The organism is Pantoea folii (assembly GCF_056678875.1).
Window position 1 is genome coordinate 115,343 of sequence record NZ_JBWXON010000003.1, and the last position, 57,671, is coordinate 173,013.

Sequence of the window (57,671 nt, forward strand, 5' to 3'; positions counted from 1 at the left end):
TTCTGCAAGCCCTGCTGACGGATAATAGTGATGTTAGTGGCGCCTGGTTTAGCACGCGCCCAGCTCAGCGCTTCCGTAACCGGAATGCTGCTGTCACGGAATTCAAAGTCATAGCTGTTGAACACATCACCCTGCACGCTAAAGGTGTGCTGACGCGGCCCCACCACGATGGTGTCACCATCGGCAAACTGTGACAGACCCAGCTTGCCGTTGAGCAGGAAGTCATACAGGTTAATGCTGGAACGCACGCGGTTGCCACGCTTCACCACGATATCGACATAACTGCCGCGATCGGGATCGACGCCGCCCGCTTTAATCAGGTAGTTGAGCAGGGAATCAGAGGTCACACCTCCATACAAGCCAGGGCTGCGCACAAAACCGGTCACGTAAACCTTCACCGGCTGCGCCTGCAGCAGCGAGGCGTACACACTGACGTTAGCCTGATAAACCTCTTTGACTTTGCTAGTCACTAACGCATTCAGCTGACTGTTGCTCACGCCCGCGACTTTTACCGGCCCCACATTCGGCAGGAAGATATTGCCTTTCGGATCGACCTGTAATGCGCCATCAAAAGTGAACGCGCCCCACAAACGAACCTGAATGCTGTCGCCAGGATTAAGCACATAGCCAGGGTTAAAGCCGACGGTTGCGCCGCTATCGGCGCTGGTGCCGTTAAACAGCTGTGCGCCAAACATGCGGCTCATCATCGCCGATGCTACCGGGCGCGGGGTGTTATCAAACCCATCGCTGCTTTGCACCTGACTCTGCTGGCCAGTGAGGAACGAAGGCAACGGTGCCGCACCGGTCAGATTCGGATCGGCATTAATATCGACGGCCGCGCTGGCGGAGGTGGCTTGCCAGACAGCAAGCAATAACAGTGACTTCAATAATTTCATGACGAACTCAATTAATCCCGGTGATCTTCAATAACGGCTAACAGCAATTTCAGCGTGCCGAACAATAAGCAGCACACCAGCAACCAGCAGGCGATCAAATAAGGGGTATTGGGGAATGTGGATTCCTGCGGCTGCTGCGGTGAACTGATCACCGACAAGACTTTCAGCTTACGTGCCGCTTCCACGCGGGTTTTCTCAATCGAAGTCAGCGCCAGCTTGTACAGCTCGGTATCAAACGCCACCTTCGATTTAATCTCTTCAAAATCCACCGCCATACGGTTCAGCTTGTGGCCCTGCGGCGCGGTGATTTTGCTTTTTTCAGCGTCAATCTGCGCTTGTAAGGAGGAGATCGCGTTTTGCGCACTCACCACCTGCGGCGCGTCATCACGCAGATAGGTCAGCAGGTTACGCAGATCGGCTTCCATCTGGATCTTTTGACCCATCAGGGTATTGACCAGGGTGCTGGCGGCAAGAGCCTGCGCTTCCGGGTCCAGCACGTTGTTGCTGTTCTGGTAAGCGAGCAATTCACTTTTGCTGGCATCCAGTCGAACGCGTGCTTTCTCCATTTCCGCTTCAGCAAACGAGAGCTGATCGCGTGCAATCCGGTGCGACAGTTCGTTGATAAAGCGCTCGGATTCTTTCAACACGGCCCGGTTAAACTTAAGCGCAAATTCAGGGCTGAAGCCTTGCGTCTGGATATCCAGCAGGCCGGTTTTATCGTCGTAAGCAATGCTGATGCGGTCACGGTAGTACTGCAGGAAGCGTTCGGCGGTCTCTTCCTTTGCCAGATGGTTGAGGAAATCCAACCCGCTATGACTAAAGGCTTCATGGAAGTCGAGTTGCTTATCCAGCACCCGTAGCATGTCCGGTGAATTGATGTACTCCTTGAGGTAGAGCGCATCTTCGGCGGAACTGGGATTAGAGGCACCCAGCAACAAGCCAAAATTAAGACTACTGCTGCTGAGATCGTCCGAACGTTTTATCGCGACTTTGGATTCGCTCATATAGCGCGGCTGGCTGAAGATCACGAGATAGATCAGTAGCAGCGCCATCGGCAGCAGAATGATAATTTTCGCCAGGTGCTTCTGAATTTCCGCCAGTGAAATGGCAGGAAAACGCGAACGCATCGTGGATGCGGCGGACTTAACTTTCATCAACATGTAACAGTCATCAATTATTGTTGGGGTGCCCAAACTACAATTCGGGTTTGGTAGTATCTCTCACACCCACTTCTCCATGGTCAGCCGAAAATTTGTACAAGGCTGGTTATTTTTATTCAGTCAACGGGTAATCAAAAGCGCAGGGACTCAAAGGTTCTGCACCCTATTTGCGGATTCTTAAATTCGATTGAGTCATGCTGAGAGTTGAGGCTAAGCGCAGGATGCCACTCAATCAACACGGTAGAAACTGAAGGGATCAATCCCGGCAAAATGCTGCCGCTTTGCTGCTCCTGAAAAACAACCTGCTTCATGTCAGTTCCTTTGCATGATATATCTGGCAAATGCTCTCGCTACGCTTCCATACAACGGAAGCACAGCTAAATTTCATTAACGATTTTGCTCTATCCCCTAAATAACCTCATCGCGCCATCTCTATGAGTGGCGAGCCAAAGCGTGCGCATAGGCATCCGCTTAACGGGTAGTGAGGTAAGTTCTTTTTATTATTTTTCACTGCGACGCTCACAGCAAAATCTGAAGTGAGCAAGGGATAGAAATTCGACACTCTATGTAACATACAGCAACAGGCGGCACAAGAATTTTAAGCATATTCTTATTGAACCCTTATCATTTCAAAGGTCAATTCTTAACCACATAAAAGAAGCCACTGGCATAAAACGCCTTAATTCATCTGTTTAACGAAGATTTAAATCAAATTCTCCACACATTACCCTAGTTCGCACTAAAATTTTCTAAAAATGTCAAAAAGCTTCCAGTAATTACCATTGCAACCCATCAGGTCAAAGAAAACCGAGAAAACTCCCTGAGAATGGCCTTGGTTAGCTGCATCTCTTCAGCACTAAATTTGGCGAACAGGTTAGCGCTGATACTGGATAAAAAATGTCACCTTCTCGCAAAACAGTACCTGTCTGCGCCCTAACAAAACATCAATTTCCTTTAAGTCACCCAACTCACGACACAAAAAAGCCGCCGTTGACTCCTCAACGGCGGCCCTTAAACATCGAGATTGTGCGATTAACGTTCGCGCATCGCCTCTTTGGCTTTATTAAACGGTTTCACCAGATAATCCATGATGGTCTTCTCGCCGGTCTTGATATCGACAGTAGAAACCATCCCCGGACTGATCGAGTAGCGCTTACCGGCTTTGTTCTGCACGTAGTCGTTATCAGTGCGGATAAACACGCGATAGTAGTAAATCTCCGGCTTCACCTCATCCTGGATAGTATCCGGTGAAATGCTTTCCACCACGCCGTTCATGCCACCATAAATCGCGTAGTCATAGGCCGAGATCTTCACCACCGCACGCTGGCCGGGATGGATAAAGGCGATATCACGCGGTGACAGGCGCGCCTCAATCAGCAGACGGTCGTTGAGTGGCACGATGTTCATCAGTTCGCCATTGGGAGGAATAACCCCGCCGACCGTGGAGACTTTGATGTTTTTCACGATGCCATTCATCGGCGCACGGATGGTCAGGCGCGTCACCGTATCTTCACGCCCTTTGATCACCTCAGCCAGGCTGTCGGCCTCGGCACTGGCTTTTGCCAGCTCCTCACGCGCCTGCACATAGTATTGCGAGCGCATGTCAGTGAGTTTCAATTCCAGATCCGATTTATCACGCTGCAAACGCAACACTTCAACGCTACTGGCTGCGCCGGTTTTCGCCAGTCGCTGTGTGATCGCTAACTCTTTGTTTGCCAACGCCAGCGACTCTTTGAACTGTTTAGTCGAGTCATTGAGCTGGGCGCGTTTGGTTTTGTACAACCGCGTCTCGGAGGCAATTAGATCGGGATAAGCCTTGAGTTCATCCGGGAACGTGAGGGGATCATCGTTGACCTCGGCTCTCAGGCGCGATGCCGCCGCCAGTGCCGCCCGATAACGCGCCGCACTCTCGCCGACGCTGGATTGAGAACGTGTGGCATCCAGACGCGCCACCACCTGCCCCGCTTTCACCCGATCGCCTTCGTGCACGTAGAGTTCGGTGAGGATCCCGCCCTCTAAAGATTGCAGCACCTGATCGCGTGAACTCGGGATTACTTTGCCCGTGCCGGTTGAGACTTCATCCAGTACGCCAAACCAGGCCCACACCAGTGCAACCAGCATCAAAGCGGTGCTGATAGTGATCAACCGCACCGCGCCGGTGTAATGGGTTTCCGACTTTAATTCACCCAACAGATCATCGGATGAATCCACTTCTGCTGCCGTCACCAGCCGCAGTTTGCCAGGAAGTTGCTTCATCATGCTTGCACCTCCGGCTGGCTACCGCCCGCACGCGGCGGTGGCAGTGCGTTTTCTTTCGGGCTGTCCATCACCAGTTGCCCATCCTTGAGTACCAACACGCGATCCACCAATGCAAGGATCGCCGCACGGTGAGTGGCGACGATTAAGGTGCGGCCATTGAGCCAGGCCCCTAAACGCTCGATAAACTCTTTCTCGGTATGATCATCGAGCGCAGCGGTCGGTTCATCGAGCAGAATGATGTTCGGATCGCGCAGCAACATGCGCGCCAGCAGCAGTGATTGCCGTTGCCCTCCCGATAACCCCACGCCACCTTCCATGATGGGATGATCCAGCCCCAGCGGCAGACGACGGATAAAGTCAGCACCACCGCTGACGGTTAATGCACCGAAAATGGCGTCATCGGTGGCGTGTGCCGCGCCCATTGTCAGGTTTTCGCGCAGTGTGCCGTGGAACAAGCGCGCATTCTGCGTCAGTAAACCGACGTTACGGCGTACATCGGCCAGATCGATATGCGGCAAGCTGAGGTTATCCAGACGCAGTTCACCGCCCACCAGATCCATGCCGCCGATCATCGCTTGCAACAAGGTTGATTTGCCCGAACCGTTGCGACCCAGCACGGCAATACGTTCACCCGGTTTGATCGTCAGGCTTTTAATACGCAGTGCGACGGTGAGTGAATCACTGTAATAGCGGAACATCGCATCATTGAACTGGTAATGGCCAAACAGCACCGGGCAATGGATACGTGTTTCATCTTTGCTGTTTTCCACCGGCAGATTCATCAACGCATCCAGACCGATTTTGGCGGCTTTCACCTGCTGCCAGCGCGCCAGCACTCCACACAGTGTTGCCATGGGGGCAATCATACGAGAGGAAAGCAGGGATGCCGCCACAATCGCACCGGTAGAGATATCGCCATTGATCACCATTGGCGCACCCACTACGATGACACTGGCATACACCAGACCTTGTACCGTCACACCCCAACTGATCAACGAATGCATGACTTTTCGCATCTCAACGCCGGATTGCGCGGTAATGCGAATGTAGCTGTTCCACTGTTGCAGGAAGCGATCTTCTGCCTGCATCAGCTTGATATCCTCCAGCCCCTGCACGCTCTCCACCAGCACCGCATTACGCAGCGTGGACTCTTTCATCGCCTGCTGTGCCAGCTTCGCCAGTTTTTTCTGGCTGAACAGGCCTGGCAGCACCATCAAAATCACCGCGATGGGCGCTATCCATGCCAGCTGGGGAGCGATAATGGCCATCACCAGCAGGAACAGCAGGAAGAACGGCATATCGACGATGGCGGAGACGGTGGTTGAAGTCACCATCTCACGGATCGATTCCAGCTCGCGCAGCTGAGAAATAAAGGTACCGGTCGAACGCGGCACCGCACTGTTACGCAGCCGCAGTGCATGGCCAAATACGCGATCCGATACACGCATATCAGCGCGTTTACCCAGCAGATCGGTGACGTGATCGCGCCCAACGCGCAGGATATAAGTGAACACTACCGAGATAATGACGCCAATATAGAGCACATACAGCGTGGGATAAGATTGCGCGGGGATCACGCGGTCATACACCTGCATGGAGAAGATAATGCCGACCAGCGCCATCAGGTTGATCAGGAAGGAGGCCAGCATGACATGGGCGTAAGGCCGCATATCGTGCAGCACCAGCTTCATCAGCCAGTTGGGTTTTACGGTTGCCAGATAACGATCGACACGGCTGTCTTTTGCGGCCGTTACCGGGCGTAATGCTGCGGCGAAGCGTATTTCAGGCAGCAACGTTGCCAGCGCGACGGGGGCGGGTTGTTCATCTCCGGAGAAATGCACGCGCACTTCATCATCACCGTCAAAACTGGTGATAACACCGACTTGCCCATCGTTCAGTTCTACCGCCAGTGGCAAACGCCAGCTGGTGATTTCCCATTTATTCTCTTCATATAGCTGTAGTGATAAACCAGCCTGACGCGCCAAATGGCGCAGTGCTTTATCACGGGTTTGCTTACCCTGCCATTCGGCGGCGGCCATGATCATGCCTGGTGAACAGGGCAAGCGATAATGGGTGGCGATCTGGATGATGGCGGTTGCCCATCCATTCAATGGAACATCGCCGCCCGTAGCGCTACTGCTATCGCCATTGGGAGCATCAGGAATTTGTAATTGGGTCATGGCTGGATCTCCACATTCTGGATCCGCTGATTATTCAAAGCGAACGCCGATCGGATGTGCCCGGTGCTGTATAAGCAGTCGAGCTGAAGCGTTCGTAGCTGGCTGATAGTTTGTTGGAGCGTTAAACGCGTCTGGAACACTTCCTGCTCAGCGTTAAGCACATCCAGTAATGGACGGGTGCCCAGTTGCAGATACTGATCCTGATAGAGCTGCTGAGTTTTCTCGCCCAGCGTTTGTTGCCGCGCCATGATCGCCAGGCTCTGCGACAGGCTTAGCGCCTGAGTCTGCGATTCACTCAGTTGCTGACGCGCTTTCAATCGCGCGGAGTTGACGGCCGCATTAGCCGCCAGTAACGCGTTGGCCGCTGCATCGCGTGCGGCCGTGATACCGCCGCCCTGATAAATCGGCATTTCGACTTTAACGAAAGCCTGATATTGCGTGCGGTCCAGCGTTTCACTGCCGGAGTAATGGTTGTTGAGATAGTGAGTCACCTGAGGTTCAAGCGAAATAGTCGGCATGTTCTGCGCGTTGGCGTTATCCAATTTGGCTTGCGCCTGGTTAGCCTGCGCCCATGCAGAGAGTACCGCTGGATTGAGCTTGTCATCAGCTTTTGCTATCCCGCACGAACGTGTCAGATTCACCGGGAAATCGTCGCTGACTTTTTTCACCAACGGCCAACCAAGATAGGTCGCCAGCGTCGCACGCCAGCGTTCGAGGTTGGCTTGATATTGAATCAGTGTGGTGCGCGCCCCTTCGATACGCGCATCCGTTTGCGTGGCATCGGAGAGTGAAGCTGCGCCCTCGTCATTACGCTGACGTGCCAGATCGCCAATTTTCGTCAGCGAATCCAGTTGCTGCCGCGCAATTTTGACCAACTGCTGATAACCCTGAACTTCCACCAGCGCGGAAGCCGTATCGTGGGCTACGGTATCAATGCTCACTAACACATTGGCTTGTTCCATCGCCACGCCCGCTTCGGCGGAGCGCACTGAACTGCTAACTTTGCCAAAGTCATACAGCATCTGCGAAACCGACAATACGAACGATGGGCTGAATCCCTTCTCGGTATAAGCATTGCTGTAACCGTTGTTCATCCCGCCGCTTACCTGCGGGTAATATTTGGCTTTCGCCACATCCACCTGATTGGCCTGCTCCAGCATTTTCCCCACTGCCTGCGCAATGTCGGGATGCCACTGAATGGCGCGTTGTACTGCCTGATTGATGGTTAGGGAGTCCGGAACTCGGGCCAATGCGGGTTCGGCCACTTCACCGGTTAACGAGGGCAGATCCTGTTGCTGTGCCAGCCCTGTTGAAGTAATGGTGCCTGCCGAGGTGAGCGCATCACTGGCAGCCATAAGTTGAGAACAATGAAATAAAGCGATGCCCGCACAGAAGACGCTGAGCTTAGAATAACGGCGAGTTGGAGCGCCTGATTGCATCAAATCCATCGATAATCCACCAGTCAGTAACAAAGAAAGGGGCACATCCCTGTGCCCATACTGCTTCCCTGCTTCATTTCACCGCCGTTAGGCCGTGGTGTTTTGGTGCGGTTGTTGCAGCAATTCCTCCAGTGATACGTTCACGCCTTCCAGCGTGACCAGTTGAGTACTGCTGTACGCCGTACCTGTACCATCACGGTCAATTGAGAGCACGGTGTTGCCATCAGAAGTATGGTCCACTTTCACGAAATCATTAATATTACTTGTGGAATCATTCCAGCCAATTAGCAAGTTACTGATGTCAACTTTGTCACCTTGCGCAACATTAAAGTCGGTCCAGGTATCGTGCCCGTTACCGCCAGTGGCATCCGCAGTTGCCAGCAGGTGGTACACCAGAGTGTCTGCGCCGGCACCGGTGGTGATGGTGTCGTCGTAGGCACTGCCCGTTAGCGTGTCTGCGCCAGCGGTTCCAGTGATGGTCGGGTGGAGGTCGATGGTAAAGCTGTTATGAGTAATGGTGCCGTCAGACGCAGCCAGACTGTAGGTGAACACCTCTTTGTGCGTAATAGTCTGCGCATCAAGGCCCGCTTTCAGCGTGTAGGTATAACTGCCGTTGGCAGCAATGCTCAACGTACCGTAGTCACCGGTTACCAGAGTTGAACCACTGCTGCTCACGGTGGTGGTATCGCCGTGTTCATTAGTAATACTCAAGGTTCCGGTGTGCGTTGCAGTTGAATCACCGTAAATACTGCCGCTGGCGTCATGCTCTCCACTGGTGGTTTCAGCAAACAAACTGTTCACTGACAGCAACGATGTTGCCGCACCGTTATGCAGAGTTACGGTCAAGGTGGCAGAGGTGAGTGCACCACTCGCATCCCTCACCGAGTAGGTAAAGGTATCGGCAGTTGGCAAGGTATCGATATTCAGACCCGCCTTCAGTACATAGGTGTAGTTACCTTGGGAATCAATAGTCAGCGTACCGTAGGTGGTATTGATTACTGTATTACCCGTTGAGGCAACCGCACTGCCCGAGACTGCCGTTACTGCTGTTCCGGTTGGCACCGTACCCGCTATTGAACTGGTATCGTTCGTTAATAGATTACCGGTGACTGTTGCAGCAACCGTAACCGCTAGCGTAGTGATATCAGATACCGTGCTGATGGTGGTGGTAGGCAATACGCCAACACTGACGTTTGAACCAAGAACGACCGCATAGTTACCTGTTCCCAAATTGCTGTAGGTGACGTTGGCACCGGTTTGTGTACCCAGTGAAATCAACCCGGTTGATAAGTAACCGGCGTTAGTTTTGATTAACAACCAGGTACCATTCGTCTGCTGCTCGTACAGATACAGCGAATAGGTTGAAATCAGATTGATACCACCGACTGAACCATTGAGCGTAATGGTGCGCGTATCATCTGGTCCCACTGAGAACACATACGCATTACCGTTCGACAAGACACTGGCATTCAACACGTTCCCCAAACCAACGTTGGCCAGCGCAACGTGAGACACACTGGTCGTGCCATTGTTAAGGGTGCCCTGCGTTGTGCTGTAGTCCACTTCATTGGTGTCGTTAGTGGCGACGATACGAATGGCACCGACCAACGATGTGCTGGTTGAGACGTTGCCTGCACGGTCCGCCTGAGTAACCGACAAAGTCGCTCCGGTGGTTTGCGCCGTGGTGAGCGACACTGACCATGTTCCGCCCGCTCCGACAGTCGCTGTACCAATGGCTGCACCGCCTGCGTCACGTACCGTGACCGTTGCACCCACTTCACCGCTGCCCGTCACGACCGTACCCGCAGTGTTAATCGCCAGGCCCGAGACAGCCGCAGGTGCAACGGTATCGACGTTGACCGTTGCCGTGGTATTGCCTGTACTGACGTTCCCTGCAGAGTCGGTGACGGTGGTGCTCAAAGTATGAGCACCATTTCCAAGTGCTGCAGTGGTGAATGTCCAGGTACCACCTGCACCTACCGTGACCGAACCCAGCGCCGTTGCGCCATCAAAGATAGTGACAACTGCACCGACTTCAGCCGTACCACTCAATACTGGTGTGGTATCACGGGTGTACGCGCCATTGGCCAACGTTACCGGTGTTGTACCGGCATCATCAGTGATGGTTAACGTACTGGCTGTTGGTGCCACAGTGTCAATACGCAGCGTGGTTGATGCCGCTGGGCTGACGTTGCCCGCAGCATCGGTCTGAGTCACGCTTAACGTATGCGTACCGTTGCTCAAGGTGCCAGTGACAAAGCTCCAGCTTCCATTGCTGGCAACCGTTGCGGTACCCAACAGAGTGGCGCCTTCATAGACACTAATGCGTGCGCCTGCCTCGCCGGTTCCGCTCAACAGTGGCGTGCTGTCATTAGTGACACCGTTGTTTGGAATCGTTACTGGCGTACTGCCATTGTTGTTACTTGCGGCCAGGGTCACAGCAGATGGTGTGGTGGTATCCACTATTACGGTGGCGTTGGTGGCACCACTAACGTTACCTGCAGCATCCGTTACTGTAACGCTTAGCGGATGTGTACCCGTACCGAGTGTCACTGTGGTGTAAGTCCACGTACCGCTTGCTCCAACGATTGCGGTGCCTAGCACGGTGGTGCCATCCAGAATAGTGATGCGACTACCGACTTCCGCCACACCGCTTAAGGTTGGTGTGGTGTCGTTGGTCGATCCACCCGCTGGCACAACGACCCCAGTATTGTCATTGGTGATGACCAGAGTTGAAGCCGCTGGCGCTACGGTATCCACTATAACCGTGTAGGTGCCAGAGGCCGGGCTGACGTTGCCCGCCGCATCTTTCACCGTCACGCTCAGCGGATGGCTGCCATTGGTCAACGCCGTTGGTGGTGTGAAGCTCCACGCCCCGCCAGCGGCTGCCGTTGTCGAACCCAGCACCGTGGTGCCGTCATACACCGTCACGATGGAACCGCCTTCCGCCGTACCGCTCAACACTGGCGTGCTGTCGTTGGTCGAACCGCCGTTCGCTACCGTGGTGTTTGGCGTCACGCTGTCATTGGTCACCGTCAGTCCCGTTGCCGCTACCGGCACGCCGGTATCGATAATCAGCGTGACTGGCGTCGCCGTACTGACGTTACCCGCCGCATCCGTTGCCGTGACGCTCAGGTTGTGCGTGCCATCGGCCAGTGTGGAACTGGTGATGCTCCATGCTCCGGTGCTACTCGCCGTAGTGGAACCCAGCACCGTTGCGCCTTCACGCACGATGACCACGCTGCCCGCCTCTGCCGTACCGCTCAGCGCTGGCGTGTTGTCGTTGGTGCTGCCGCCGTTGGCAATCGCAATCGGTGTTGAGCCATTGTTGTTGCTGGCTGCAACCGTGACTGCGCCCGGCGCGGTGGTATCAATGATGACCGTCGCCGCCGTTGAGCCGCTGACGTTACCCGCTGCATCCGTAACGGTCGCGGTCAGCGGATGGCTGCCCGGATTCAGGGCTGCAGTGGTAAAGGTCCAGACACCGTTAGAGCCTGCAACAGCAGTCCCCAGAAGTGTACCGTTATCAAAGATGCTGACACGGCTGCCCGCTTCCGCCACACCGCTTAAGGTTGGTGTGGTGTCATTGGTCGATCCACCCGCTGGGACTACCACACCGGTATTGTCATTGGTGATGACCAGCGTCGTATTGGTTGGTGCCACGGTATCCACGATCACCGTGTAGGTGCCAGAGGCCGGGCTGACGTTGCCCGCCGCATCTTTCACCGTCACGCTCAGCGGATGGCTGCCATTGGCCAATGCCGTTGGTGGTGTGAAGCTCCACGCCCCGCCAGCGGCTGCCGTTGTCGAACCCAGCACTGTGGTGCCGTCATACACCGTCACGATTGAACCGCCTTCCGCCGTACCGCTCAGCACTGGCGTGCTGTCGTTGGTCGAACCGCCGTTCGCTACCGTGGTGTTTGGCGTCACGCTGTCGTTGGTCACCGTTAGTCCCGTTGCCGCTACCGGCACGCCGGTATCGATAATCAGCGTGACTGGCGTCGCCGTACTGACGTTACCCGCCGCATCCGTTGCCGTGACGCTCAGGTTGTGCGTGCCATCGGCCAGTGTGGAACTGGTGATGCTCCATGCTCCGGTGCTACTCGCCGTAGTGGAACCCAGCACCGTTGCGCCTTCACGCACGATGACCACGCTGCCCGCCTCTGCCGTACCGCTCAGCGCTGGCGTGTTGTCGTTGGTGCTGCCGCCGTTGGCAATGGCAATCGGTGTTGAGCCATTGTTGTTGCTGGCTGCAACCGTGACCGCGCCCGGCGCGGTGGTATCAATGATGACCGTCGCCGCCGTTGAGCCGCTGACGTTACCCGCCGCATCCGTCACCGTTGCAGTCAGCGGATGGGTACCAGCAACCAGGACACCAGTTGTGAAGGTCCATACACCGTTGGATCCTGCGATGGCGGTCCCCAGAAGCGTACCGTTATCCAGGATGCTGACACGACTGCCCGCTTCCGCCACGCCGCTTAAGGTTGGTGTGGTGTCGTTGGTCGACCCACCCGCTGGGACTACCACACCGGTATTGTCATTGGTGATCACCAGTGTGGTTGCGGTCGGTGCAACGGTATCCACGATGACTGTAACCGTGGTTGATGCCGGGCTAACGTTACCCGCCGCATCTCTCACCGTCACGCTCAGTGGATGAGTACCATTACTCAGCGCTGTGGTTGGTGTGAAGGTCCATGCGCCACCAGCGCCCGCCGTCACTGAACCCAGAACTGTGGTGCCGTCAAGGATGGTGACCACTGCGTTCGCTTCGGCCGTTCCACTCAGCGTCGGCGTGCTGTCGTTGGTGGAACCGCCGTTAGGTACCGCAACGTTAGTCACGTCATTGGTGACAATCAGGTTTGATGCCACCGGCACACCAGTATCGATAATCAGCGTGATTGGTGTCGCCGTACTGACGTTACCCGCCGCATCCGTTGCCGTGACGCTCAGGTTGTGCGTGCCGTCAGTCAGTATAGAACTGGTGATGCCCCATGCGCCGGTGCTGCTCGCCGTGGTGGAACCCAGCACCGTAGTGCCTTCACGCACGATGACCACGCTGCCCGCCTCTGCCGTACCGCTCAGTGCTGGCGTATTGTCGTTAGTGCTGCCGCCGTTGGCAATGGCAATAGGTGTTGAGCCATTGTTGTTGCTGGCTGCAACCGTGACTGCGCCCGGCGCGGTGGTATCAATGATGACACTTGCCGACGTCGTGCCGCTGACGTTACCTGCGGCATCAGTGACCGTCACGCTTAATGGATGCGTGCCTACACTCAGTGCGGTAGTCGTAAAGCTCCATGTACCGTCAGACTGGACAATGGCGGTACCAAGCACGGTTGTGCCATCAGAAATGGTGACACGTCCACCCGCTTCCGCTGTACTGACTGTACCTCTGAGTGTTGGCGTGGTGTCATTGGTTGAGCCACCGTTCGGCACCGTTACATTGGTAACATCGTTGGTGATAACCAAAGTTGAAGCAACCGGCGCAACCGTATCCACCGTGATAGGGAAGCTCGTTGCCGTGCTGGTGTTACCTGCGGCATCGGTCACCGTTACGCTCAGTGGATGTGCGCCGTTAGAGAGCGCTGCCGTGGTGAAGGTCCATGCCCCACCCGCACCGGCGATCACCGTACCCAGCACTGTCGTGCCATCGTAAACCGTGACGATATTACCTGCGGTCCCCGCCCCGCCGGACAAGGTTGGAGTGTTGTCATTGGTGGTTGCGCCACTGGTCAATGGGCCGGTAACCGGTGCAACGTCATCCGTTACAACCAGATTGGTCACTGGTGCTGGTCCTGTGAGAGAGACGTTGACTGTTACGGTCGCCGCTGGACTCACGTTTCCAGCAATATCTGTCGCGGTCACACTAAAGGTATGTTGGCCCTCACCAAGCGCTGTGCTGACATAACTCCATGACCCCGTACTGCTGGCGGTGACAGAGCCCACTACTACGTTGTTCTCACTGATAATCACCAAACTGCCTGGATCGGTGGTACCACTGAGTGCCGGGGTGGAGTCATTAGTGCTGCCATTATTGGCGATAGGAATGGCCGTTGTGCCATTGTTATTGCTCGCGGCAATAGTCACAGCCGGAGGTGTGGTATCGACAATCACCGTGGCAGTGCTTGATGCACCACTAACGTTACCGGCAGCATCTGTGACTCGCACACTCAGCGTATGCGTACCTTCAGCCAGCGTTGGGCTGTAAGACCAGTTACCGGTGCCGTCTGCGGTCGCTGTGCCTAGAACTGTGGTGCCATCATAAATCGTCACCGTGCTGTTAGCTTCCGCGATACCACTCAGTACCGGCGTGCTGTCATTAGTCGAGCCGCCGTTAGGTATCACAACATTAGGCGCTGCATCATTGTTGGTGACCACTAGATTGGTCGCCGCCGCCGGAGCAATGGTATCTACAGTGAAGTTCACGGTAGCAGACGCCGGGCTAATGTTACCAGCCAGGTCGGTCACCGTGACACTCACCGCATGCGCACCACTGGTCAATGTTGAAGTGGTGAAACTCCATACGCCGTCCGTTCCTGCCGTTGTACTGCCAATAACATTCGTACCATCGTAAATGGTGACGATACCACCCGCTTCTGTTGTACCAGTCAGTTGCGGGGTGTTGTCATTAGTTGACGTTCCTTCACCAATTACCACTGGTGTTGAACCGTTGTTGTTGTTGACTACAAGGTTAGCAACGGCGTCTGGCACGATGCTGTCAATGTTAATGGTGATTGGGCCCGCACCCACTCCAGCATTACCTTCCGCATCTACGATAGTCACCGTGATAGCATGCTCACCCTGACCCAAAACTGGATTCGGGGTAAAGGTCCATTGACCGTCGCCGTCTGCAATAACCTGACCCAACTCGGTTGCGCCATCCAGGATAGTGACCACGGCATTGGCTGTTGTTACACCGGTCAGAACAGGGCTTGTGTCTTTGGTGTAATCACCGTCAGCCAGATCCACCAGTGTGGAACCACTGTCATCGGTGATCTGCAATGTACTGGTCGCAGGTGGCAAGTCTGCTTGAATGTTTAACTCAAAGGCAGGCTGAGGTGCCGCTGGGCTGACGTTGCCCGCCGCATCGGTTGCCGTTGCCGTGAAGTTATGCAGACCATTACTCAACGCAACGGGTGTAAACGTCCATGCACCCGTCGTAGCATCAGCAACCGCGCTACCCAACAGGGTGGTGCCGTCATAAACAGAGACAATACTACCCAATTCAGCGGTTCCGCCGAAGGTTGGGGTGTTGTCATCTGTAACGTCGCCCGTTGAAAGTTCGCCAGTTGCCCCGCCCGCATTATCTGTTGCGGTCAGACCAAGAGGCGCCTCTGGTGCCAGGGTATCCACAGTCAGCGTGTAGGTTGTTGCAGCTGAGGTGTTACCCGCAGCATCAGTTGCGGTGACGGAAAGCGTTTGTTCACCCTGACCCAGCTCAGTGGTGACCACGCGCCATGTACCGTTGTCTGCCACTATCGTTGAGCCTACCAGGAGACCATCAGAGTAAACGTTGATAATGGATCCCGCTTCTCCGCCGGTACCACGTAGTACTGGCGTACTGTCATTCGTCGTAGAGTCAGCAGGAATAGTGACAGGGTTGGCACCGTTGTTGTTACTAACGGTAAAGGTTCCAACTACAGGTGCAGTGCTATCAATGGTGATATTGAAATTGGTCGTGGCGCTGGCATTACCCGCCTCATCGGTGACTACAATGCCCAGATTGTAAGTGCCCTCAGGCCAGGCGGTGGTCGTGGTGTAACTCCAAACACCTGTATCAGGGTCAGCAACTGCCGTGCCAAGCACCTCACCTGTCGCCGTATTGATAATCGATACGGTGCTACCAGGTTCTGCGTTACCACTGATAGCAGGCGTAGTGTCACTGGTTGCCCCACCATTAGCGATGGTCACAGGTGCATCAGGATCAACATCATTTTGCACGACTAAATCACTGACAGGTTCCGGTGCCGTCGCATCCACACTAATTGTGAAGGTCGCAGAAGGTTGACTGACGTTGCCGATTTCATCAGTGACAGTCGCAGTGAGCGTGTGCGTGCCGTCTGACAAGACGGGTGATTGGAAGCTCCAGGTTCCGTCATCGAGAGCAATGGTTGAACCGATAGCCTGTTGGTTACCATCATAAATAATGACCAGGCTTCCTGCTTCCGCGGCACCGCTCAGCAGAGGGGTATTATCATTGGTCGTGCCGTCGCTTAGCACCTCAACATTGGTCGTGCCGTCATTGTTGAAGACCTGCAAAGTAGCAGCAGGAGGCGCAGCCGTATCCACGGTGAATGTGATATCCGAAGCTGGGCTAAGGTTACCTGCAGCATCAACCACGCGTACAGACAGCGTATACGTTTCATCAGGCAGATTCGGCAGAGTGATACTCCACGCCCCATTGCTGCCTACCGTGGTGGTGCCAAGCAGGTCATCTCCGTTGTAAACGTTAATAATGCTGCCAGCCGTGGCCGATCCAGAGAGAAGCGGTGTGCTATCACTGGTAAATGTGCCCTCGGTATTGGTTACCGGCACCGTGCCATTATCGGTGCTCAGGAGAACACCCGTAGCAGCAGGAAGTGGGGCGGTATCAACTTCTACACTAATGGTCGAAGGAGCGCTGGTGTTACCGGCAGGATCACGTGCCGTCACACTCAACGTGTGGGTACCGTCTGAAAGTGCCGTAGTGACAGCTACGCTCCAGTTACCCGTTGCATCCACAGTGATCTGTCCAAGAACGGTATTACCCTCTGTGATGGTAATAATCGTACCTTCCTCCGCCGAACCGCTGACGACTGGCGTGTTGTCATTGGTCAGGCCACCACCAGGGATCGCCACTGGGTTACTGCCCAGATCATTACTCAACGCCAGATTGGTAATAACAGGTGCCACGGTGTCAATGGTGACAGCCACCGGCGCACTCGCGCCGCTGGTATTGCCTGCCTCATCCGTTACCGTGACTGACAAGCTGTGATCCCCATCGGTGAGTGTCGGCGTGAAGCTCCAGTCACCATTTTCATCAGCGGTGGTGGTACCCAGAACGGTTAGGCCGTCTGAGACAGTAATAATGCTGTTAGGCTCAGCCGTACCGGTGAGAAGTGGTGTGCTGTCGTTGGTGACCCCGCCGGCAGCAATCGGGAATGCCGGGTCGCTAGAGTCATTCGCAAGCGCCAATCCTAGCGCAGCATCTGGCACATCCGTATCCACGCTAAAGGTAACCGGTGCTGATGGCGCACTATCATTACCTGATGGATCGGTAACTACCGTTGTCAAACTATGGTCGGTGCCGGAATCCAGCTCAGGCAGGGTATATCTCCAGTTGCCGTTCGCACCTACCGCAACCGAGCCCAGCACAACGCCATCATCAGAGATGGTCACAACACTGCCCGCTAATGCAGTACCACTGAGCACTGGCGTGGTGTCATTGGTCGCGCCGCCGTTACTGATAGTGACTGGCGTAGTACCTTCGTCATTGGTCAGTTGCAGATTGATTGCAGCATCTGGCGTTGTGGTATTGATGGTGAACGTGACAGGCGCTGATAACGGGCCAGTGTTCCCGGCGAGATCAGTCACGGAAGTCGTGAGGCTATGGTCACCTGTTGATAGCGGCGTCTCTATCATAAAGGTCCAGGTACCATCATCACTTACGATGGCTGTGCCCTGTTCCAAACCATCCGCAAAGACGGTAACCGTCGTGCCCGCCTCTGCGGTGCCGCTTAAGACTGGAGTCGTATCGTTAGTTGTTCCATTGGTAATGGCAACCGGCGTTCCGCTCTGATCGCTGCTCAGAACCAGAGCCGTCGCGGCGACAGGCAGTACAGTATCAACGGTGAAGCCAATTGCTGCTGACGGATCGCTAACGTTGCCAGCGGGATCAGTCACGGTCGTGGTCAGGCTATGAGCACCTTCGCTCAGTGTTGGTAAAGTAAAACTCCAGCTACCATCGGTACCCACAATCGCGGTACCCAGCACGTTTAAGCCATCCGTTACGGTGATGACACTGTCAGCTTCTGCGCTACCCGCTGCACCGCTCAAAACTGGTGAGCTGTCGTTGGTTGCGCCCCCCGCAGGAATAGCGGTGCCACCATCGTTCGCTAAGGTGATCGCTGTTGCCGTGTCTGGCGCAGTGAGGTCGACAGAGAAGTCAAACGGCTCAGATGGATCGCTGACGTTACCCGCTGGATCCGTCAAAGTAACGGTCAGACTATGATCACCCGCTTCAAGTGCTGGAGACGTAAAGCTCCAGCTTCCATCCGTTCCTACCGTGGCGGTGCCTAGAGGCGTCACAGCATCATTATCATAAATCGTGACGATGCTGCCCGGTTCGGCACTGCCTGCGGCACCGCTCAATACTGGCGTGGTGTCATTGGTCGCACCACCATTGGCAATAGCAACGGGTGATCCACCCTCGTTGTTGATAAGTTGCAGGTTTATTGCTGCATCTGGAGCCGTTGTATCAAGAGTGAAACTGATTGCGGATGACGCTGGGCCGGTATTTCCTGCCGCATCCGTTACGGTAGTGGTTAAGCTATGTGCTCCGGGCTCCAGAGCAGGATCTGGCGTAAACGTCCAGCTGCCATTGCTATCAACTGTAGCGGTGCCAATTTCTGCACCGTTATCCAACACCGTTACCGTACTACCCAGTTCCGCCGAGCCACTTAAGACTGGTGTGGTATCGTTGGTTACACCATTGGTAATGGCCACAGGTGTACCGCTGCTGTCATTACTTAATACCACCGTAGTGGCAGCGGCTGGTGCCGTGGTATCGACAGTAAAGCCAATCGGTGCCGACGGTGCACTAACATTACCCGCTGGGTCTGTAACGGTTGCCGTCAGGCTGTGGTCACCCTCGCTAAGCGTTGGAGTGGTGTACGTCCACGCTCCGCCAGCTTCCACAATAACGGTTCCCAGCACCGTGGTGCCGTCAGAAATGGTTACGATACTGCCTTCTTCAGCAGAGCCGCTTAAGGTAGGTGTGGTATCGTTTGTCGCGTCGCCATCGGCAATTGCTAAACCATCATCGTTATTGAGTGAGACATTAGCCGCTTCAGCCGGAGGTGTAACATCAACGGTAAACGTGAACGGTTCAGAAGCAGCCCCCACGTTACCGGCAGGATCGGTCAGCGTAACGGTCAGGCTGTGATCGCCCGCAGCCAGTTCTGGCGAAGTAAAGGTCCAACTGCCATCAGCACCGACAATCGCGGTTCCCAATGGTGCTGGGCCATCATTATCGTAAACCGATACTGTGCTGCCGGGTTCAGCGCTTCCCGCTGCGCCACTCAGTACAGGAGTCTGGTCATTTGTAACACCGCCTTCGGTAATCGCCAACGGCGTACTGCCCTCGTTATTACTGAGTTGCAGACCAGTCGCCGCCTCAGGTGCGGTGAGATCGATATTAAAGCTAATAGCACTTGATGCCGGTCCAGTGTTGCCTGCTGGATCGGTGACAGTGACACTCAGGCTGTGGTTACCCGCTTCCAAAGCCGGATCCGGAGTAAATGTCCAAGTCCCATCGTCACCAACGGTAGCAGTACCGATTGTCGCAGTGCCATCCAACACATTTACCGTACTGCCTGGCTCCGCGTTACCACTCAACACCGGTGTTGTGTCATTGGTAACTCCGCCGGTGGCAATGGCTGTGTCATCGCCATTCGTCAACAGCAGACCCGAAGCTGCGGCTGGAGGTTGAGTATCCACGGTGAAAGTAATTGAGTCAGAAGGTGCACTGACATTACCCGCTGCATCCGTCACGGTCACGGTCAGACTGTGGTCGCCAATGCTGAGCGTTGGTGTGGTGAAGGTCCAGCTTCCGCCTGCGCCTGCCACAACACTGCCAAGCACCGTGGTGCCATCATAAACGGTGATAATGCTGCCCTCAGCATCAGCAGTGCCGCTTAATGCTGGTGTGGTGTCATTGGTTGCAGCACCCGCTGCGATTTCAACAGGTGATTGGCCTTCGTTGTTGGACAACACCAGATCCGAGACCACATCTGGTGGCGTCGTATCCACGCTAAATTCAATTGGCGTAGAGGGATCGCTGACGTTGCCTGCAGGGTCAGTTACCGTAGTGGTGAGGCTATGATCGCCTGGCTCCAGCGGGGTTTCTGGCGTAAAGGTCCAGTTACCATCCGTACCCACTGTGGCGGTGCCCAATGGCGTACCATTATCAGATACTGTGATGGTGCTGCCCGGCTCTGCGGTTCCGCTTAATACAGGGGTCGTATCGTTGGTGGTACCGCCGGTAACAGGTACTGCGCTGCCACTCTGGTCGGTACTTAGCACTAAATCACCCGCAGCGTCTGGCACTTCAGTATCTACGGTGAAGGTTATCGGAGTAGACGGTGTGCTGCTATTACCCGCCGGATCGGTAACCACTGCAGTAATACTGTGGGGACCCTGGCCTAATATAGGAGTGGTGTAACTCCAGGCTCCACCTGTACCGGCGATAGTTGAACCCAATACGTTGGTGCCATCAGAAACAATAACAATGCTGCCTTCAGTAGCCGTTCCGCTCAACACTGGGGTGGTGTCATTGGTGGCACCGCCGACGGCAATTGCATCGCCATCGTCATTAGCCAGTGCGACATCTGTCGCGGCTGCTGGCGGCGTCACATCAATAATGAAGTTAATGGGATCGGTGGCCGGGCTGGTGTTGCCCGCAGGGTCGGTCACCGTTGCGGTGAGAGAATGATTACCTTCCGTTAGCGCGGGGGTGGTGTAACTCCAGTTGCCATCGGTGCCGACGCTCACTGAACCCAGCACAGTATTACCATCCGACACGGTCACGGTACTGCCCGGTTCAGCGCTACCGCTTAATACAGGCGTGGTGTCATTCGTTGCGTCACCCGTAATCGGCACTGCCGTACCTGATTGATTGTTACTCAGTTGAATTTCGGCGGCAGGCTCAGGTGCAGTCGTATCAACGTTGACGATAATCGGATTAGAAGCCGAGCTGGCATTGCCCGCGGGGTCAGTCACGGTCGTAGTGAGACTGTGATCACCCTCTGTCAATGTTGGCGTGTAGCTCCAATTGCCATCGTCACCCACGGTAGCGGTGCCCAGTACGGTACCGCCGTCAGAAACGGTAACGGTGCTGCCAGGCTCTGCTGTGCCGCTTAATACAGGTGTGGTGTCATTGGTAGCTCCAGAGGTAATAGGAACCGACGTACCACTCTGGTCGGTGCTGAGCTGCACATTACCCGCTGCGGAGGGAGCCTGCGTATCTACAATCACCGTAATAGGATCGGAGGCTGAACTAGTATTTCCCGCCGGATCGGTCACGGTGGTCGAGATGTTATGCGTGCCTTCGGTTAATGGCGGAGTGGTGTATGTCCAGGTGCCGTCATCTCCCACGATAGTCGTACCCAGAACCGTAGTACCGTCGGTTACGGTAACGGTACTGCCCGGTTCAGCGCTACCATTCAGCTGTGGCGTGGTGTCATTAGTTGATCCACCCGAAGAAATCGGATCGCCTGCATCGTTGCTGAGTTCGACGCCGGTTGCTGGCTGAGGAGCAACGGTATCAATGGTCACATTAATAACATCGGAATCGATGGTATTACCTGTGGCATCAACATAGCTGGACTGGAAGGCATGCGGTCCATCTGGCAATGCGGTTGGTGTGAAGGTCCATTGGCCGTCCGCGCCCGCAATAACAGTACCCAACTCAGTGCCATTATCTGTCAACGTCACCACTGCACCAGCACTTGCCAGGCCACTTAAGACCGGGGTGGTATCTTGTGTGCTGTCGCCATCCGCCAACAGCACCAGGGTGCTGCCACTGTCATCAGTCACCTCCAGCGTGAGGGTTGCAGGTGGCAGACCCGCTTCAATATTGACGACAAACGGCGTGGTTGCAGGGCTAACATTCCCCGCGATATCCGTCACTGTAACTGTCAGGCTATGGCTGCCGTTACTCAGTGCTGCAGTGGTGAAGCTCCATGCGCCGCCAGCACCTGCCGTTACAGTACCCAGCAAAGTTGCGCCGTCGTAAACCGTTACGACAGCGCCCTCTTCAGCCTGGCCTGTCAGATCTAACGTGTTGTCATCGGTGGTACCACCAGACGTCAGTGGGCCTGTACTGCCACCCACGTTATCGGCGACCACTAATCCGCTGGCTGCTGCCGGTGCAATGGTATCCACCGTGAAGGTAAGTGAATCTGAGGCTGGGCTGATATTGCCAGCCTGATCTTTCACCGTTGCGGTCAGGCTATGTTCACCTTCACCCAACGCTGGCGTTGAGAAGCTCCAGGTACCATTGGCGCCGACGGTGGCCGTACCTAAAACGGTAGTGCCATCAGATATAGTGACAGTGCTACCCGGCTCTGCTGTACCGCTCAGGCGAGGAGTGCTGTCATTGGTAATACCGCCCAAGGCCACTGGCACGGGAACGCTACCCGCATCGTTATTGATTTGCAGGCCACCCACTGCATCCGGTGCCACGGTATCAACGTTGATAACAATATTGGCGGTATTGGTTACGTTGCCATTGATGTCGGTAATAGTGGCATGGAAGGTGTGTGCGCCCTCTGACAAATCATTGGTTGCAAACGTCCATTGACCATCGCTGCCAACAATCACTGTGCCTAACTGCGTATCACCATCAAACAGCGTGATCACATAACCCGCTTGCGATAGCCCACTGAGAATAGGGGAATTGTCATTTGTAAAGGCGCCGTTGGACAGTTGTGCAAGGGTATTTCCATTGTCATCTGTCACCTGCAGTGTTGAGGTCGCAGGCGGAAGACCTGCCTGAATCTCAACATCGAATGGTTCAGAGCGTTCGCTAATATTGCCTGCTGCATCTGTCGCCGTTACGGTCAGGCTATGTGGTCCGTTACTCAGTGCTGGCGTAGTAAAGCTCCAGCCACCACCAAGGTTGGCCGTTGCATTACCCAGCAATACATCACCGTCATAAATGCTGATAATGGCACCAGCTTCTGCCTGCCCACTCAGCGTTGGCGTGTTGTCATCCGTGGTGTCACCAGTAGTCAGATTATCCTGAACGTCGCCGACGTTATCTGCCACCGTGAACCCAGCCAATGTTGCAGGTGCCGTTGTGTCTACTGTGAAGGCAACTGGCGCCGATGCTGGACCCGTATTGCCTGCGAGGTCGGTCACGGTGGTGGTAAGACTATGGCTACCTTCGGTCAGTGCTGGTGTTGTGAATCGCCAGTTGCCATTAGTGTCAACAACAGCCGTGCCCAATACTGTCGTACCATCCAGAACAGTAATGGTGCTACCTGGCTCAGCAGTTCCACTCAGTGTTGGAGTGGTGTCATTGGTTGCACCGCCTGCTGCAAAAGGCACGACTGTGCCGCCTGCATCGCCGCTCAGTTGAAGGTCACCTACTGCTTCTGGCGCAACAGTATCAATGTTGATGGTAATGATTGCTGATTCAACACTATTGCCAGTGGAATCCGTAATGGTGGCGTGAATCGCGTGGGATCCATCTGCTAGTGCGCCAGGCGTAAATACCCATTGTCCATCTGTCCCGGCAACAACGCTGCCCAGTACAGTTTCGCCGTCATACAAGGTAATGACTGCGCCTGCAGTTGCAAGCCCGCTCAATACCGGTGTGTTGTCATCGGTATAAGCGCCATTGGTCAGTGGCACCAATGTACTGCCATTATCATCGGTGATTTCCAACGTGGAGGTTGCTGGAGGCAGATCCGCCGTCACGCTGAAGTTAAACGGATCTGTGGCTGCACTCACATTGCCCGCCGTATCGGTAACCGTCACAGTCAGGCTGTGCGCGCCATTACTCAAGGCTGGCGTGGTGAAACTCCAGGTGCCGTCCGCCCCAACGGTTGCAGTGCCGAGCAGTGTAGTGCCGTCATACACGCTAACGTAGGTGCCCGGTTCAGCAGTACCGCTGATAGTCGGGGTATTGTCATCGGTAGTCGAGCCAGCGGTTAATGGGCCTTGCGTACCGCCAACATCATCACTGACCACCAGACCAGCAGCCGCAACTGGTGCAACGGTATCCACGATAAACGTGATCGGGTCGCTGGAGCCGCTGGTATTGCCGGCCGCATCCGTCACCGTGGTGGTAAAGCTATGCTGGCCTTCAGCCAACGCAGGCGAAGTGAAGCTCCAGTTGCCATCAGCTCCCACCACGACGGTTCCAAGCAGTGTGCTGCCATCGTAAATACTGACTGTAGCACCCGCTTCTGCGGTGCCGGTCAGCGTCGGAGTATTGTCGTCAGTGGTGACGCCGTTAACAATCGCGCCCTGAATCGCGCCAACATTGTCGGTAAGCGTTAAGTTGGTCGCAGCAGTCGGTGCAGTAGTGTCACCACCACCATTGTTGCCACCGCCGTTATTACCCCCACCGTTGTTGCCGCCGCCGTTATTCCCGCCGCCATTGTCGCTGCCGCCGGTATTTCCATCACCGACCGCTGCATTACCGCCGCCGCCGCCCGATGAACCAGCAAACATCGCACCCAAGCCCGCCAGCGCCGCACCACCGATACCGAAGGCGGCAATCGTGCCGTCATTGGTGGTGTTCTCAGCTAACAGCCCTTCGGTACTGTCGATGTTGACGTACTGGAAGCCATCAGTGCCCGGATCTTCGACCCACCACAGCGCGCCTTTGTCGTCCTGCAGCACCAAATCGCTATCGCCAGCTGCAGTGTAAAAGTTATGAATAACAACGACTTCACCAGCCTTTGTGGTGACGACTAAATCATTACCATTGCGTGTGAAAGACTTAATATCTGATTGATTAAGGTGAAGTTTCACTACGCTTGGCGCAGATAAATTGACCTGGCTGCCACTGACTTCAGAAGCAACTGTCCCACCTTTAGGAGTGATAGAGATATTATTCATTTTATCGAAATCCCGCGCAGTTATTAAATTCCATAAAAACGCCCGGTATCCGCAGATACCGGCTTCAATGGCGAATAGTCCCGAGGACTACTCACTTTTTCTCTTGGTCGATCTCATACAAACTCATGATGAAATCGCGCTGAGTCGTGTTAAGCCTCCACCCTGAAAATGGGCTGGGTTTATTTTCAGCGGAACAAAGGGGGAAATGCCTTTAATTTCCATTGGGCGAGCACAAATCAAATTGAATGCAACAAACCCAGATTTAGACATTTTCTCTACCCCGATTGTGTTGGCCAAACCCGTACCAACTCAGGATTGCTTAATAAAATCATTTAGATAGACACTCTGCCAGTGATAGCCCTGCATACCGTAGATCGCTTTATGCGCCAGCAAATCGAGGTGTGATTGGCTTTCAACACCTTCAACAATTACGCCTTTGCATAATTGGTTGAGGTGGCTGAGCAGCGTGTCAAAAATGTGATCGTCGCCAAATTGCCAAAAAAACTTCTTGTCAATCTTGACGATTTCAAATATTCCGCTATCGAGCATGGTCAGGTTGGAATAACCCGGACCAAAGTCATCAAGCCATAAAGGGGCTGGTGTCACTTTCGCGACACCTTTTAATATCATCAGGTCTGCGCTGTTAAAGCGCGCGGTAAAGAAGGCGGATATCTCTAAACGCAACAACGTTAGTTTCGCCAGTTTTTCTTGTATTTCAGCATCTTCAAAAATACCGGCGACGATATCTCTATCCACATTTACACTGACTATCTGATCAAACCCTTTCTGGTATAGCTGAATAAGTTTTCCGATCTGGTGGAGGAATAACTGCCATTTCTCGTCAGCAGGAAGCCGACTGAAGAACCCTTCATCCCTGCAAGGGTTACGTTTATTATTAATATCTGCATCATCTGAGAATCGGGTTAACAATTCCCATGCAATCAACTCGCCGGCTTTACCGTGAACGGGTTCCAGCAAGAAAATGTATTCAGGTTGATTGCTCATTTCACGGTCCCTTCCGCAACTTACTGATACCCCTGAAATGTCAGGATTACTCATGTGAGATGTAAGGGAAACATCGATAAAACTTAACACGTTAACTGAAGCCTAACGTACAGCTTACAGTTTGCAAAATAGATTTCAGTAAAGACCCGGCCCAACTTTAATCGTTTAAATCTATCAATTTCCATAGTAAACTTAATTTACTTTCACAAAATTATCGGATAATTCCTAGAAAAATTTAAGTTAATACCATCCTTGACAGATATCAAAACAACAAACACATTGAATTTATTGTATAAATTATTCTTAATTTGTCTGATAAAGATAATTACATCGCAAAATTCATTTTTTTCGTTCTGGAACACATAGTTCCAAAAGACGTCAAAAAATGTAGTTTCTTGACGTGACTATTCAATCCTTAATGTTTAAATTTTCATTATGCATCGATAAGAAAACATAACAGATTGGCTGTCCAATCCTTACAAAATCAGTAACTAATGCAGGGATATTCAGGATTGAAGCGAAGCGGTTCTTTAGCTTTATGAATAAAAATGAAGGGGATAGAAAAGGCGTATTTTAGGGGCGAGTTATAAATGGCTGATTAACATTTATTGAGAGTGATCTTCATCACAATTCAAATAAAAAATGGGGAAATAAGAAAATAGAATGGCAGGGAAATAAAACGGGCCCTGTTCAGGGCCCGTTGAGAGCATTAACAGTTACTCATCTTCAAGATAGGTGTAACCATATAAGCCACTTTCAAACTCTTCAAGGAACTGTGCACGCAGCTCTTCGTCGATGTCTTTCTGCTGTGTCACCTGATCGCGGAACAGCGTCATCAAATCGTTAGGGTTCAGCTGCACATACTCCAGCATGTCTGCCACGGTATCGCCTTCATCTGACAATTGCACTTCAACGCTGCCGTCCGGGAAGGCGAATACATCAACCGCTTCGGTATCACCGAACAGGTTGTGCATATTGCCGAGGATCTCCTGGTAGGCACCGACCATAAAGAAGCCCAGCATCGGCGGGTTATCAATATCGTATTCAGGCATCGGCATGGTGGTGGCAATACCGTCACCATCCACGTAGTGATCGATGGTGCCATCAGAGTCACAGGTGATATCCAGCAGCACGGCGCGACGTTGTGGGATCTTGTTCAGGCCTTCCAGTGGTAATACCGGGAACAGCTGATCAATCCCCCACGCATCCGGCATTGACTGGAACAGCGAGAAGTTGACGTAAATCTTATCCGCCATACGTTCCTGCAGCTCATCAATGATCGGGCGGTGCGCACGGTTGCTTGGATCCAGATGCTGCTGGATATAGTGACAGATGCTTAAATAGAGCTGCTCTGCCCAGGCGCGCTGGCCAAGATCGTAAGTACCGGAAGAGTAGCCGGTATGGATGTCGAACAGATCCATCTGGCTATCGTGCAGCCATTCACGCAGCGAACGACGGACGTTCGGCTCATGCATCTCCTGCCAGGTATCCCACAGGCTCTGAATCGGACGTGGTGAATCGGCATCTGGCGCCACTGGCGTACTGAATTCGTTGCGCTCTACACCGATGATGTTGGAGACCAGCACGGTATGGTGCGCGGTAACCGCACGACCGGATTCGGTGATGACGGTTGGATGCTCCAGACCGTGCTCTTCACAAGCATCACCAATTGCCCAAATCACGTTGTTGGCATATTCGTTCAGGCCGTAGTTCACCGAGCAGTCAGATTGCGAACGCGTACCTTCATAATCCACGCCCAAACCGCCGCCGACATCAAAGCATTTGATGTTCACGCCGAGCTTCGCCAGCTCAACGTAGAAACGCGCCGACTCACGCACACCGGTGGCGATGTCGCGAATGTTGGACATCTGCGAGCCAAGATGGAAATGCAGCAGTTGCAGGCTGTCGAGACGGCCGGCTTTGCGCATGATATCCACCAGCTGCAATACTTGTGACGCCGCCAGACCGAACTTAGATTTCTCACCACCGCTCGACTGCCATTTACCGGAGCCTTGCGAAGCCAGACGCGCGCGAATCCCCAAACGTGGGATCACGTTCAGGCGCTCCGCCTCTTCCAGCACCAGGCGCACTTCGGTCATTTTCTCGATCACCAGGTAAACCTTGTGACCGAGTTTCTCGCCAATCAGCGCCAGACGAATGTATTCGCGGTCTTTATAGCCATTACAGACGATCACCGAACGGGTTTTTCCCGCGTGCGCGATCACTGCCATCAGCTCGGCTTTCGAACCGGCTTCCAGGCCCAGCGGCTCACCGGAGTTCACCAGTGATTCGATCACGCGCTTATGCTGGTTAACCTTAATTGGGTAAACCAGGAAGTAGTCACCCTTGTAGCCGTAGGATTCGCGCGCGCGTTTAAAGGCGGCGTTAATCGACCGCAGGCGATGCTGTAAAATCTGCGGGAAGCAGAATAGCGCAGGCAGACGCTGACCATCGGCTTCACGCTCTTTGACCAGCTTGGCCAGGTCAACGCGCACTTCCGGCTGATCCGGATCCGGACACACGCTGATGTGCCCCAGCTCGTTGACGTCATAATAGTTATTACCCCACCAGGCAATATTGTAGGTACGCAGCATTCTGCTCGCTTCCTGATCGTTCATCGCCACCTCCTGCATGGAGCGGAGTACACCCTGTTCGCCAGCTGACGAACCCTTGATATTCTTCATGTCGTCAGACATCGCGAACCTCAATTTTCCGTTGAAATATGAAACAGTTGCCGGGTCTTGCTGTTGCGAGTCCGGGTAAACATTTCCCCATCCTGCTGAGCTCCGATTATCGGGTTGCCGTGCACGTTGCTGACTCTAAGTGTAAAACACCACGCCGTAGTCAGTAAAAAACGGGCCAGAAGCCAACGCTTTTCACCGCCAAAGACGAGTGAAACACAGCGACAGAAATGAGGGAATAGCTTAGCCGGCGCTCGTGTCGGGATAATTACCGCAACGCGCAAAACTTCGACGAGAGAAAAGAATAAGACTGGATTGGGAAAGGATTGCCAGCGCGCCCGTTGAGCGCAGTGAACCGAAAAGAAGAGAAGTGTGGTTCATTACTTTTATCACCTCCAACGCCTGCAAACAGCAAACGAGAAACGGCCTGGGTGAAAATCAGAGAATAGCTCTGACGGCGCGACGCACGGCGGCGTCATCCTTTTGTACTGTGGTCGACAGCAGCGGCGTTTTATACAGCCTGCAGGGTGAAAAAGCAAAATCTTTGTCTGGGATATGTGGAAGGTGTCAGGAATTTCTTCCATCTGCTCACTTGCGTAAACGTGCGGAATCAGAAAAAGCACTGGAAAAGTGCTCACTGTGTAACCTAGAATAGCCGTCCAGATGGTTTTCCATCTAAACTGGTTAACATCCAGGCGGTGTCGGCGATTACGCCAATACTCCCTACTGCTCGCGGCTTTGCCTGAAGGGGCGTCGAGTCGGCCTGGTCCACTTACGCTATGCAGTCGAATTCAAACCATTTGTAAGGTAAAGAACAGAATGGCTAAACACCTATTTACATCTGAGTCCGTATCAGAAGGACATCCTGATAAAATCGCTGACCAAATTTCCGATGCCGTGTTAGATGCGATCCTTGAACAGGATCCTAAAGCACGCGTGGCCTGCGAAACTTACGTTAAGACCGGTATGGTGCTGGTTGGCGGTGAAATCACCACCAGCGCATGGGTGGATATCGAAGAGATCACCCGTAATACCGTACGTGAAATCGGCTATGTCCATTCCGATATGGGCTTTGATGCAAACTCTTGCGCTGTACTGAGCGCGATTGGCAAGCAGTCTCCTGACATCAACCAGGGTGTTGACCGTACCGATCCGCTGGAACAGGGCGCGGGCGACCAGGGCCTGATGTTCGGCTACGCCACCAACGAAACCGACGTGCTGATGCCTGCTCCGGTAACCTACGCCCACCGTCTGGTGCAGCGTCAGGCTGAAGTGCGTAAAAGCGGCTCACTGCCGTGGTTACGTCCGGATGCAAAAAGCCAGATCACCTTCCAGTACGATGGCGGCAAAATTGTCGGTATCGATGCGGTAGTCCTGTCGACTCAGCACGCTGAAGAAATCTCAACAGCCGATCTGCGTGAAGCGGTGATGGAAGAGATCATCAAGCCGGTTCTGCCTGCTGAGTGGGTGAATGCCAGCACCAAATACCACATCAACCCAACTGGTCGCTTCGTGATCGGCGGCCCAATGGGCGACTGCGGTTTGACCGGTCGTAAAATTATCGTTGATACCTACGGCGGCATGGCACGTCACGGTGGCGGTGCGTTCTCTGGTAAAGACCCGTCTAAGGTTGACCGTTCTGCTGCTTACGCTGCACGCTATGTCGCGAAAAACATCGTCGCGGCTGGTCTGGCCGACCGTTGCGAAATCCAGGTTTCTTACGCGATTGGCGTGGCTGAGCCAACCTCCATCATGGTGGAAACTTTCGGTACTGAGAAAGTCCCTACCGAACAGCTGACCCTGCTGGTGCGCGAGTTCTTCGACCTGCGTCCATACGGCCTGATTCAGATGATGGATCTGCTTAAACCTATCTACAAAGAGACCGCTGCTTACGGTCACTTTGGTCGCGAACACTTCCCGTGGGAGCAGACTGATAAAGCTGCTCAACTGCGCGAGGCTGCGGGCCTGTAATCTGACAGCCCTGCAAAAACGAGCCCGCATATTGCGGGCTTTTTTGTGCCTGCTAACCAGCCAGCACGTTTTTTCCCGCCGTCTACACTTCATTTTCTATGTTTACAACAAAGTGTTAACGATTACATTTTGAAAACTTTTTGTAATCCGTAATTTAGAGAATTTTCAGCGTAGTTATTCATATGAAAATGCGTTATTTTCAGCGTCGTCTGATAGCCGGTATTTAGAGAGATGTCAGAAACTTAAAGGGTGCTATACCTTACTGGTTACGTAACTATTTCAGGCGGAAAATGCTGGATTGCAGGGCTTCAGCGTGTGTAACCGATTACACTGATGTGATCGCCCTCACTTTTTTCTGCCGGCAGGTTTCATAACATTGATAAAAACAACGATAGATAAACTTCGGAGGCATTATGCCTGGTAATACTCATAAGAGCAGAACATCGAACAAGATGATGACCTTGTTTGTCTGTTTCTTAGCGGCTCTGGCCGGCCTGCTGTTTGGTCTGGATATCGGCGTTATCGCTGGTGCCCTGCCCTTCATCGCCAAAGATTTCAACGTGACTGCACATGAGCAAGAGTGGATTGTCAGCTCAATGATGTTTGGTGCGGCTGTCGGTGCGATTGGTAGCGGCTGGATGTCTTCACATCTCGGCCGTAAAAAGAGCCTGATGGCGGGTGCAATTCTGTTCGTGATCGGTTCACTGTGGTCAGCCATGGCGGTTAGCCCGGATATGCTGATTGCTGCACGTGTCGTACTCGGCCTGGCCGTGGGTGTCGCGTCTTACACTGCTCCTCTGTATCTTTCTGAAATCGCACCGGAAAAGATTCGTGGCAGCATGATTTCTCTGTATCAGCTGATGATCACCATCGGTATCCTGGGCGCGTATCTGTCGGATACAGCGTTCAGTGATGCAGGCGCATGGCGCTGGATGCTGGGTATCATCACCATTCCAGCCGTGCTGCTGCTGGTGGGTGTATTCTTCCTGCCAAACAGCCCACGCTGGCTGGCGGCGAAAGGCGATTTCCGCAGTGCAGAACGCGTGCTGGCTCGCCTGCGTGATACTAGCGAGCAAGCTAAACGTGAACTGGATGAGATTCGTGAAAGCCTGAAGATCAAACAGTCTGGCTGGCAGTTGTTCCAGAGCAACAGCAACTTCCGTCGCGCGGTGTTCCTGGGCGTGCTGTTGCAGGTAATGCAGCAGTTCACCGGTATGAACGTCATCATGTATTACGCGCCAAAAATCTTTGAGATTGCGGGCTTCGCCAATACCACTCAGCAGATGTGGGGCACGGTCATTGTTGGTCTGGTAAACGTACTGGCGACCTTTATTGCTATCGGTCTGGTGGATCGTTGGGGCCGTAAACCTACACTGGTGCTGGGCTTCATCGTGATGGCTGCCGGTATGGGTATCCTCGGTACCATGCTGCACATCGGCATTAACTCCGCTTCCGCACAATACTTTGCTGTCGCCATGCTGCTGATGTTCATCGTTGGTTTTGCGATGTCTGCCGGTCCGTTGATCTGGGTACTGTGTTCAGAAATTCAGCCGCTGAAAGGCCGCGATTTTGGTATCACCGTGTCGACCGCAACCAACTGGATTGCCAACATGATCGTCGGTGCCACCTTCCTGACCATGCTGAATACGCTAGGCAACGCGCCGACCTTCTGGGTATACGCAGGTCTGAATGTGTTCTTTATCCTGCTGACCGTGGCGCTGATTCCAGAGACCAAAAACGTCTCGCTGGAACACATCGAGCGCAACCTGATGCAAGGCAAAAAACTGCGCGATATCGGCCAGCAATAGGGTCGATAAGCGATACAAAGGGCTGCCGATTGGCGGCCCTTTTTTTGTGCGTTTCGTCAGGTGCGCATTTGTGCGTACCAGGTTATCCTGCCCGGCATGAAAACACCTCGCCTTCCCATTGCCCTGCAACAAGCCGTGATGCGCTCGTTGCGTCACCATTTGCAGCTCGCCAATGAAAAGCTGGAGCGTCACTATGACGAGCCGAAGCTGGTGTATCAGCAGCGCGGCACCGCTGCCGGTACGGCCTGGCTGGAGAAATGGGAGATTCGCATCAACCCGGTGCTATTGCTGGAGAATCAGCAGGCCTTTGTGGATGAGGTGGTGCCGCACGAACTGGCGCACCTGCTGGTATGGAAAACCTTTGGCCGCGTGCCGCCGCACGGCAAAGAGTGGAAGTGGATGATGGAGAGCGTGCTCGGCGTTCCCGCGCGTCGCACCCATCAGTTCGAAATCGCGTCGGTGCGCAGCAATACCTTCCCCTATCGCTGCCGCTGTCAGCAACATCAGCTCACCGTGCGCCGCCACAATCGCGTGTTACGGGGGGAAAGTGAATACCGCTGCGTGCAATGCGGTACTTTGCTGCAACCTGGAGAATTTTCAGCAGGTTAATCCGTTTATCTGATTTCCCACCCTGCGCCATTCTGTTACCCTGCCGCCTTTTTACGCATCAGGTAATTTTTGGAATATGTCTCGCAAAACGCTGTTGTTACTCTCCTTATTAGTTGCCCCCATTAGCGCCTTCAGCCTCAGCATCACCCACTACAATCAAAACAACTTCCAGCAGGCCAAAGTAGTCGCCGCGCAGATCAATGCCGATGCCCCGGCAGAATTTTACTGCGGCTGCAAAATCAGCTGGCACGGCAAAAAAGGCGTCCCTGACCTCAGCAGCTGTGGCTACAGCGTGCGTAAAAATGCCAACCGCGCTGAACGTATTGAGTGGGAACATGTGATGCCCGCATGGGAGTTCGGCCATCAGCGCCAGTGCTGGCAAAATGGCGGACGCAAAAATTGCAGTAAAGATGCCGATTACCGCCGCATTGAAAGCGACCTGCACAATCTGCAACCGGCGATTGGTGAAGTGAATGGCGATCGCAATAACTTCCAGTACAGCCAGTGGAACGGCGGCGACGCGCAATATGGTCAGTGCGCAATGAAAGTCGATTTCAAGCAGAAGCTGGCGCAGCCACCCGAGCGTGCACGTGGTGCCATCGCCCGCACTTACTTCTATATGCGCGACCAGTATCAGTTGCGTCTGTCACGCCAGCAGACCCAGCTGTTCACCGCCTGGAACAAGCAATATCCGGTAAGCCAATGGGAGTGTGAACGCGACAACCGCATCGCGCAGGTGCAGGGAAATCACAATCCCTATGTACAACAGGCTTGCCAGCGCTAAAAGCGCTACCCTACACTAGCTTTTTTCTGATTGGGCCGTGTCCGAAGACACGGCATAACGCTGGCAGGAACCGCATGCGCATACCTCGCATTTATCATCCCGAACCTCTTGAAGTTAACAGTGAAGTCTTCCTCGACGAAGATGCCGCTAACCACGTCGGGCGCGTGCTGCGCATGACCGCCGGTCAACAAATTGAGCTGTTTGATGGCAGTAATCTGACTTTTAACGCCGAAATCACCCAGGCTGATAAAAAGCGTGTAAAAGTAAGGGTCCTTGCCAGTCAGCCTGATGACCGTGAATCTCCGCTCCATCTCCATCTTGGGCAGGTGATGTCGCGCGGCGAAAAGATGGAATTCACCATCCAGAAATCGATCGAACTCGGCGTGAACGTAATTACACCCTTGTTTTCGGAGCGCTGCGGCGTAAAGCTGGATGCTGAACGACTGGCGAAGAAGATTCAGCAATGGCAAAAAATTGCGATTGCCGCCTGTGAACAGTGCGGCCGTAATCGTGTGCCGGAAATCCGTGAAGCGATGACGCTGGAAGCCTGGTGTGCCGAGCAGGAAAGCGGTTTAAAGCTCAATCTGCATCCGCGTGCCAGCCACAGTATTAACACTCTGCCGCAGCCGGTTGAACGTGTACGCCTGCTGATTGGTCCGGAAGGCGGTTTATCCGCAGACGAAATTGCCATGACCGCGCAGCAGGGTTTCACCGATATTTTGTTGGGCCCACGCGTGCTGCGCACAGAAACCACTGCGCTCACGGCCATTACGGCACTTCAGGTGAGGTTTGGTGACCTGGGTTAAGGGATACTTTTAGGGTTTTAAAACTACGCACGTGAAAAGCCGCAGCGCTGTCACGGAACGGGGCAATAAATTCCCCCTTTGAGGAGAGAATAATGATTAAGCTTGGCATCGTTATGGACCCAATTTCGTCCATCAACATTAAAAAAGACACCAGCTTCGCCATGTTGCTGGAAGCACAGCGCCGTGGTTACGAAATTCATTACATGGAGATGGGCGATCTCTCCCTGCGCGGTGGCGTGACCTACGCCCGCACGCGCCTGCTGAGCGTGGAGCAGAACTACGACAAATGGTACGAGTTCGGCAGTGAGCAGTTAATCCCGCTGGCCGATCTCAACGTGGTGCTGATGCGTAAAGATCCGCCGTTCGATACCGAATTCATCTATGCCACCTACCTGCTGGAGCGCGCGGAAGAGCAAGGTACGCTGATCGTCAACAAACCGCAGAGCCTGCGTGACTGTAACGAGAAACTGTACACCGCGTGGTTCGCCGACCTGACGCCAGACACGCTGGTGACCCGCAACAAAGAGCAGTTGCGTGCCTTCTGGCAGGAGCACGGTGATGTGATTCTCAAGCCGCTGGACGGCATGGGCGGTGCCTCCATCTTCCGCGTGAAGCAGGACGACCCGAACTTTGGCGTCATCACCGAAACCCTGACCAATCACGGCCAGAACTTCTGCATGGCGCAAAACTACCTGCCGGCGATCAAAGACGGCGATAAGCGCGTGCTGGTAGTGGATGGCGAGCCGGTGCCGTATTGCCTGGCGCGTATCCCACAGGGTGGCGAAACCCGTGGTAACCTTGCAGCTGGTGGCCGCGGTGAAGCACGCCCGTTGAGTGAAAGCGATTGGGAAATTGCCCGCCGCGTTGGCCCAACGCTGAAAGCCAAAGGGCTGATTTTTGTCGGTCTGGACATCATTGGTGATAAACTCACCGAAGTTAACGTAACCAGCCCAACCTGCGTGCGTGAAATCGAGGCTGCATTCCCGATCTCGATCACCGGCATGCTGATGGATGCCATCGAGAAACGCCTGGGCTGATGTCAACGGCGTGTAAGCGCCGTGAGAACCCAAAACCGACGTGGCTGCGGCCGCGCCGGTTATTTTTGGTATACGAGTGAGAATGAATTTACAGCATCATTTTTTGATTGCGATGCCGTCGCTGCAGGACCCGCTGTTCAAACGCTCGGTAGTGTATATCTGCGAGCACAATGAAGATGGCGCCATGGGTTTGATCGTAAACAAACCGATGGAAAACCTGACGGTCGAAGGCATCCTGAAGAAACTTAAAATCAGCCCATCAGAACGTGACCCGGCCATCAAGCTGGACAAACCGGTGTTTGCCGGCGGTCCGCTGGCGGAAGATCGCGGCTTTATCCTGCACTCTGCCCAGAAAATTTACTCTTCCAGCATTCGTATTTCTGACAATACCGTGATCACCACTTCGCGGGATGTGCTGGAAGCGATCGGCACCTCAGAACAGCCCGATAACGTGCTGGTGGCGTTAGGGTATTGCGCCTGGGAGAAAGATCAGCTGGAGAATGAGCTGCTGGAAAATGCCTGGCTGACCACGCCCGCCAACAGCAATATTCTGTTCCAGACGCCAATCGCCGAGCGCTGGCGCGAAGCTGCACGCAGCATGGGCATCGATATTCATAATATGACCAGCGATGCAGGGCACGCCTGATGGCCAGTGAAACCTTGCTGGGCTTCGATTTCGGCACCAAAAGCATCGGTGTGGCGGTCGGTCAACAGTTGACCGGCACCGCTCGCGCTCTGACCGCGCTTAAAGCGCAAGATGGCACGCCAGACTGGAAGCTGATCGAGAAGCTACTGAAAGAGTGGCAGCCTGATTACGTGGTGGTGGGCTTGCCGTTGAACATGGACGGCACCGAGCAGCCGTTAACCGATCGCGCCCGTAAGTTCGCCAATCGCATTCATGGCCGATTCGGCGTGCGCGTTGAGCTGCAGGACGAGCGGTTAAGCACCGTGGAAGCGCGCGCCGACCTGTTCGAACGCGGTGGCTTCCGTGCATTGCAAAAAGGTCAGGTCGATTCGCAATCGGCGGTGATCATTCTGGAAGATTGGTTCGATACGCACTGATTGAAATCCAGGTGCGCGTGAATGCGCACCTGACAAATTGCGGCAACAGCTTGCTTGTTATTCGCTCGGCTATAGTGCTCCCGCCATTTACGGCAACCTGCAAACACGCCAATCAATTCTGCCACTTGTATTGACTCACAGGCGCGCAAATCATGCCCCGCCCTGTTGTAACGACTCGCAGGCGCACAAATCATGCCCCGCCCTGTTGTAACGACTCGCAGGCATTAAAATCATCCCCGCCTCTTTGTATCAACTCGCAGGCACTCAAATCATGCCCGCTCCCTTGTATCGACTTGCAAGCATTCAAATCATGCCCGCTCCCTTGTATCGACTTGCAAGCATTCAAATCATGCCCCGCCCTTTAGTAGCAACTCGCAGGCACGCAAATCATGCCCGCCCTTTTGAATCGACTCGCAAATTCTCAAATCAATCCCGCCTGTTGTCGCGCCTGTACGCTCTGCGCGAACGTCTGCATCCCTGACTGCGCGCCGGTTTGCAGCACGCCAGGCAGTTGATGCATCTTGCCCTCACGGATTAAATTGGTCACCGCAGGCGTGGCCACCAACACCTCGAACAAGCCAATTCGCCCGCCGTTTTTTGCCGGCACCAAACGCTGCGCCAGCACCGCTTTCAAACTGCCCGCCAACTGGGTGCGCACCAGGTTTTTTTCCTCGGCAGGAAACACATCCACCAGCCGATCCACCGCTTGCGTGGCACCTCGCGTGTGCAACGTTGCCAGTACAAGATGCCCGGTCTCTGCCGCCGTCAGCGCAAGCCGAATGGTCTCGCTGTCACGTAGCTCACCCAACAGAATCACATCCGGGTCTTCGCGCAGCGCCGCTTTCAATCCTTGCTGGAATGACACCGTGTGTGCGCCCACTTCCCGCTGCTGTATCAACGAGCGCTGGCTGTGATGCACAAATTCAATCGGATCTTCCAGCGTAATAATGTGGCGTGCCTGTTCGCGATTGAGGCTGTCCACCATCGCAGCCAGCGTGGTGGATTTACCGCTGCCGGTGGCACCCGTGATTAAGATCAGCCCCTCTTCCAGCTGCAACAACTGCGTTACCACGTCAGGCAGTTGCAATGGGTTGATGTTGGGCGCCTGGCTGTCAATCAAGCGCAGCGCCAGCGATAAACCGTGGCGCTGCATAAACAGGTTGCCACGCAAACGCACGCCGCTTTTCAGGGTGATGGCAAAATCAACGTGCCCGCTCGCTTCCAGCTCATCCTGCTGTACGCCGCTGAGCCACTGTTGCAAAAAGGTTTCCAGCCAGTCGCCATCCAATGCGGTTTGTTGTGGGATCGGCTCCAGCACCCCCTGCCGTCGCCAGTGCGGTAAATGTCCGCTGCAAAGGTGCAGATCGGCGGCGTTATGCTTTACACTAAGGGCCACAACTTCATCCAAATCCATTTAACTTCTCCTGACTATGACTTCCATTGAGCACAACCTACAGCAAGTGCGTGAGCGTATCGCCACTGCCGCTGCACGCTGCGGCCGCGCGCCAGAAGAAATTACCCTGCTTGCAGTGAGCAAAACCAAACCTGCGAGCGCAGTCGCAGAAGCGATTGCTGCGGGTCAGCAGGCATTCGGTGAAAATTACGTACAGGAAGGGGTTGAAAAGGTGGCTGAGCTGGCCGCACATCCTGATCTGCAGTGGCACTTTATCGGGCCGCTGCAATCCAATAAAAGCCGCCTGGTGGCGGAGAATTTTGCCTGGTGTCACACCGTGGATCGTGAACGCATTGCACAACGTCTGAACGATCAGCGTCCGGCAGCGTTGCCACCGCTTAACGTGTTAATTCAGGTAAATATCAGTGACGAGAACAGCAAATCTGGCATCATGCTGGAGGCGATTCCGGCGCTGGCGGCGCAGATAGCCGCATTGCCGCGTCTGCGCTTGCGCGGATTAATGGCGATCCCGGCGCCGGAGCCAGATTACGATCGGCAGTTCGCGGTATGTCAGCAGATGGCTGGCGCGCTTAACGCTCTAAAACAGGATTACCCTGACGTCGATACGCTTTCTCTGGGAATGAGCGACGACATGGATGCGGCAATCGCCGCAGGCAGCACCATGGTGCGCATTGGCACCGCCGTATTTGGCGCGCGGGATTATGCGCGACCTTCACAACAATAATTGAGGAACCTCATGTTAACAATGACGTTTTTAGTCAAAACGCTGATCGACCTGTACGTGATGGTATTGCTGCTGCGCATCTGGATGCAGTGGTCACGCTGTGATTTCTACAACCCGCTGTCACAGTTTGTGGTGAAGATTACACAGCCGATTATCAAGCCGCTGCGCCGCGTGCTGCCAGCGATAGGCCCGATTGACACAGCCTCGCTGGTGCTGGCCTTTGTGCTGACCACCCTGAAATATCCGGTGCTACTGTTAATTCAGGTTGGCGTGTTCTCCGTGGATCCCACCAACCTGTTAGTCGGCCTGTTGTCACTGGTGAAATCCGCCGGTTATCTGGTGTTCTGGGTGATCATCATTCGCTCGCTGATGAGCTGGATCAGCCAGGGACGTGGCCCGATTGATTACGTGTTGATTCAGCTGACTGAACCGCTGATGGCACCGATTCGCCGTATTCTGCCTGCGATGGGCGGCATCGATTTCTCTGCCATGATTGTGATTCTGGTGCTGTACGCGCTGAATTTCCTCGGCATGGACCTGTTCCCAGGTCTCTGGTATTTGCTGTAATTCGTTAATCTGGAACTGTTATGCAAAAAGTCGTACTCGCCACCGGTAATCCGGGCAAAGTTCGTGAACTGGCCGATCTGTTAGCGGCCTTCGGCCTCGATATCGTGGCGCAAACCGAGCTGGGCGTTGAGTCAGCGGAAGAAACCGGTCTGACCTTTATTGAAAATGCCATTCTCAAAGCGCGCCATGCTGCGCAGATCACCGGTCTGCCAGCGATTGCCGATGACTCTGGTCTGGCGGTGGATGCGCTCGGCGGCGCGCCAGGCATCTACTCTGCGCGCTATGCCGGAGAAGACGCCAGCGATCAGCAAAATCTCGATAAGCTGCTGGTGGCGCTGGAAAACGTGCCGGATGGCGAGCGCCAGGCGCAGTTCCATTGCGTGCTGGTTTACCTGCGCCATGCTGAAGATCCAACACCGCTGGTGTTCCACGGCAGCTGGGCGGGTGAAATCACCCGTGCAGCCGCAGGTGAAGGCGGCTTTGGTTACGACCCGATTTTCTATGTTCCTGAACTGGGCAAAACCGCAGCAGAGCTGAGTAAAGATGAAAAGCGTGCTGTTTCTCACCGTGGCAAAGCATTGACGCTGTTACTGGATGCGATGCGCAATGCCTGAGTTACCTCCGTTAAGCCTGTACATCCACATTCCGTGGTGTGTGCAGAAATGTCCGTACTGTGATTTCAACTCCCACGCGTTAAAAGGCGAGGTGCCGCACATCGAGTATGTGCAGCACCTGCTCAACGATCTTGAACAGGACCTGCCGCTAACCGCTGGCCGTGAAGTACGCACCATCTTTATCGGTGGCGGTACACCAAGCCTGCTGAGCAGCAATGCGATGCAGATGCTGATGGATGGCGTGCGTGCGCGCCTGCCGCTGGCGGCCGATGCAGAGGTCACCATGGAAGCCAATCCGGGCACCGTGGAAGCGGATCGCTTCAGCGGCTACCAGAAAGCCGGTATTAACCGTATTTCGATTGGCGTGCAGAGTTTTAGCCCGCAGAAGCTGGAGCGCTTAGGGCGCATTCACGGCCCTGATGAAGCGGTACGTGCCGCCCATCTCGCCGCCGGTCTTGGTCTGCGCAGCTTTAACCTCGATCTGATGCACGGCTTGCCCGATCAGTCACTGGAAGAGGCACTGGACGATTTGCGTCAGGCGATTGCGCTGAATCCGCCGCACCTGTCGTGGTATCAGCTGACCATCGAGCCGAACACGATGTTCAGCTCGCGTCCGCCGGTGTTGCCGGATGACGATGCGCTGTGGGATATCTATGAGCAAGGCCATGAACTGTTGAGTGCCGCAGGTTATCAGCAGTACGAGACTTCAGCCTATGCCAAGCCGGGTTATCGCTGCGAACACAACCTCAACTACTGGCGCTTTGGTGATTACCTTGGCATCGGCTGTGGTGCCCACGGCAAATTGACGCAACCGGATGGCAGAATTGTGCGAACGGTGAAAACCCGTCATCCGCGCGGCTTTATGCAAGGTAAGTATCTCGACAAGCAGCACAACGTTGAGAACGATGACAAGCCGTTTGAGTTCTTTATGAACCGCTTCCGTCTGCTGGAAGCCGCACCGCGTGCAGATTTCAGCCGCTATACCGGGCTGGATGAGCAAGTGATCCGCGCGCAGATGGATGCAGCGATCGAGGCAGGTTACGTGGTGGAAACCGCAGAGCAGTGGCAGATAACCGAAAAAGGGAAGTTGTTCCTGAATTCGCTGCTTGAACTGTTTATGTAGGCCAAACAGTCATATAACCCAGCGGCACGTTACTTCGTCCCGCTGGTTTTTTTTACCCTTTAACGCCCTGTACTAACGCTTTGCGCTGCCCTTCCAGATTCGTCACGCGATTACACACCTCATGACCGAAGTTCTGAAAGTCCTGTTCCTGCTTATTCCATTCCGCCTGAACCGCCTGCTGCAGACCGCCGAGGTTGCCCATGATCGCCTGCAGTGGATTACTGCCGCTGGCGGCCTGGCTGCTGCCCATCTCGTTCAGGCTGTCCTGCATAATGCCGCCCAGCGTGCTCTGCACCAGTTTTTCGCCTTCGGCACGCACCTGGTCAATCGCCTGGTGGTGGAAGGTCAAACCATCCGGACGATGCTCAATGATACGGTTCATCTGCTGCTTCAGCTGTCCATCCAGCCTGGTCAGGCGGTTGCGCACGTTGCTGTTGGCACCGAGCTTTTCCACAATCACTTTATCCAGCGCCACACGGCTGCGTTCCAGACGCGTCGAGGCACCGTTATCCACCCACGGCAAATCCCGACGTAACGCATTCTGATAGTCGATGGCTTTCTGTCGCGTGGCGTTATCCACGTTGGCTTTCTGCCCGTTAAAGGTCACATCGCCCTGCGGTGAGATTTCAAGATTACCGTTGGTGCCGACCACCTGCACGCTCTGCGGTTTGATGATCACATCATCCTGAGGATTAACGCTGCACTGATAATCAGCCTGCGCCTGTGTCGCTGCGGCCAGCAGCAGTGCGGTAAGAAGCGCCTTACGAACCATGAAATCTCCCTAAAATGAAAAGCCGCCCACGCCTTTGCAGTTAGTACAAGTCAGGCGTAAGCGGCGCAGCGAATTTGGTGACGGTCAGCGCACAGTAATCGGAGCGCGCCTGAGTACATAAGAATGACTCACGTTGCTCGCCCCTTTCGGAGCCGCCCTTTGGGCGTACAAGTCGCTTTCGCAACTTGTGAGCGCACTGCCCGGCGCCAAAAGCGCAAGTGAGCTAGCCTGAAGCGATATCTCAGGCCAGTAGAGTACTTAGTCCCACCAGACGTCAAAGAGTTCAGTTACCTGAACATCTGACAGCTCGCGTTTCTCCAGCCATTTGCGCACCAGCTCACGGTGCTCATCGGTGCACTTACCGGTTTCCTGCAGGCAAACCAAACCTTCCCACACCAGATAACCGCTGCCGTCATACGCCAGGCCATTGGGATCGATCACTTCAGTAATAAACTGATCCAGCGTGGCATCAATTTGCTCCTCGGTGGTGCCTTCGGCAAAACGCCAGGCCACAGAGAAACCTAACTCCTGAAACTCATCGATATGCAGTTTTTTACGTAAACGACGGCTACGCTGTGCGGCCATTATTTAATCCTCTCAAACATCAGATCCCAAACGCCATGGCCCAGTCGCTGCCCGCGCTGCTCAAATTTCGTTAACGGACGCGTTTCCGGACGCGGCACGTAATCGTTAGCTTCTGACAGGTTTTTATACCCATCCACGCTGTTCATGATTTCCAGCATATGTGTCGCGTAATCTTCCCAGTCAGTGGCCATATGGAACACGCCGCCCAGTTTCAGCTTACGCATCACCAGCTCGGCAAAAGGTACCTGCACAATGCGACGTTTATTGTGGCGCGCTTTATGCCATGGATCCGGGAAGAACAGCTGAACCATGCGCAGTGAGTTATCCGGAATCATCTGCTGCAACACTTCTACTGCGTCGTGACACATCACACGCAGGTTTTCCACGCCTGCCTCTTTGGCAGAAGCCAGACAGGCTCCCACGCCCGGCGCATGCACTTCAAGACCGAGGAAGTTCTGGTGAGGATTATTTTGCGCCATGGTCACCAGTGAGGCGCCCATGCCAAAACCGATTTCCAGCACCACTGGCGCTTCACGGCCAAACAGTGCTGCCAAATCCAGCGGCTCCTGCTGGAACTCGACGCCCATCTCCGGCCAGTAATTATCGAGCGCGAGCTGCTGTCCTTTCGTTAAGCGCCCCTGGCGGCGCACAAAACTGCGGATACGGCGTAATGGCCGCCCGTTCTCATCAAATTCCGGGGTGATGACGTCATTAATCATGTTGAAGCCTGCTGGTTAGCCTTTTCTGGGAAACGGGCATTATGCAAAGTTAGATAGCAGAAGCAAGCCTTTGCAATCTTCCGGTTTACACCCCGATGTCTCTGTGCTGGAATTCCTGCCTGATTGTAGAGCAAACACGGAATATTTCCTCAAATGATGCAAGCGCCGCAGTTCGCGCAACAGGTGCTGGAGTGGTATCAGCGCTTCGGCCGCAAAACCCTGCCGTGGCAGCAGGAGAAGACACCTTATAAAGTGTGGCTCTCCGAAGTGATGCTGCAGCAGACGCAAGTTGCCACCGTTATCCCTTACTTTGAACGCTTTATGGCGCGCTTCCCGACGATTGCCGATCTGGCCGCTGCACCGCTGGACGAAGTACTGCATCTTTGGACCGGCCTCGGCTATTACGCCCGTGCGCGTAACCTGCATAAAGCGGCGAAGCAGGTGGTCGATAAGCATGGCGGTGAGTTCCCGCGCAATTTCGATGACGTGGCCGCACTGCCCGGCGTCGGACGCTCCACCGCGGGTGCGGTGCTGTCCTTATCGCTCGGCCTGCATTTCCCCATTCTGGATGGCAACGTCAAGCGCGTGCTGGCCCGGTGTTATGCGGTCGGTGGTTGGCCGGGCAAAAAAGACGTTGAGAAACGTTTATGGCAGATTAGCGAAGAAGTGACACCTGCCGAAGGCGTAAGCCAGTTTAATCAGGCGATGATGGATCTCGGCGCGTTAGTGTGTACTCGCTCACGTCCTAAGTGTGAGATTTGCCCGGTCAGCAACAGTTGCGTCGCGTATGCCAACAATAGTTGGGCCGAATATCCGGGTAAGAAACCCAAAGTGACGATTCCAGAGCGCACCGGCTGGTTCCTGATGATTCAGCACGGCGACGACGTGTTCCTGGAGCAACGTCCGCCGGTGGGATTATGGGGCGGTTTGTTCTGCTTCCCACAGTTCACCAGTGAGCAAGCGCTAACTGACTGGCTGGCCGAACGTGGCATTCACGCCAAACCACAGCAGCTGACGGCTTTTCGTCATACCTTCAGCCATTTCCACTTAGACATTGTGCCTATGTGGCTGGCGTGGCCTTCTGCCGGGTCGCTGATGGATGAAGCGAGCGGTCTCTGGTATAACTTAGCGCAACCACCGTCAGTGGGTTTGGCAGCGCCCGTAGAGCGTTTGCTGCACGAATTGCGCCATCCCCAGCAACTGGCACTGCACACGCGCGTGATCCAAGAGGAAGAGTAATGAGCCGCACCATTTTTTGTACGTTTCTGCAACGCGACGCTGAAGGGCAGGATTTCCAGCTCTATCCAGGCGAGATCGGTAAGCGCATCTACAATGAGATTTCCAAAGAAGCCTGGCAGCAGTGGATGTCCAAGCAGACCATGTTGATCAACGAGAAAAAGCTCAACATGATGAACCCGGAAGATCGCAAAGTGCTGGAAAAGGAGATGATCAATTTCCTGTTTGAAGGCAAAGATGTGCACATCGAAGGTTTCACCCCGCCAGAAAAATAATCGTTCAGGGCCTCCCCTTGAGGCCCTCTTTTTGAATCAGGCACGCATTTACAATGAATAAAAAACTGATAGCGCTGTTAGTGATTGCTCCACTTTTGGTTTCCTGCTCCGGACAAAAAAAATCGCAGTATCACGAAGAGTGGGTTAAGGACACCAACGGTTTCGACATCCTGATGGGGCAGTTCGCCGCCAACATTGAAAATATTTGGGGTATCAATGAGGTTCTGATCGCTGGACCGAAGGATTACGTCAAATATAGCGACAGCTATTACACCCGCAGTCACATCAACTTCGACAGCGGTAGCATCACCATTGAGACCATTGCCGGTACCGATCCGATGGCCAGCCTGCGCCAGGCGATCATCACCACGCTGTTGATTGGTGACGATCCGGGTAATGTCGATCTCTACTCCGATGCCAATGATATTCAGATCAGTAAAGAGCCGCTGCTTTACGGCCAGGTGCTGGATAACACCGGTCAGCCGATTCGCTGGCAGGGACGCGCGGCCAATTTCGCCGATTATCTGATTCAGAACAAACTACAAAAACGCACTTCTGGCCTGCATGTCATCTGGTCGGTAACCATTCCGATGGTGCCAAATCACCTCGACAAACGTGCGCACAAATATCTGCCGCTGGTGCGTAAAGCCGCTGAAGAGTACGGCGTAGATGCATCCCTGATTCTGGCGATTATGCAGACGGAATCGAGCTTCAACCCCTATGCGGTCAGCAACTCCGATGCGCTGGGCTTGATGCAGGTGGTTCAGCACACCGCTGGCGTGGACGTGTTCCGCATGAAGGGCAAATGGGGTAAACCGAGCCGCAGCTATCTGCTCGATCCGGCCAATAACATTGATGCGGGAACGGCCTATCTGTCGCTGTTGCAGAAGAGTTATTTAGGCGGAATTCAGGATCCAGTGTCACGCCGCTACGCGGTAATTACCGCCTACAACGGCGGCGCGGGTAGCGTACTGCGCGTGTTCTCCAGCGATAAAGATCGTGCCTTCGCCAAGATTAACGATATGTCGCCTAATGATGTGTATCAAACGCTGACCACTAGCCACCCATCGGGCGAATCACGTCGCTATCTGTACAAGGTGAATCAGGCACAGCGTAGTTATCATCGGTATTAATCATCAACTGATGAGTTAATGCATTAGTTATTTTAGGGGCAGACAGAGAGAAAAATATTGACTCTGACTGCCTCTTTTTTAATTACCCTTGCAGATATAAACCTCGCCGATAAATTTCGCCTGACCTCACAAAAATAAGAAATCGATATGGTGAAACTTCGCCCATCGCAACGTGTTGTTTTTACAACCACACGCAAGACCTGTCGATCATTTATATTCTATGTTAGTTAGTTTTCTTCCCATCTTACATTCCCGCCCTGATTGACCCTTTTTTCAATAAGGTGCAATGATTATTTCACGTCTCCACAGATAAATTAACAACGTCCCACATCGCTCTATAAATAATTTCTGGCATTGATTTAAATAATTAAAATATCGATGAAGATCACACTTCATCGCGGAAAATAACATCGTATCGGGCATATCAACATTATTTCATCAACACGGATGCTTGCATCCCGTGGGATATCCAATGTCATGCCTGAATTGCTAAGAGGAAATGTATGAGCCATTCACCCGCAAAACAGGATTCGTTAGGCGACGGCCTTTCAGATCGACAGGTTGGTATGATCTCCATTGCTGGCATTATTGGTGCCGGGTTATTTGTCGGCTCCGCGAATGCCATCGCCACGGCGGGCCCGGCCGTTTTGCTCTCCTACGCGATGACCGGTGTGCTGGTACTGCTGGTGATGCGCATGCTGGGAGAAATGGCCGTGCTGCAACCTGATTCGGGATCCTTTTCCACCTACGCGGCGAAAGCCATTGGTCCATGGGCCGGTTTCACTATCGGCTGGTTATACTGGTGGTTTTGGGTGTTACTGATTCCGGTTGAGGCGATTGCCGGTGCCGATATTCTGCATGCTTATTTCCCTTCCATTGCCTCGTGGCAATTTACTACTGCGATTATCCTGTTGCTCACTGTCACTAACCTTTTTAGCGTTAAAAACTTTGGCGCCTTTGAGTTCTGGTTCGCCATCATCAAAGTGGTAGCGATTATTGAATTTATTGGCATCGGCATTGTGGCGATTTCCGGATACTGGCCGCTGGCAAATGTCAGTGGTGTGGCTCATTTATATAACAGTATTGGCTTTATGCCGCACGGTTTTGGCGCAGTATTAACCGGTATTTTACTGACCATTTTTTCATTCTTTGGCGCGGAGGTGGTCACCATTGCCGCCGTGGAATCTAAAGACCCTGGTAAAAAAATCAGCCGTGCGATTAATCTGGTGGTTTACCGCATCGCATTATTTTATTTGCTGTCTATTTTCCTCGTGGTGTCGCTGGTGGCATGGAATGATCCGCAACTGTTAGCCCAGGGAACATTCCAGTATGTGTTGTCCACCCTGAACTTCCCCGGTGCCAAACTGGTGGTGGATTTGGTGGTGCTGATTGCTGTGTGCAGCTGCATGAACTCCGGGTTATATACCGCTTCACGCATGCTCTATTCTCTGGGTAAACGCGGTAATGCCCCGGCCTCTTGTTCCACGGTATCCAACGGCGGCGTGCCACGTGTGGCGGTATTGGGTTCCACGCTGGCGGGCTTTGTCGCCTGTATTGCCAACTACGCTTTTCCGGGCGAGGTGTTTGCCTTTCTGATCTCCACCACTGGTGCGATCGCGTTAATTGTCTATCTGGTGATTGCCGTTTCACAGCTAAGAATGCGTACGGCGATGGAAAAACAGGGCATCACGCCTGATTTTAAAATGTGGTTGTTCCCGTGGCTGACCTGGCTGAGCATTTTGATGATTGTCAGTGTGCTGGGCTATATGTTCTATCTGCCACAGTATCGCTACGAGAGTCTGATGACGCTGATGGTGACGTTTATGGTGCTGTGCGTCGGTGTTTACATTACCGGTAAACGCCGCAAACAGGCAGCATATCCGGCAGGAAGACTGGCTAAAGAGAAAATTCAGGTGGTTCGCCACTGATAAGGTGCTGACGGCGTGCGGTGATTACACCGCACGCCGTCAGGCAGGTTAGCGCACCATCATATTCGCCACTAAGTGTTTACGTCCGCTGTCATCTTCCTCGGTGTAAACCCCTTGCAGCTCCGGTGAGAAGCCCGGCAACAAGTTGATGCCCTCTTCCAGCGCGAGGAAGTAACGCTGCACCGCGCCACCCCACACTTCGCCTGGCACCACGCACAGCACGCCTGGTGGATAAGGCAATGCGCCTTCGGCAGCAATGCGCCCTTCAGCTTGCGCAATTGCCACCAGTTCCACCTCACCCCGGATGTAAGCCTGATGCGCATCCTGTGGATTCACTTCGACTTTCGGGAAGCAGGATTCGCGGAACATCGCTTTCTGCAGATCTTTCACATCGTAGCTGACGTAGAGATCGTGCATCTCCTGACACAGGCGGCGCAGCGTGTAGCCTTTATAGCGCTCCATGTTTTTGCGATAAACGCTCGGCAGCACTTCAGCCAGCAGCGCATCCTCTTTCACATGGTGTTCAAACTGCTCCAGCATCGCCACCAGATGCGCCATCTTCTCCGGATTCTCCGCTGGCGTCAGCAGGAACAGGATGGAGTTGAGATCGCACTTCTCCGGCACAATGCCGTTCTCGCGCAGGTAGTTCGCCAGAATAGTCGCCGGAATACCGAAGCTGGTGTATTCACCGCTGGCGGCATCAATGCCTGGCGTGGTCAGCAGAAGCTTGCAGGGATCGACCAGATACTGCTCGCTGGCGTAACCCTCAAAGCCGTGCCATTTCTCGCCTGGCGCCAGGCTGAAGTAAGCCGGATCGGCGGCGATAACCTCGGTTTCCGCCGACTGCCACAGCTTGCCGTGCACTTTCTCCGGCAGGAACGGCTGAATCATCTCGCAGCGTTCCAGAATCGCTTTACGTGCATCAATGCCGATGGTGACGCATTCGTGCCACATGCTGCGTCCGGCTTCACCTTTGTGCATGCGCGCATTGATATCCAGCGCGGCAAACAGCGGATAGAACGGGCTGGTTGAGGCGTGCAGCATAAAGGCGTTGTTGAGACGCTTATGTGGACAGAAGCGCTTCTGGCCACGGATGTGGTTGTCTTTCTTGTGAATCTGCGAGGTCTGCGAGAAGCCCGCCAGCTGTTTGTGCACCGACTGAGTGACGAAAATACCGGGATCATTCTCGTTCAGCTCCAGCGTCAGCGGCGAGCAGCCTTCCATTAAGGGGATAAATTGCTCGTAGCCCAGCCACGCAGAATCAAACAGGATGTAGTCGCACAGATGGCCGATGCGATCCACCACCTGACGCGCGTTGTAGACGGTGCCATCGTAGGTGCCAAGTTGGATGATCGCCAGACGGAACGGACGCTGATCTTTGGCGCGATGTGGCGCGACTTTCTGCACCTGTTCGCGCAGGTAAGCTTCATCAAAGCAGTGCGCATCAATGCCGCCGATAAAGCCGAACGGATTACGTGCCGCTTCCAGATACACCGGCGTAGCGCCCGCCTGAATCAGCGCACCGTGATGGTTGGATTTATGGTTGTTGCGGTCAAACAGCACCAGATCGCCGCGCGTCAGCATGGCGTTGGTCACCACTTTGTTGGCGCTGGAGGTGCCGTTCAGCACGAAATAGGTTTTATCGGCGTTAAACACTTTCGCTGCGTACTTCTGTGCATGCTTGGCCGAACCTTCATGGATCAGCAGGTCGCCCAACTTGACGTCTGCGTTGCACATGTCGGAACGAAACACGTTCTCGCCATAGAATTCATAAAACTGACGCCCGGCCGGATGCTTACGGAAAAACGCCCCGCCCTGATGGCCCGGACAGGCAAAGGTGCTGTTCTGCATATCAACATAGCGCGTCAGGGTATCGAAGAACGGCGGCAGCAGGTCAGACTCATACGCCTGCGCGGCTTCTTCCAGCGCTTCCCACTCTTCCGGTGCACCGTTGATTTCCCCGGTCACGCCCGGCAGCTTCAGCACTTCTTCATCGAACGCGTTGGCGACAAACACCGGCAGATTAAAACCGGTCTGGCGCAACAGCGTTAACACGCCACTGCGTGTATCCGCCAATGAGACGACCACCGCCGCCACATCGGTAAAATCAGTATTGTCGAGCGTCACCACATCACGCGCGGTGTTCAGGCTTAGGCTTGGCGCTACCGCAACGCTGGCAGCGATTTTCAATGGATTCATAACACAAATCCCCGTAATGAAGGATGAGTGGGTGCCAGTGGCACAGCAATGAGGAAAATTCCCCGGCGAATAACGTCTTCGGGCGGATCAACCGCCGCAACCGATAGACATCAGTAAAGTCAGATCGCGTCTGTCTTTAGTCATGTCCAACAGCATAGCGCGTTAAGCTGGCCTCACCGCATGGTGAGGGAGAATTGCGAACAACAGATGACGGAGGGCCGATTATCGTAAAGCGAACGGAGACAAGTGCAAAAGCGCATTGTACCGAGCATGGCGGCGTCCTCAGGGTGGATGGAATCAGTGGAAAACTGCGGCGCAATGATGGCATCTTTTTTTTACTGGAACAACCCGTTGCAACGAGATTGATACGCATAAGCAACATTCAGCAACAATCTGATTAATAAGTGAATATCAAATCATCGAGTGATAAAAACGCTTAAATATCTTTATGTTATGCGAATTTATGCAAGGTGTGTCCGCCTTCATGTTGCTCCCTGTTTCCAGAGGAGTAATATGGCCCGCACTTTCCTCGATCAGCCGGAGGCTGCATGTTTAAGGCATTAGTCATTGAAAATGATGAGCAGGGATACCGCACTTCCCTGCAGGATCTGTCAGAACAACAGTTGCCCGATCAGGATGTCTCCCTCGAAGTTAGCTACTCCACCCTCAACTACAAAGACGCGCTCGCCATCTGCAATAAAGGGCCGATTGTGCGTCAGTTCCCGATGGTGCCGGGTATCGATTTTGTCGGTCGGGTGATCAGCAGCCGCCATCCAGAGTGGCAGCAGGACGATGTGGCACTGCTCACCGGTTGGGGTGTGGGTGAAAAGCATTGGGGCGGACTGGCGCAGAAGGCCAGCGTTTCTGGTGACTGGCTGGTGAAAGTGCCTGCGGCTTTAAGCCCGTTGCAGACCATGGCGATTGGCACCGCCGGCTTCACCGCGATGCTGTGCGTTCTGGCTCTGGAAAAACAGGGCATCACGCCGCAACAGGGTCCGGTGCTGGTGACGGGTGCCAGCGGCGGCGTCGGCAGTTTCAGCGTCAGTTTGCTGGCCCGTTTAGGCTATGACGTGGTGGCCTCCAGCGGACGCGCCAGCGACAGCGATTACCTGATCAACACCCTCGGCGCCTCATCGATTATCGATCGCACTGAACTGAGCGCACCCGGCAAACCCCTGGCGAAAGAGCGTTGGGCCGCAGCGATTGATAGCGTCGGCAGCCATACGCTGGCCAACGTGCTGGCGGGCATCAAGCGCGATGGTGTGGTGGCAGCCTGCGGCATGGCGCAAGGTCTGGATCTCCCCACCAGCGTGGCACCGTTTATCCTGCGCGGCGTGGTGTTAGCCGGAGTGGATAGCGTGATGTGCGCTAAGCCGTTGCGTGAGCAAGCGTGGCAGCGACTGGCAGAATTAGTGGATGGCACATTGCTGGAGCAGTTAACCAAAGTGATTCCGCTAAGTGAAGCGCGTGAAGGTGCCGAGGCATTGCTGGCGGGCGAAGTTCGTGGCCGTCTGATTGTAGATTGCCGGTAACGTTTTGGGCGCAATGAATTGCGCCGCTACGGGATTGGCGCTGCGCATTCAGGTGCCTTTGTTCTTGTAGCGTGCGCATTGATGCGCACCAGGCAATGTTTCTATGCTCGCAGCTGGATCTGCGGCCTGCCCTGCTCTTGCGGCATCACCACGTGCAGTTCCGCCTGATACCAGCGCGTCAGCGTAGTTTCCGTCATCACTTCTTGCGGTGAACCCTGCGCCACCAGCTTGCCCTGATGCAACAGCAGAATGCGATCGGACCACAGCGACGCCAGATTGAGATCGTGCAGCACGGTACAGACGCTAAAGCGGCCGTTACGCGTCAGTTTATGCAGCAATCGCAAACTGTACTGCTGCCAATACAGATCGAGTGCCGACGTCGGCTCATCGAGAAACAGCCAGCCACGCGGGCCATCGTCGTGCCATAACTGTGCCAGCACTCGCGCCAGCTGCACACGCTGCTGTTCCCCGCCAGAAAGCGAACGATAATCGCGTTTCGCCAGTTCAAGACTGCCGGTAATCTGCATCACTTCCTCGATCACCGCTTTGGATTTGCTGGCAGGCCAGGGCGCACGGCCCATCGCCACCACCTCTTCAGCAGGCAGCGGAAAAGTCACGCTGTTTTGCTGGCGCATCACCGCACGACGTTGCGCCAGCGGTTCACGCGGCCAATCGTTTAACGGGCGATCGCCGAGCCAGCACTCCCCCGCTTCAGGCGCCAGAAACCCAGTTAACAGGCGCAACAGCGTGGACTTGCCTGCGCCGTTGGGGCCGATTAAGGAAATCATCTCACCAGGCTGCAAGGTAATAGAGACATCATCAATCAGCGCACGCGTGCCATGACTAAAGCGCAGGCCGCGAGCCTGCATTGAATCACTCATTCATCCCCCTTTTCTGACGCAGAATCAGCCAGAGAAACCATGGTCCACCGATCAGGCTGGTGATCAATCCCACCGGCATTTCCGCCGGGATCACCACCGTGCGCGCCAGCGTATCCGCCAGCAATAGCAAGATGGCTCCCGCCAGCGCCGAACCCGGCAGCATCCAGCGATGATCGCTACCAACACAGAAACGCATCACGTGCGGCACCACTAGTCCGACAAAACCGATAATCCCGCTCACCGACACCGCCGTGCCCACCAGCAGCGCACTCAGCACCAGTAACTCACGCTGGGTGCGCTTCACATCAATCCCCATGTAATGCGCGTCTTCCTCACCGAGTTGCAGCAGATTAAGACGGCGCGCACGGGTCTGGATGGCAATCAACGCAGGAAGAATCAGTACAGCACACACCGCCAGACTCGGCCATTGTGCCGCGCTCAAACTGCCCATGCCCCACAGTGCCAGCTGGCGTAACTGCTGGTCATTACTGAGCCAGGAGAGCACACCCACCGCCGCACCGCACAAAGCGTTGATGGCGATACCGATCAGCAACAAACGTGACAGATTCCCCAGCGCCAGCCGGCTGAAACTAAAGATCAGCAGCGTGACGACCAGGCTACCGATAAACGCAGCAATCGATGGCAGCCACAGCGCCAGCAACGGCGGCAAACTGAGCGGCACCACAATCGAAACCGCTACTGCTAGCCCCGCTCCACTGCTGATCCCAAGCAAACCCGGGTCGGCCAGCGGATTGCGGAACAGGCCCTGCATCACCGCGCCAGAGACTGCCAATGCCATACCGAGCAACACCGCCAGTAACACGCGCGGCAGGCGGATGTTCAGCCAGATTTGCCACGCCATATCGCTGAGCGGCGCATGGAACAGCGTGCGCATCGACAGCGGCATGGCACCAAAATTGGCAGCCATCAGCATGCAAACCACCATGCTGATGCCCATCAATAACAGCCAGCGCATCACGGCGGTGTTAGTCATGTTTTACCGCTTCGGCGGCCTTACGCAGTTTCACGATGGTCTCCGGCGTATCAAGACCAAAGCCCAACATGGCCATCTCATCGACCACCAGCAAGGCGTGATGCTGGCCTGCAGGTGTTAACGCCAGCCCGGGCAGCGACCAGATTTTCTCTTCGCCGCCCAGCGTGCGCAGGCCATCTTCACCCACCACCACCAAATCCGGCGCGGCAGCAACCACACCTTCCTGTGACAGCTGCTGATAATGCGGGATTGCCGCCATGGCGTTGACCAGACCGGCACTGCGGATTGCGGCGTCAGCGCCGGTTTGGTTACCTGCCGCCTGAGTGCGCATGCCACCGTGTGCCATCACAAACAGCACCTTCACCGGCAATGGCTGCTGGGGAATCTGCGCACGCTGCTTGTTCACTTTCTCGATCAGCGCCTTCGCTTCGGCATCACGATGCAGCGCTTTGCCGATGGTGGCGATCTTTTCCGGGATGGCGTCGAGGCTGGTTTTGCCGGTGACATCCACCACTTTCACGCCAGCGCTCTCGACCTGCTGCAACACCAGCGACGGTTTCGCCAGCTCGCTGGTCAGCACCAGCGTAGGCTTCATCGCCAGAATGCCCTCGGCATTGAGCTGGCGCATATAGCCGATGTCCGGCAATTTGTTGGCCTGCGCCGGATGCTGGCTGGTGCTGTCGCGCGCTACCAGATTGGCCTGCGCATCCAGCGCATAAATGATTTGTGTCACATCACCGCCGATCGAGATCACCCGATCAGCGGCAAATGCCGGCAGTGCCAGCGCGCCCAGCAATAACAGCGTCAGACGTTTCATGCTGTCGCTCCCAATGCAGTGACCTGCTCACGCCAGCGCGCCTGCTCTGGTGTCCCTTCACTACGCTGACCATAGAGCTGTGCGATCTGCGTGCCATCGGCAGCAAAGAGTTCGAGGCTGGTGACAAAGCCATCGCCACTCGGTTTGCGCGTCACCCAGCTCTCGGCAATGTGGTCCGCCATCAGGTGCAGCGTGAAGGTTGGGTTGAAGATGTTGACCCAGTTGTCCATCGGCATCAGCTTCTCCACCGCACCGGTGAAGATTTGCGTGCAGCCACGGTTGCCAATAAAGATCATGATTTCGTTGCCATCCTGCTGCGCCTGCGCCAGCAGTTGAGCCAGTGAATCGTTGCTGACCTGGCGTGCCAGATCGTCCGGCACTGCGTGAAACGCCTGCTGGCGTGAAATATTGTGGCGCTTCAGTAAGCCAAAGAACTGATGCACATCGGTGATGGCGCGCCATTCGGCTTCCACTTTATCGGCATCAATGGCGCGGCTGTGTTCTGGTGCTGCGGCAGGTTGTGGATCGAGTGCCGCAGCGGCTTCGATCGTGAACTCAGCGATCAGCGCATCCCATGCCGCCATCTCGGTATTGTCGGTGGTGTAGATTTTCAGTACCGCATCCGCGTGGCGATCAAAAATCTGAATACTTTGACGTTCGCCGCGCGCTGTCTGCTCACGCAGGAAGAAGGCGCTGTGCCACTGTGCCGGGAACAGACGCTGATCGAGCGCACGTGGGTTAAGGATCAGCCCGGCATGTTCGCCGAGGTGCAGGTTTTCATATTTGCCCACCTGCTCATGCACCGCATATTCGTTGCGGGTAATGCTTTTGGTTTCGCCAACGGCTTCCAGTGCCTTCAGCAACGCCGGGAAATCTGCTTTTAAAGCTTGCGCATCCTGGCCGACGCGCGCTTCACACAGCTGCGCTTCGCCAATGCCCATCAGAGCGGCCAGATCGCGGGCATACTTCTTCGGATGTTCGCCCTTTAGCGCCAGGTAGTGATCGTAACGTGGGTTCATTACTCTTGCTCCATGAAAAGGCCCTGCGCGAACGCAGGGCGAAAAAATGATTAGAAGTCGACGTTCACACCGAGCTGGAAGGTGCGGCCTGGCTGAGTTGCCAGTGCGATATCGTTGCGATCCTGTGCGGTATCGCTGGTCATTTCGCGGCTGCTCAGGTAATCCCAATATTTACGATCTGTCAGGTTATACACGCCACCGCTCAGCTTGACGTTCTTCGCCACCTGCCAATAAGCCGTCAGATCGACCATACCGTAACCCGGCACGCGCTCATAATCGGTGGTGGAATCGGTCAGTGCAGAACCGGTATTGGTGTAGCTCTGGCGGTTGGTCGCCGTGGCTTTTTTGCCCTTCACGAAAGTAGCCGTCACAGCAGCACCGTACTCGTCCTGCGGCGCATCCCAACCCAGGCCCAGCACCGCTTTCATTGGCGGTACGCTCTCCAGATCGACATAACGGTCACCGAGGTAGCTCGACTTCGATTTACCTTCGTTGTAGCTAAAGGCGAAGCGTGCGCTCAGGCCCTGCACATCTTGATACCAGGTGCCGAAATTCACCTTCCCACTCAACTCAGCACCATAGATATAGGCTTTATCGCGATTCTCTGACTGATAAGTAGTGTAAATGTTGCTCGGAACGTTGGTGAATTTCTCCGGGCTACCGGCACGGGTGTACCGGTTATAGGCAATGAAGTTTTTATAAGCGTTGTAGTAAACCGCTGTGTTCATCACCACGCCTTCGGTCGGCTGTCCTTTCAGACCCCATTCGAAGTTGTTGCTGGTTTCGGTTTTCAAATCCGGGTTACCAATCAGCGCATATTGCTGACTACCCGCATAGCTGGAACCGAGGTTCCATGAACCATACAGCTGGCTGGCGTTCGGGAATTGTGCGCCGCGCTTGTATTGCAGATAGGTCATCAGTGTTGGCGTGAGCTCATACTGGAATGCCAGTGATGGCAGAACCTGCGTATCGCTATTGCCTGAGCCATAAAGCGTTTCAACTTCTGATTCGGTTAGAACGGTGCTGCCGCTGGTCAGGCTGCTGAGGTTATCAGGCTTGGTATTTTGGTAAGCCACACGTACGCCCGGCACCACCGCAAAGTTGTGGCCATCCAGGTCGAAGTTGATCTTATCCTGCACAAAGCCGCCCAGCGTGTAGCTGCGGCTGTCTGCTTCAGGCTGCATGATCACACTGTAGGTGCTTGGCGTCGGTGACTGGCGGAATGGACGTTCGGTTTTTTCCAGACGTCCATTCAAACCCGCAGTCAGCTCATGGCGACCCAGCGTTTTAGCCAGGTTGGTTTCAAAGCCGTAGCTGTCAGTGTTGTAGTCCGAGTAAACCGTTTCATAGGCTGACGCACTCGAAGGCATATAGGTGTTGTCATGCGCTTCGGTGTGCTGCCAGTAGACACGCGTGCTCAGGCTGTCGATGAAGTCGTTGTAAGGCGTGTACTCGTCCGCCAGGCTCAGGCCGAAGCGACGGGTATCGCTCTGCTGCTGTGCGGTGCCGTATAAGGTATTGCCTGAAGTATCCCAGCTGTCGTAATGGGTGTGATTGGTTTTATGGTAGAAATCGGCGGTACCGGTGATTTTGTGCGCGTCATTCGGCTCCCACACCACGCTGCCCAGCAGTGCGTCAGAGTGCCAGTTGGCAGGATAGGCGCCACGGCTCGCATCATTGTTTTGCGTTTCCTGGCCATCGCGACGGCTGTAAACAAAGATACCGCGCAGTTCCTGATCGCCTGCTGCGGCAGTGATGCCGTTGTGCCAGCTGCGGTTGGAGGAATCGAAGTCGCTCTGGTAGCCAAAGTAGGTGGTCTTACCCGGATGTAAATAGTCGTCTGGGGTCTTGTTACGGAACGAGACGGCACCACCAATGGCGGTGTTGGCCTGAGAGACTGAAGTCGCACCTTTATCAATATCCACGCGACCAAACATGTATGGGTCGATGTAATCGCGGCCAATACCGAAAGTATCTAAACCGGCACGGCTGACGTAGCTGCGTCCGGTGGCATCCGGCAGAGAAACGCCGTCAACGTTGATATCGACGCGGTTGCTTTCCAGACCACGGATGTTGTAGCCGGTGTAGCCCGCGCGATCGAAGCCACTTTTACCTGCTGAAGAGCCCCCGCTCGCTCCGGTTGCCGTCACGCCCGGTTCGTAACGCATGATGGTGCCGAAATCATTGCCACCATCACGCTGCATATCGGCGGCGGTAATGGTGCTTTTGCTACCGGCTTGTTTCTCCAGCTTCGGTGCAGTTACCGTCATAACCGACTCTGTAGTGGTGGATTTGTCAGCAGATAAAGCAAGTGTCGTGTTGTCGCTGGCTGCATAGCTGCAAGCGGCGTGAATAGCGGAAGACAAAATCGCAACTTTAAACAGACGTTGCTGGGTCATTCCCTGAAAGAGTGAAGACATGCGCGAAATACCTGGTTAATTGTTAGTATTCGCTCACTGGATTGCCGCCAAAAAAACGCGATATGCGTTAATAAACCGTAAAATGTGTGGACTTATTTTATGTAATAAATAATTTCGTCAGGAATGTAATGCAATTGGTAATCATTATCAATAAACTTTACACTAAGATGTATCTTAGACCGCACATTTTGTTAA

Annotated in this window: 36 protein-coding genes (1 of these 36 cut by a window edge); 17 read left to right on the top strand and 19 right to left on the bottom strand. The window is 54.4% G+C overall.

The annotated features are described in order from the left end of the window. The 9 genes from AC1MDE_RS05600 to speA form a co-directional block, all read right to left on the bottom strand. A protein-coding gene (locus AC1MDE_RS05600) for a polysaccharide biosynthesis/export family protein (RefSeq protein WP_480344372.1) crosses the window boundary here: on the bottom strand, positions 1-896 show its 5' portion. The gene continues 781 nt to the left of window position 1, outside the view; only the first 896 of its 1,677 coding nucleotides appear in the window; the start codon lies at positions 894-896; its stop codon lies off the left edge, out of view. Between the two features lie 11 nt (positions 897-907). Continuing rightward, positions 908-2,056, bottom strand: a complete 1,149-nt coding sequence (locus tag AC1MDE_RS05605) for a capsule biosynthesis protein (RefSeq protein WP_479414348.1) — start codon at positions 2,054-2,056, stop codon at positions 908-910. A gap of 131 nt (positions 2,057-2,187) precedes the next feature. After that, a complete protein-coding gene (locus AC1MDE_RS05610) occupies positions 2,188-2,367 on the bottom strand; it encodes a hypothetical protein (protein WP_160833055.1) in 180 nt (59 codons plus the stop codon). Between the two features lie 721 nt (positions 2,368-3,088). After that, complete coding sequence (locus AC1MDE_RS05615; protein ID WP_374754048.1) at positions 3,089-4,312, bottom strand: HlyD family type I secretion periplasmic adaptor subunit; 1,224 nt, start codon at positions 4,310-4,312, stop codon at positions 3,089-3,091. Further along, positions 4,312-6,495 carry a type I secretion system permease/ATPase gene (locus AC1MDE_RS05620; RefSeq protein WP_479414347.1) on the bottom strand — a complete coding sequence of 728 codons (2,184 nt, stop codon included), beginning with the start codon at positions 6,493-6,495 and terminating at the stop codon, positions 4,312-4,314. The genes AC1MDE_RS05615 and AC1MDE_RS05620 overlap by 1 nt, the downstream gene beginning before the upstream one ends. Next, positions 6,492-7,943 (bottom strand): TolC family outer membrane protein, encoded by a 1,452-nt coding sequence (locus AC1MDE_RS05625; RefSeq protein ID WP_058961873.1) that lies wholly within the window; start codon positions 7,941-7,943, stop codon positions 6,492-6,494. The genes AC1MDE_RS05620 and AC1MDE_RS05625 overlap by 4 nt, the downstream gene beginning before the upstream one ends. A 78-nt stretch (positions 7,944-8,021) precedes the next feature. Beyond that, complete coding sequence (locus tag AC1MDE_RS05630; RefSeq protein WP_480344373.1) at positions 8,022-24,761, bottom strand: Ig-like domain-containing protein; 16,740 nt, start codon at positions 24,759-24,761, stop codon at positions 8,022-8,024. Positions 24,762-25,070: 309 nt separating this feature from the next. After that, positions 25,071-25,766 (bottom strand): EAL domain-containing protein, encoded by a 696-nt coding sequence (locus AC1MDE_RS05635; protein ID WP_480344374.1) that lies wholly within the window; start codon positions 25,764-25,766, stop codon positions 25,071-25,073. Positions 25,767-26,482: 716 nt separating this feature from the next. Continuing rightward, the gene (gene speA / locus AC1MDE_RS05640) at positions 26,483-28,462 is read right to left on the bottom strand and encodes a biosynthetic arginine decarboxylase (RefSeq protein WP_479399505.1); all 1,980 of its coding nucleotides are present in this window, start codon (positions 28,460-28,462) and stop codon (positions 26,483-26,485) included. Positions 28,463-29,266: 804 nt separating this feature from the next. On the opposite strand from speA, the gene metK reads away from it, so the two are divergent. From metK to ruvX, 8 genes are all read left to right on the top strand, one after another. Further along, complete coding sequence (gene metK, locus AC1MDE_RS05645) at positions 29,267-30,418, top strand: methionine adenosyltransferase (protein ID WP_058959339.1); 1,152 nt, start codon at positions 29,267-29,269, stop codon at positions 30,416-30,418. Between the two features lie 413 nt (positions 30,419-30,831). Beyond that, a complete protein-coding gene (locus AC1MDE_RS05650; protein WP_034823260.1) occupies positions 30,832-32,226 on the top strand; it encodes a sugar porter family MFS transporter in 1,395 nt (464 codons plus the stop codon). A gap of 96 nt (positions 32,227-32,322) precedes the next feature. Next, positions 32,323-32,835, top strand: a complete 513-nt coding sequence (locus tag AC1MDE_RS05655) for a SprT family zinc-dependent metalloprotease (protein WP_045831736.1) — start codon at positions 32,323-32,325, stop codon at positions 32,833-32,835. A 76-nt stretch (positions 32,836-32,911) separates the two neighbouring features. Beyond that, a complete protein-coding gene (gene endA / locus AC1MDE_RS05660; RefSeq protein ID WP_034823262.1) occupies positions 32,912-33,619 on the top strand; it encodes a deoxyribonuclease I in 708 nt (235 codons plus the stop codon). Positions 33,620-33,693: 74 nt separating this feature from the next. Next, on the top strand, positions 33,694-34,425 hold the full coding sequence (gene rsmE / locus AC1MDE_RS05665; RefSeq protein ID WP_038644914.1) for a 16S rRNA (uracil(1498)-N(3))-methyltransferase: 732 nt from the start codon (positions 33,694-33,696) through the stop codon (positions 34,423-34,425). Positions 34,426-34,517: 92 nt separating this feature from the next. Beyond that, a complete protein-coding gene (gshB, locus tag AC1MDE_RS05670; protein ID WP_058959338.1) occupies positions 34,518-35,462 on the top strand; it encodes a glutathione synthase in 945 nt (314 codons plus the stop codon). 82 nt (positions 35,463-35,544) lie between these two features. After that, positions 35,545-36,108: a YqgE/AlgH family protein gene (locus AC1MDE_RS05675; protein ID WP_034823267.1), complete on the top strand. Its 564-nt coding sequence runs from the start codon at positions 35,545-35,547 to the stop codon at positions 36,106-36,108. Beyond that, positions 36,108-36,524, top strand: a complete 417-nt coding sequence (ruvX, locus tag AC1MDE_RS05680) for a Holliday junction resolvase RuvX (protein WP_034823268.1) — start codon at positions 36,108-36,110, stop codon at positions 36,522-36,524. Before AC1MDE_RS05675 ends, ruvX begins: the two co-directional genes overlap by 1 nt. A gap of 421 nt (positions 36,525-36,945) precedes the next feature. Here the strand turns inward: ruvX and AC1MDE_RS05685 are convergent, their stop codons facing one another. After that, complete coding sequence (locus AC1MDE_RS05685; protein ID WP_479414345.1) at positions 36,946-37,938, bottom strand: type IV pilus twitching motility protein PilT; 993 nt, start codon at positions 37,936-37,938, stop codon at positions 36,946-36,948. Between the two features lie 16 nt (positions 37,939-37,954). On the opposite strand from AC1MDE_RS05685, the gene AC1MDE_RS05690 reads away from it, so the two are divergent. Genes AC1MDE_RS05690 through hemW form a run of 4 tightly spaced genes read left to right on the top strand, consistent with a single transcriptional unit; the run spans position 37,955 to position 40,966 of the window. Further along, complete coding sequence (locus AC1MDE_RS05690; RefSeq protein WP_058959336.1) at positions 37,955-38,662, top strand: YggS family pyridoxal phosphate-dependent enzyme; 708 nt, start codon at positions 37,955-37,957, stop codon at positions 38,660-38,662. A gap of 12 nt (positions 38,663-38,674) precedes the next feature. Then, positions 38,675-39,229, top strand: coding sequence for a YggT family protein (locus AC1MDE_RS05695; protein ID WP_034823271.1), 555 nt, complete (start codon positions 38,675-38,677; stop codon positions 39,227-39,229). Between the two features lie 20 nt (positions 39,230-39,249). Then, positions 39,250-39,843 (top strand): XTP/dITP diphosphatase, encoded by a 594-nt coding sequence (locus AC1MDE_RS05700; protein WP_034823272.1) that lies wholly within the window; start codon positions 39,250-39,252, stop codon positions 39,841-39,843. Beyond that, complete coding sequence (gene hemW, locus AC1MDE_RS05705) at positions 39,836-40,966, top strand: radical SAM family heme chaperone HemW (RefSeq protein ID WP_479402424.1); 1,131 nt, start codon at positions 39,836-39,838, stop codon at positions 40,964-40,966. Before AC1MDE_RS05700 ends, hemW begins: the two co-directional genes overlap by 8 nt. A gap of 52 nt (positions 40,967-41,018) precedes the next feature. On the opposite strand, the gene AC1MDE_RS05710 is transcribed toward hemW, so the two are convergent. The 3 genes from AC1MDE_RS05710 to trmB form a co-directional block, all read right to left on the bottom strand. Continuing rightward, positions 41,019-41,738: a YggN family protein gene (locus AC1MDE_RS05710; RefSeq protein ID WP_479402422.1), complete on the bottom strand. Its 720-nt coding sequence runs from the start codon at positions 41,736-41,738 to the stop codon at positions 41,019-41,021. A 258-nt stretch (positions 41,739-41,996) separates the two neighbouring features. Beyond that, positions 41,997-42,323: a YggL family protein gene (locus AC1MDE_RS05715; RefSeq protein WP_479402421.1), complete on the bottom strand. Its 327-nt coding sequence runs from the start codon at positions 42,321-42,323 to the stop codon at positions 41,997-41,999. Beyond that, on the bottom strand, positions 42,323-43,042 hold the full coding sequence (gene trmB, locus AC1MDE_RS05720) for a tRNA (guanosine(46)-N7)-methyltransferase TrmB (RefSeq protein WP_058959332.1): 720 nt from the start codon (positions 43,040-43,042) through the stop codon (positions 42,323-42,325). Before trmB ends, AC1MDE_RS05715 begins: the two co-directional genes overlap by 1 nt. A 153-nt stretch (positions 43,043-43,195) precedes the next feature. Here trmB and mutY point away from each other — a divergent pair, with 153 nt between their 5' ends. The 4 genes from mutY to AC1MDE_RS05740 all read left to right on the top strand — a co-directional run bounded on the left by mutY (position 43,196) and on the right by AC1MDE_RS05740 (position 47,614). After that, the gene (mutY, locus tag AC1MDE_RS05725; protein WP_479399519.1) at positions 43,196-44,281 is read left to right on the top strand and encodes an A/G-specific adenine glycosylase; all 1,086 of its coding nucleotides are present in this window, start codon (positions 43,196-43,198) and stop codon (positions 44,279-44,281) included. After that, the gene (locus AC1MDE_RS05730) at positions 44,281-44,553 is read left to right on the top strand and encodes an oxidative damage protection protein (RefSeq protein WP_034823278.1); all 273 of its coding nucleotides are present in this window, start codon (positions 44,281-44,283) and stop codon (positions 44,551-44,553) included. The genes mutY and AC1MDE_RS05730 overlap by 1 nt, the downstream gene beginning before the upstream one ends. A 53-nt stretch (positions 44,554-44,606) precedes the next feature. After that, positions 44,607-45,686 carry a membrane-bound lytic murein transglycosylase MltC gene (gene mltC, locus AC1MDE_RS05735; RefSeq protein ID WP_058959330.1) on the top strand — a complete coding sequence of 360 codons (1,080 nt, stop codon included), beginning with the start codon at positions 44,607-44,609 and terminating at the stop codon, positions 45,684-45,686. A 503-nt stretch (positions 45,687-46,189) separates the two neighbouring features. Then, positions 46,190-47,614 carry an amino acid permease gene (locus AC1MDE_RS05740; protein WP_480344375.1) on the top strand — a complete coding sequence of 475 codons (1,425 nt, stop codon included), beginning with the start codon at positions 46,190-46,192 and terminating at the stop codon, positions 47,612-47,614. Between the two features lie 48 nt (positions 47,615-47,662). Here AC1MDE_RS05740 and AC1MDE_RS05745 read toward each other — a convergent pair whose 3' ends face one another. After that, entirely contained in the window at positions 47,663-49,813 is a 2,151-nt protein-coding gene (locus AC1MDE_RS05745) for an ornithine decarboxylase (RefSeq protein WP_479401562.1), read from the bottom strand. A gap of 548 nt (positions 49,814-50,361) precedes the next feature. Here AC1MDE_RS05745 and acuI point away from each other — a divergent pair. Next, positions 50,362-51,345 carry an acrylyl-CoA reductase (NADPH) gene (acuI, locus tag AC1MDE_RS05750; RefSeq protein ID WP_480344376.1) on the top strand — a complete coding sequence of 328 codons (984 nt, stop codon included), beginning with the start codon at positions 50,362-50,364 and terminating at the stop codon, positions 51,343-51,345. A gap of 101 nt (positions 51,346-51,446) precedes the next feature. Here the strand turns inward: acuI and AC1MDE_RS05755 are convergent, their stop codons facing one another. Genes AC1MDE_RS05755 through AC1MDE_RS05775 form a run of 5 tightly spaced genes read right to left on the bottom strand, consistent with a single transcriptional unit; the run spans position 51,447 to position 57,476 of the window. Then, positions 51,447-52,226, bottom strand: coding sequence for a heme ABC transporter ATP-binding protein (locus AC1MDE_RS05755; RefSeq protein ID WP_058959326.1), 780 nt, complete (start codon positions 52,224-52,226; stop codon positions 51,447-51,449). Beyond that, complete coding sequence (locus AC1MDE_RS05760; RefSeq protein WP_097118069.1) at positions 52,219-53,220, bottom strand: FecCD family ABC transporter permease; 1,002 nt, start codon at positions 53,218-53,220, stop codon at positions 52,219-52,221. The genes AC1MDE_RS05755 and AC1MDE_RS05760 overlap by 8 nt, the downstream gene beginning before the upstream one ends. Then, entirely contained in the window at positions 53,213-54,037 is an 825-nt protein-coding gene (locus AC1MDE_RS05765; RefSeq protein WP_479402419.1) for a heme/hemin ABC transporter substrate-binding protein, read from the bottom strand. The genes AC1MDE_RS05760 and AC1MDE_RS05765 overlap by 8 nt, the downstream gene beginning before the upstream one ends. Then, complete coding sequence (locus AC1MDE_RS05770; RefSeq protein WP_479402417.1) at positions 54,034-55,056, bottom strand: hemin-degrading factor; 1,023 nt, start codon at positions 55,054-55,056, stop codon at positions 54,034-54,036. Before AC1MDE_RS05770 ends, AC1MDE_RS05765 begins: the two co-directional genes overlap by 4 nt. 50 nt (positions 55,057-55,106) lie before the next feature. Then, positions 55,107-57,476, bottom strand: coding sequence for a TonB-dependent hemoglobin/transferrin/lactoferrin family receptor (locus AC1MDE_RS05775; protein ID WP_479399527.1), 2,370 nt, complete (start codon positions 57,474-57,476; stop codon positions 55,107-55,109). Positions 57,477-57,671 lie beyond the last annotated feature (195 nt).

What these genes read in the sequence shown, in the direction of transcription:
- AC1MDE_RS05605 (WP_479414348.1), bottom strand. Translation starts at nt 2,056, where the DNA reads ATGTTGATGAAAGTTAAGTCCGCCGCATCCACGATGCGTTCGCGTTTT.
- AC1MDE_RS05610 (WP_160833055.1), bottom strand. Translation starts at nt 2,367, where the DNA reads ATGAAGCAGGTTGTTTTTCAGGAGCAGCAAAGCGGCAGCATTTTGCCG.
- AC1MDE_RS05615 (WP_374754048.1), bottom strand. Translation starts at nt 4,312, where the DNA reads ATGAAGCAACTTCCTGGCAAACTGCGGCTGGTGACGGCAGCAGAAGTG.
- AC1MDE_RS05620 (WP_479414347.1), bottom strand. Translation starts at nt 6,495, where the DNA reads ATGACCCAATTACAAATTCCTGATGCTCCCAATGGCGATAGCAGTAGC.
- AC1MDE_RS05625 (WP_058961873.1), bottom strand. Translation starts at nt 7,943, where the DNA reads ATGGATTTGATGCAATCAGGCGCTCCAACTCGCCGTTATTCTAAGCTC.
- AC1MDE_RS05630 (WP_480344373.1), bottom strand. Translation starts at nt 24,761, where the DNA reads ATGAATAATATCTCTATCACTCCTAAAGGTGGGACAGTTGCTTCTGAA.
- AC1MDE_RS05635 (WP_480344374.1), bottom strand. Translation starts at nt 25,766, where the DNA reads ATGAGCAATCAACCTGAATACATTTTCTTGCTGGAACCCGTTCACGGT.
- speA (WP_479399505.1), bottom strand. Translation starts at nt 28,462, where the DNA reads ATGTCTGACGACATGAAGAATATCAAGGGTTCGTCAGCTGGCGAACAG.
- metK (WP_058959339.1), top strand. Translation starts at nt 29,267, where the DNA reads ATGGCTAAACACCTATTTACATCTGAGTCCGTATCAGAAGGACATCCT.
- AC1MDE_RS05650 (WP_034823260.1), top strand. Translation starts at nt 30,832, where the DNA reads ATGCCTGGTAATACTCATAAGAGCAGAACATCGAACAAGATGATGACC.
- AC1MDE_RS05655 (WP_045831736.1), top strand. Translation starts at nt 32,323, where the DNA reads ATGAAAACACCTCGCCTTCCCATTGCCCTGCAACAAGCCGTGATGCGC.
- endA (WP_034823262.1), top strand. Translation starts at nt 32,912, where the DNA reads ATGTCTCGCAAAACGCTGTTGTTACTCTCCTTATTAGTTGCCCCCATT.
- rsmE (WP_038644914.1), top strand. Translation starts at nt 33,694, where the DNA reads ATGCGCATACCTCGCATTTATCATCCCGAACCTCTTGAAGTTAACAGT.
- gshB (WP_058959338.1), top strand. Translation starts at nt 34,518, where the DNA reads ATGATTAAGCTTGGCATCGTTATGGACCCAATTTCGTCCATCAACATT.
- AC1MDE_RS05675 (WP_034823267.1), top strand. Translation starts at nt 35,545, where the DNA reads ATGAATTTACAGCATCATTTTTTGATTGCGATGCCGTCGCTGCAGGAC.
- ruvX (WP_034823268.1), top strand. Translation starts at nt 36,108, where the DNA reads ATGGCCAGTGAAACCTTGCTGGGCTTCGATTTCGGCACCAAAAGCATC.
- AC1MDE_RS05685 (WP_479414345.1), bottom strand. Translation starts at nt 37,938, where the DNA reads ATGGATTTGGATGAAGTTGTGGCCCTTAGTGTAAAGCATAACGCCGCC.
- AC1MDE_RS05690 (WP_058959336.1), top strand. Translation starts at nt 37,955, where the DNA reads ATGACTTCCATTGAGCACAACCTACAGCAAGTGCGTGAGCGTATCGCC.
- AC1MDE_RS05695 (WP_034823271.1), top strand. Translation starts at nt 38,675, where the DNA reads ATGTTAACAATGACGTTTTTAGTCAAAACGCTGATCGACCTGTACGTG.
- AC1MDE_RS05700 (WP_034823272.1), top strand. Translation starts at nt 39,250, where the DNA reads ATGCAAAAAGTCGTACTCGCCACCGGTAATCCGGGCAAAGTTCGTGAA.
- hemW (WP_479402424.1), top strand. Translation starts at nt 39,836, where the DNA reads ATGCCTGAGTTACCTCCGTTAAGCCTGTACATCCACATTCCGTGGTGT.
- AC1MDE_RS05710 (WP_479402422.1), bottom strand. Translation starts at nt 41,738, where the DNA reads ATGGTTCGTAAGGCGCTTCTTACCGCACTGCTGCTGGCCGCAGCGACA.
- AC1MDE_RS05715 (WP_479402421.1), bottom strand. Translation starts at nt 42,323, where the DNA reads ATGGCCGCACAGCGTAGCCGTCGTTTACGTAAAAAACTGCATATCGAT.
- trmB (WP_058959332.1), bottom strand. Translation starts at nt 43,042, where the DNA reads ATGATTAATGACGTCATCACCCCGGAATTTGATGAGAACGGGCGGCCA.
- mutY (WP_479399519.1), top strand. Translation starts at nt 43,196, where the DNA reads ATGATGCAAGCGCCGCAGTTCGCGCAACAGGTGCTGGAGTGGTATCAG.
- AC1MDE_RS05730 (WP_034823278.1), top strand. Translation starts at nt 44,281, where the DNA reads ATGAGCCGCACCATTTTTTGTACGTTTCTGCAACGCGACGCTGAAGGG.
- mltC (WP_058959330.1), top strand. Translation starts at nt 44,607, where the DNA reads ATGAATAAAAAACTGATAGCGCTGTTAGTGATTGCTCCACTTTTGGTT.
- AC1MDE_RS05740 (WP_480344375.1), top strand. Translation starts at nt 46,190, where the DNA reads ATGAGCCATTCACCCGCAAAACAGGATTCGTTAGGCGACGGCCTTTCA.
- AC1MDE_RS05745 (WP_479401562.1), bottom strand. Translation starts at nt 49,813, where the DNA reads ATGAATCCATTGAAAATCGCTGCCAGCGTTGCGGTAGCGCCAAGCCTA.
- acuI (WP_480344376.1), top strand. Translation starts at nt 50,362, where the DNA reads ATGTTTAAGGCATTAGTCATTGAAAATGATGAGCAGGGATACCGCACT.
- AC1MDE_RS05755 (WP_058959326.1), bottom strand. Translation starts at nt 52,226, where the DNA reads ATGAGTGATTCAATGCAGGCTCGCGGCCTGCGCTTTAGTCATGGCACG.
- AC1MDE_RS05760 (WP_097118069.1), bottom strand. Translation starts at nt 53,220, where the DNA reads ATGACTAACACCGCCGTGATGCGCTGGCTGTTATTGATGGGCATCAGC.
- AC1MDE_RS05765 (WP_479402419.1), bottom strand. Translation starts at nt 54,037, where the DNA reads ATGAAACGTCTGACGCTGTTATTGCTGGGCGCGCTGGCACTGCCGGCA.
- AC1MDE_RS05770 (WP_479402417.1), bottom strand. Translation starts at nt 55,056, where the DNA reads ATGAACCCACGTTACGATCACTACCTGGCGCTAAAGGGCGAACATCCG.
- AC1MDE_RS05775 (WP_479399527.1), bottom strand. Translation starts at nt 57,476, where the DNA reads ATGTCTTCACTCTTTCAGGGAATGACCCAGCAACGTCTGTTTAAAGTT.